General features: G+C 37.7%; 31 protein-coding genes. 16 read left to right on the forward strand and 15 right to left on the reverse strand.

Features of this window, described 5'->3' with window-relative positions:
• Positions 1-195 precede the first annotated feature (195 nt).
• From DWB61_RS15930 to DWB61_RS15990, 13 genes are all read right to left on the reverse strand, one after another.
• Positions 196-2,223, reverse strand: a complete 2,028-nt coding sequence (locus tag DWB61_RS15930; RefSeq protein WP_197091203.1) for an MGH1-like glycoside hydrolase domain-containing protein — start codon at positions 2,221-2,223, stop codon at positions 196-198.
• 74 nt (positions 2,224-2,297) lie between these two features.
• Positions 2,298-5,450 (reverse strand): beta-galactosidase, LacZ type, encoded by a 3,153-nt coding sequence (lacZ, locus tag DWB61_RS15935; protein WP_125031918.1) that lies wholly within the window; start codon positions 5,448-5,450, stop codon positions 2,298-2,300.
• Between the two features lie 86 nt (positions 5,451-5,536).
• Positions 5,537-7,168 carry a dipeptidase gene (locus tag DWB61_RS15940; RefSeq protein WP_125031920.1) on the reverse strand — a complete coding sequence of 544 codons (1,632 nt, stop codon included), beginning with the start codon at positions 7,166-7,168 and terminating at the stop codon, positions 5,537-5,539.
• 100 nt (positions 7,169-7,268) lie between these two features.
• Positions 7,269-8,561, reverse strand: a complete 1,293-nt coding sequence (locus DWB61_RS15945) for a S28 family serine protease (RefSeq protein WP_158614448.1) — start codon at positions 8,559-8,561, stop codon at positions 7,269-7,271.
• Positions 8,562-8,751: 190 nt separating this feature from the next.
• Complete coding sequence (locus DWB61_RS15950) at positions 8,752-9,792, reverse strand: proline racemase family protein (RefSeq protein WP_125031922.1); 1,041 nt, start codon at positions 9,790-9,792, stop codon at positions 8,752-8,754.
• Positions 9,793-9,857: 65 nt separating this feature from the next.
• Positions 9,858-10,817, reverse strand: coding sequence for an ornithine cyclodeaminase family protein (locus tag DWB61_RS15955; protein ID WP_125031923.1), 960 nt, complete (start codon positions 10,815-10,817; stop codon positions 9,858-9,860).
• A 71-nt stretch (positions 10,818-10,888) separates the two neighbouring features.
• Positions 10,889-11,269 (reverse strand): GxxExxY protein, encoded by a 381-nt coding sequence (locus DWB61_RS15960; protein ID WP_125031924.1) that lies wholly within the window; start codon positions 11,267-11,269, stop codon positions 10,889-10,891.
• A gap of 282 nt (positions 11,270-11,551) precedes the next feature.
• Positions 11,552-12,931, reverse strand: coding sequence for an aminopeptidase P family protein (locus DWB61_RS15965; RefSeq protein WP_125031925.1), 1,380 nt, complete (start codon positions 12,929-12,931; stop codon positions 11,552-11,554).
• Positions 12,932-13,292: 361 nt separating this feature from the next.
• Positions 13,293-13,898: a LysO family transporter gene (locus DWB61_RS15970; protein ID WP_125031926.1), complete on the reverse strand. Its 606-nt coding sequence runs from the start codon at positions 13,896-13,898 to the stop codon at positions 13,293-13,295.
• A gap of 54 nt (positions 13,899-13,952) precedes the next feature.
• Entirely contained in the window at positions 13,953-14,237 is a 285-nt protein-coding gene (locus DWB61_RS15975) for a LysO family transporter (RefSeq protein WP_197091204.1), read from the reverse strand.
• Positions 14,238-14,411: 174 nt separating this feature from the next.
• Positions 14,412-15,944 (reverse strand): RagB/SusD family nutrient uptake outer membrane protein, encoded by a 1,533-nt coding sequence (locus DWB61_RS15980; RefSeq protein WP_125031927.1) that lies wholly within the window; start codon positions 15,942-15,944, stop codon positions 14,412-14,414.
• A gap of 17 nt (positions 15,945-15,961) precedes the next feature.
• Entirely contained in the window at positions 15,962-19,147 is a 3,186-nt protein-coding gene (locus DWB61_RS15985; RefSeq protein ID WP_125031928.1) for a SusC/RagA family TonB-linked outer membrane protein, read from the reverse strand.
• A 516-nt stretch (positions 19,148-19,663) separates the two neighbouring features.
• Positions 19,664-23,758: a hybrid sensor histidine kinase/response regulator transcription factor gene (locus DWB61_RS15990; RefSeq protein WP_125031929.1), complete on the reverse strand. Its 4,095-nt coding sequence runs from the start codon at positions 23,756-23,758 to the stop codon at positions 19,664-19,666.
• Between the two features lie 431 nt (positions 23,759-24,189).
• Here DWB61_RS15990 and DWB61_RS15995 point away from each other — a divergent pair, with 431 nt between their 5' ends.
• The 14 genes from DWB61_RS15995 (at position 24,190) to DWB61_RS16060 (ending at position 51,054) form a co-directional block, all read left to right on the forward strand.
• On the forward strand, positions 24,190-24,648 hold the full coding sequence (locus tag DWB61_RS15995; protein ID WP_125031931.1) for a hypothetical protein: 459 nt from the start codon (positions 24,190-24,192) through the stop codon (positions 24,646-24,648).
• Between the two features lie 794 nt (positions 24,649-25,442).
• On the forward strand, positions 25,443-26,297 hold the full coding sequence (locus DWB61_RS16000) for a discoidin domain-containing protein (RefSeq protein WP_158614449.1): 855 nt from the start codon (positions 25,443-25,445) through the stop codon (positions 26,295-26,297).
• 78 nt (positions 26,298-26,375) lie between these two features.
• Positions 26,376-29,372 (forward strand): SusC/RagA family TonB-linked outer membrane protein, encoded by a 2,997-nt coding sequence (locus tag DWB61_RS16005; RefSeq protein WP_158614450.1) that lies wholly within the window; start codon positions 26,376-26,378, stop codon positions 29,370-29,372.
• 34 nt (positions 29,373-29,406) lie between these two features.
• Positions 29,407-31,068: a RagB/SusD family nutrient uptake outer membrane protein gene (locus tag DWB61_RS16010; protein ID WP_125031935.1), complete on the forward strand. Its 1,662-nt coding sequence runs from the start codon at positions 29,407-29,409 to the stop codon at positions 31,066-31,068.
• 227 nt (positions 31,069-31,295) lie between these two features.
• A complete protein-coding gene (locus tag DWB61_RS16015; RefSeq protein ID WP_125031936.1) occupies positions 31,296-33,107 on the forward strand; it encodes a DUF3472 domain-containing protein in 1,812 nt (603 codons plus the stop codon).
• Between the two features lie 258 nt (positions 33,108-33,365).
• Positions 33,366-34,688, forward strand: a complete 1,323-nt coding sequence (locus DWB61_RS16020; protein WP_125031937.1) for a DUF3472 domain-containing protein — start codon at positions 33,366-33,368, stop codon at positions 34,686-34,688.
• A gap of 323 nt (positions 34,689-35,011) precedes the next feature.
• Positions 35,012-36,571 carry a discoidin domain-containing protein gene (locus DWB61_RS16025; RefSeq protein WP_125031938.1) on the forward strand — a complete coding sequence of 520 codons (1,560 nt, stop codon included), beginning with the start codon at positions 35,012-35,014 and terminating at the stop codon, positions 36,569-36,571.
• A gap of 297 nt (positions 36,572-36,868) precedes the next feature.
• Positions 36,869-38,323, forward strand: a complete 1,455-nt coding sequence (locus DWB61_RS16030; RefSeq protein ID WP_125031939.1) for an SUMF1/EgtB/PvdO family nonheme iron enzyme — start codon at positions 36,869-36,871, stop codon at positions 38,321-38,323.
• 24 nt (positions 38,324-38,347) lie between these two features.
• Positions 38,348-39,667 carry a Gfo/Idh/MocA family protein gene (locus DWB61_RS16035; protein ID WP_125031940.1) on the forward strand — a complete coding sequence of 440 codons (1,320 nt, stop codon included), beginning with the start codon at positions 38,348-38,350 and terminating at the stop codon, positions 39,665-39,667.
• Positions 39,668-39,860: 193 nt separating this feature from the next.
• Positions 39,861-41,480 carry a beta-N-acetylhexosaminidase gene (locus tag DWB61_RS16040; protein WP_158614451.1) on the forward strand — a complete coding sequence of 540 codons (1,620 nt, stop codon included), beginning with the start codon at positions 39,861-39,863 and terminating at the stop codon, positions 41,478-41,480.
• Between the two features lie 738 nt (positions 41,481-42,218).
• Positions 42,219-44,063, forward strand: a complete 1,845-nt coding sequence (locus tag DWB61_RS16045) for a beta-N-acetylhexosaminidase (RefSeq protein ID WP_125031942.1) — start codon at positions 42,219-42,221, stop codon at positions 44,061-44,063.
• A 194-nt stretch (positions 44,064-44,257) separates the two neighbouring features.
• On the forward strand, positions 44,258-48,346 hold the full coding sequence (locus tag DWB61_RS16050) for a LamG-like jellyroll fold domain-containing protein (RefSeq protein WP_125031943.1): 4,089 nt from the start codon (positions 44,258-44,260) through the stop codon (positions 48,344-48,346).
• 192 nt (positions 48,347-48,538) lie between these two features.
• On the forward strand, positions 48,539-50,584 hold the full coding sequence (locus DWB61_RS16055) for a BNR-repeat neuraminidase N-terminal domain-containing protein (RefSeq protein ID WP_125031944.1): 2,046 nt from the start codon (positions 48,539-48,541) through the stop codon (positions 50,582-50,584).
• Between the two features lie 245 nt (positions 50,585-50,829).
• Entirely contained in the window at positions 50,830-51,054 is a 225-nt protein-coding gene (locus tag DWB61_RS16060) for a putative signal transducing protein (RefSeq protein WP_125031945.1), read from the forward strand.
• 81 nt (positions 51,055-51,135) lie between these two features.
• Here DWB61_RS16060 and DWB61_RS16065 read toward each other — a convergent pair whose 3' ends face one another.
• Together DWB61_RS16065 and DWB61_RS16070 are read right to left on the reverse strand one after the other, a co-directional pair.
• Entirely contained in the window at positions 51,136-52,650 is a 1,515-nt protein-coding gene (locus DWB61_RS16065) for a Do family serine endopeptidase (protein ID WP_125031946.1), read from the reverse strand.
• Between the two features lie 155 nt (positions 52,651-52,805).
• Positions 52,806-53,249, reverse strand: a complete 444-nt coding sequence (locus DWB61_RS16070; RefSeq protein ID WP_125031947.1) for an Hsp20/alpha crystallin family protein — start codon at positions 53,247-53,249, stop codon at positions 52,806-52,808.
• Positions 53,250-53,765: 516 nt separating this feature from the next.
• Here DWB61_RS16070 and DWB61_RS16075 point away from each other — a divergent pair.
• Both DWB61_RS16075 and DWB61_RS16080 read left to right on the forward strand, forming a co-directional pair.
• Positions 53,766-55,229, forward strand: coding sequence for a hypothetical protein (locus tag DWB61_RS16075; protein WP_125031948.1), 1,464 nt, complete (start codon positions 53,766-53,768; stop codon positions 55,227-55,229).
• A 428-nt stretch (positions 55,230-55,657) separates the two neighbouring features.
• Positions 55,658-57,220, forward strand: coding sequence for a beta-N-acetylhexosaminidase (locus tag DWB61_RS16080; RefSeq protein ID WP_125031949.1), 1,563 nt, complete (start codon positions 55,658-55,660; stop codon positions 57,218-57,220).
• The last annotated feature ends 451 nt before the right edge of the window (positions 57,221-57,671 follow it).

Consider the following 57,671-nt stretch of genomic DNA (forward strand, 5'->3'; position numbering starts at 1 on the left):
GGTACAATACATGTAGAAGGCATTCTTCTTTAAATTATCTTTCGCCTTTAGAATACGGAAGGCTATTAAATAATCAAAAGAGAGCGGCATGACTTAACTTATTGTCCACATTTTTGTTGCAAGTCCATAGTTTGAAAAAAATAAGGTGTATTTCAAAATATGAAATACACCTTATTACTAATCGTAAATTGTTAATTACTTATCGTTCTCGTCGCTAAGTAGCATCAGGTAATGTGCTGCTGACCATGAGAAATGATTTGCATTTAAACCTTTTCCGCTGATAGGATGGTAGTTCTCTCTAATGGGTGCGTCACCAAGAAGACCTTCTGCATTTTGTAAAAGTTTTTGACTTAATAAATCAGCTTCTTTATTGTAGCCATATTCTTCCAGTGCTTTTATGCCAAAATAAGCCTGATCCAACCAAACTGGACCTCTCCAGTATCCCTTAAGGGGATTGAATTTTTCATGACTGGCAACTAGAGTAGGAAAGGGAACTTTAGTAGCAAACTTGGTTGAATCCATTAGGATAGCAGTTACTCTTTTGGCTTGTTCTTTAGTAGCAATGCCAGTGTAAAGAGGAATCCAGCCTTCAGGACCTTGTTGAACCGTTAATAGCTTACCTGTTACAATTTCTCTATCGTAGAAAAAGCCTGTTGCCTCGTCCCAAAAATCAGCCGCAATTCTTTTCTTTAATGATGAGGCTTCAAGCTTGTAGCTTTTTGCTTCCTCAGTACGATCAATCAGTTCTGCCAATTCGGCTAAATCTTCTTTCTCTGCTTGCAGGTAAGCATTCAGGTCTACCGATTCCTGATTCATCGACCAGCCATTTTCATTATTCTTAAGCATTTTTGTATCATCAAAACGAACGGCATTGTCCATTCCTGATTCCCATTTGGCAGCGATAAGTGTGCCATCGGTTGAGCCATATTCGCATAAGCCATTCTTATCGTTATCACGGTACTGGTACCACCACTCATGATACTTCACCAATTTCGGATACAGTTCCTTCACAAATTCAAGGTCAGAAGTCGCTTTGTAGATTTCCAGAACCGCCCAGCTGGCCAATGGTGCTTTGGTATCGCGCCAGTTGTTTTCCTTAGGATCGAAATACACACAATCGGCGACCATACCCATCTCGTCTTGGTACTGGAACATGGAGTGCAGGTTGCTCTTTGCCAACTCAGGATTGAAACGCACAAGGGCAACGGCCTGTTTCCATGAGTCCCATGACCAGAAACCATAGAATCCCTGGTAAGCTGCCGATGGAAAAACACCTGAATGCTGCAAATCGCCTGCCGCCGATCGCCAGTTAGTCTGTAGGGTTTGCACACACTTTACTGCAAGTTTGCGATTATCATCCTTGTTTAGTAATGGATTCTTGCTGTCTAAAGCTTTATTTAAATATGCATTCCATCTGCTTTTATTATCGGCAAACAACTGATCTGAATTGTCAAGCCAGTTGGCGTACTGATTGTCCTCTTTAGTGGCTTCCTCCTGATTGAAATAGTAGGAGTGAAGCAAGTTTACGCTTAAGGTTTCACCAGCAGCAATCTCTCGCTTATCCGTTAATATCATCTGGTACGAATGCTTATTAGGCGATATTTGAATGGACTTGTTAGAATCGTTATGCATCAGGAAAAATTCATCTCCCTCTTCAAAATCGATTTGCAGGCCCTTTTCCGATTTGCAAAGTGTGATGCCCTTTGGGAATATCTCACCTTTCCAACCTACATAGAGACTTTGATTCTTGTCGCTTTTGTTTGTTATATCGGTTTGAATAAGTGCCGACCTGTCGCTCACAAAAATAAGGCTAAGCTTAATACTTAACTGCTCAAGGTCTAAAGTTTGCTCCAGTTTCCCTGGCTTGTAAGTGAGTTCAGCCTTAGCTTTACTCAAATCGATGGCTGTCATGCTGCTTGCATCGGTGAGCTCCAGTTGGCACAGGTTTTTACTCACCCATTGTCCCCACATTTTCATGCATAGTGGGCCTGAGAATCCACCGTAATAGCTTGTACTATCCATATCAGGAAGCGCGTAGCCATGCCAGGCGCCCATATCGGAAAATCCGAAAGGTTCCAGTTCGTATTGTGCCTGCGGAATGCCCTGAATGTTGAGCACATTGGCCATTTCCTCCTGCAGATCTGTTGTTTTATCTGCCTTCGGTTGGCAGCCAGTCCAAACCAGGAGGGCTAAGAGAAGTAGGGTGATGTTTTTATGTGTCATATTGGTTATCATTTTTCAGTTTTCTGTTGTCGGTTGTGAAACCTGACAACAGAAAACTGATAACATTTTAGTTTTTATTTAATTCGCAATTTACTCAATTCATTCAAGTCCTTCTCACCATTTATCGGGCGAAGGATGAACTCGTAGCTGTAATCCTGTGCAGGTATTGAATACTCCGAGTGAACAGGTGCTCCCCATGAGTTATCGCCACCAACACCCATCTGCTTGTAATCAATCTGCCAGCTGATGACCTCACCAGTCTTAATTTCAGCCCCGTGTTTCTGAGGATTTCCTTTGCCTGAGTGATAAAGCTCTTTATAGTCGAAAGGTAATGCTGATCCTGCTAATTCAGATTGAGCCAGTACCATTAAGCCCACAGACTGTTCATTGGTAAGAGCCATCCATCTCAGGTCGGTTTTGTTACCTGTTTCCTGTGGACGCACATAAGGGTGATATTGCTCGGCAACGCTACTTTTATAATGTCCTACCGGATAGCCCGTTTTTCTATCGCTCATGCTCTCCTGAGGGCCACGACCAAACCATTCAATCTGGTTGAACGCCTTAGGCAACTGCATCTGCATGCCAAGACGTGGTAACATTGGAATATCATTTGCTTCAGGAAGGTATGTGTTTTTCACTTTAATATCACCATTCCCATAAATCAGGTAGCGCGTCTGATATTTACTTGATACGGTTGGGAGATCAAATGAAACAGTCACTTCCACCAGTTGATTACTCAGCTTTTTACTCTCGAATGAAAGTAACTGAGCTTTTTCGCCAGCCTCTTTCCATGCCTGACACTTTGCCGGCGTACCATTACCCAAATCGTTATCGGTAACCGCTCGCCAAAAGAAGGGTTTCAAATCCTGAGCTATCAGTTCCTTGCCATAGATTTGGTAAGAACTTAAACTTCCGGTTTGTTTTGAGAATTGAATCTGAATATCACCGGCAATCAGGCTTAATACTTCTTTGTTATCTTTAAGCTTTACTTTCCTTGTTGTGTTGGCTGCTTTCGCAGATATCGCTTTAGATACAGGCAATTGGAACTGTTCCCAGGCAACCAGATGTCCTTGAGGAACAAGAGGCTTCTCTTTTTTGCTATGTGCCTTAAGTTCCAGGAAGTATTCTTTCCCGGCTTCAGGATTTATAGCTGGATAAGGAATTGTAATTGTTTTATCCTGATGTGCCTTTAAGGTAATGCCATTCAGTTTTCCTGATGCAATTTCGATAGCATCTTCTTTTAATATCCAGCTAAAGTCAAAAGCAGTCAGGTCGATAAAATCATGACGATTGATGATCTTAAATTGATGTGATGCGTGATCGATTTTCTCGAATGCAATAGGCTGGTAAACCTTTTTCACTTCCCAAATATGTGGATGGATTTTTCTATCACCAGTTATTAAGCCATTGGCGCAAAAGTTGGAATCGTTCTGAATTTTATAGATTCCCATATCGCCACCGTAGGCAAAAATCGTATCGCCTTTTTCGGTTTCTTTTCTAAAGGTTTGGTCTACCCAATCCCAAATGAAACCGCCTTGCAGCTGTCTTTGTTTGTGAATCAAATCCCAGTAATCTTTCAGGTTACCAACGCTATTTCCCATGGCATGGGCATACTCACACTGTATCAGTGGACGAGTTTGAACTTTTTCTGCATATTTCATCATCTCCCATATGCGATCGTACATAGGGCAGAAGATATCAGTGTTCGATTCAAGACCTGAATCTTCAGACTGAACAGGACGTGAGATGTCGTGCTTTTTTAACCAGTCGTAAGTGGCAAGGAAGTTCTGACCTCTTCCGGTTTCGTTACCCAAAGACCAGATGATAACAGACGCATGATTTTTACTGCGCTGAAACATCGATTGGGTTCTGTCAAGGAATGCCTTTTTCCAGTTGGGTTTATTGGCCAATGTTTTCTCTTTATTGTAAGGTTCGCAACCGTGAGCTTCGATATTGGCTTCGTCAACCAGATACATGCCATATTCATCACAGAGTTCATACCAGCGTTCGCGGTTAGGGTAGTGTGAATTTCTTACCGCATTAATATTGAATTGCTTCATCAACTCAATGTCTCTGATCATTGATTCTTCAGTAATCACACGACCGTTGTCAGCATCGTGCTCGTGACGGTTAACCCCTCTGATCACAATAGGCACTCCGTTGATTTGAAGCAAGCCATTCTTGATTTCGCTTGTGCGGAAACCAATTTTTCGTCGAATGATCTCAATGTCTTTTTTATTCGAAGCTTTTAGGCTAATCTGCAGCTCGTACAGTTCAGGTGTTTCGGCAGTCCATTTACGAACATTTGGAATTTCTCCTGTAAAACTCACTTGATTATCACCTTGTTTCAAGCTGGTCTTAATGTCCTGATTGATGAGGATTCTATCCCCATCTAAAACCTGAATATTTACTGTTTTGGTTTCAGCTTTTGAATTTTTTTTATTAAGCTCAACTTCAAGTTTGAATTCACCATGTGTATAGGTCTCGTCCAAGTCGGCATGAGCAAAGAAGTCACGGATATGCGTTTTGGGGCGGGCATACAGATAGACATCTCTCTCGAAACCACTCACTTTCCAATAGTCCTGATCTTCGAGGTAAGAGCCATCGCTAAAGCGATAAATTTCTACTGCTAGCTGATTCACACCTGTTTCTACATAGTCGGTAAGATTAAACTCAGCAGGCGTTTTACTACCCTGACTATAGCCAACTTTTTTGCCATTCACCCACAAATACATGGCTGAACGCACCCCGCCAAACTGGATGTATATTTCTTCACCATTCCAGTTCTCAGGAATATTAAAGTCCCTTTTATAGGAGCCTACCGGATTGTAATCGTGAGGAATAAAGGGTTCGTTATTTGGGAAAGGGTAGGAGACATCGGTATAAATAGGTACCCCGTAGCCTTGCAATTCCCAATGACCGGGAACCTTTATGTCTTTCCAGGCTGAAATGTCGTAGTTCGTTTTATAAAAATCCATAGGGCGGTCAGCTGGTTTGCGAACCCAGTTGAATTTCCATGTCCCGTTCAGATTGATGTAGTATTCTGAATTCTCTTTCGAGTTTTTAAGGGCATTGTTTAAGTTGCGATAGGCAAAATAGGATGCTCTCGGTTTTTCTTTGTTAATGCCAATGACTTGAGGGTTTTCCCAATCGTTGGTACTTGCTTTCTCTTGAGCAAAAATGCCCTGGTAGAAGAGTATAAGCAATAGTGTTAAAGTTGTTCTCATTAAAATGGATTTACGATTAACAATTAGTGATTATTAATTGATACAAATCATGAATTATTAATCACTAATTGTAAATGACTAATTGATTAGCTTCCTTGTTTATTATTGGTGTATTTGGTAATTAAGATGTTCCTAATTTGAGTAAATAAATCGACCACGCCCTGCATGTTTTCATTGCTTTTCTGAGTCAGGAATGCCTTAGCTTTTTTAGGATTCTTTTTATAAAGTTCGCTTGCTTTTTTGTCGTTAGCAGGTAGATTGTCGAATAAGCTTTGCTGAAAAGGATCACGATAGAGCTGCATATCCTTAACAGCATCCTGCCAGCGCAAATACATCAGGTTATCTACAAAATCGATGGTCCAGCGTGCCGAAGCAGGGTTGAACTGATTGGGATCGTAGTTTTTATAGGATCCGTGAATCTCCTGTGTGCCGGCATAAATAGGCACATAGGGAGAGGTGAACTGATTATCCTGGAATACCCAGTAAACCCCGCCAATAGCATCAGGTAACCACGATCGCAACTGACAAATCATACCATAGTTACCTTTGGATACATTTCTGCGATTGGTAATGTCCAGCAATTCGCGCATGGCTGTTGTTGGGAAAGGCGTCGTTAAGGGACTCTTTTCTAGTTTTCCATCTTTAGTTGGTACGTACCAATCAGGATCTGAAGTTTTATCGTAAATGGTTCCTTCGAAAGTCGATCGCTGAAAAGCCATGATATCCTGTACGGAGATTTTCTTCTCAGGCTTAACTGAGAAAGGGTAACTCGAAACATCCTCTACATATTGATGGTAGGCATCCTGCCCTTTGTATGGGTTGTTCAGACTACGATCGGGCCAATCCTTTAAATTGGGCGCAAAACTGCTGTAGAATAACCAAAAACGACCGCTGGCCCATTCGCGAAAGCAAGGACTGTAAGCCTCCTGCCAGATGAAAGGTTTGCCTGAGTCTTCTTTATACCAGCCATGATCAATGGCCACTTGTTTGTAATTATCCGATGCCATAAACCATTCCGGTTTCGTAAGATTAATTTCTTTGATGATGCTCCAGTTAGGCACAATGGCGATGTGATCGTCGGGCACACGTTGTGCAGCCCAAATAGCACCCGATTTTCCTGACTCAGGTGTCCAGTCTTTACCAACAGCCACAATTTCAAGTACCCAAACTTCATTGGGGTCGGCTATACAAAGCGCTTCTGATTCTGGACCACAAGAAGGCAGAAAACCGTATTGGTCCATCAGTGATGTGATCAGCTTGATGGCCTCACGGGCTGTCTTGCAACGCTGCAGGGCAAAAATCATGGCTTGTTCCACGGTCATAATTTGTTTGCCACTTTCCCTGTCAACCTGCAATTCTGGTTTTTGACTCATGGTACTCTCTGCAATAGCCAGTTGGTACTCATTCATATGAGAATAGGCTGAGTGAAAGTAAGTAAAGGTTTGCTCCACTTGAGGAATTTGACCTATAATCTCACCATAATTATCCAATGCGCCATTTATCTCCTGCAAGCCATAATAAACAGGTGTCATGCTTCCCGCTGGGAATTTTTGCCCATGTACGATACGAATACGGGTATCGTTTCCCCCATAAGTGTGGGAGGTGATTACTGAACCGTCTACTGTTGCTTTTTTACCCGCTACAATGTCTGTACAGGCTGTGGCTTGTTGCCATATAAGCAAAAATGTTAGTAAAGGGATGATTAGTAGTTTTTTCATGGTTTTTATTTTTATAGAGACGCACGGCCGTGCGTCTTTACGTCTTTACGTTTGTGCGTCTATACGGATGTATATGTTTTAATATAGGATCACAGGGATATTATTTGTTTATTTTTAATTCAAGCCATTTTTCCAATGTCCCTATTATTTCTGCTTGCATCTCGGACGGGAAACTTTTGATTCGAGTTCCATGAGCACCAGCAGGATTAATGAACTTCTGGCACTTATTATTTTCCTTTAGTTCCACCTGAGTGGCTGACCAAGTGTCATATTCACCATAGATAAATAACATTTTTTCGGCATCCATCTGTAGCCATTGGTTTACAGCTAGCATCGATTCCGGATTGAAAGTTCCATCAACACCTTTGGGTAATGTGAAATCGAAAGTTAGATCTTTTTCGTAACTGATGTATTTACTAAAAGGTGAAACTTCATAACTGTACATCCCAATTTCAGTTAATGCCTGATAGAAGAAAGGTTGTTGAGTTATGATATCTTTGGCTTCGAAGAAAGAGAATGGTGACGTTTTAGTTAGATGTTTGAATAAGTCTTCGGCATTGGCATCAGCGTTTGGAATATCATTTAGGCTAGTATTACCCCATTGCCAGAAAGCAAAGGAATATTCTAAAATATTCAAATCTAAAGCGCCTTCTAATCCCATAGAAAACTCCCATTTCTTTTTTGTTGCTAGTTCTTCAAGAAGTTCCAGTAGTTTGTCTTTATTTTCGAAACAAGCTATCTGAAAATCTTTAACCTTTTTCCTGGCATCTTTGCTTCCTACTGTTGCCAGATGTTGATGAATTCTCTTATCCTCGCGGCTTAGGTTCATTGGAGCTACATAAGGCACACTCACATCGACATCGTTGGGGTAGAAGAAACGGTGGTAAATGGTTGTTTGCCCCCCTTTACTGATACCTGTTGAGATCCATTTGTTCTTATAGATCTTTCTCAAAGCCTGAATAACGGCATGTTGATCGGCGGCAGCTTGTTTAATGGTCAGCTTGTCCCAATGAAGACTATCTGGTCTCGATTGCTTAAAATAGCGATGTTCAATGGTCAATTGATTGGCATCGATTAATTTGCTGAGTTCTCCAGCTTTTGGAGTCCATATATTATAGCCTTGAATTTCCACAACCATAGGTTTCGAAAGATTGTGGTGTCCCAAAAGTACTCTTTGCTTAAAAGTACCGAGTTTCGGATTTTCGTGATCGATAGGCTGTGTGAACCACATTTCGTAGTATTCTGTGAAGGTGGTATCTCCCACAATCTTTTCGACACTAACATTGGGTAGTTCTTTAAGTTGAGTGATTAGATCTTTAGTTTGGGTCTGGCAGGCTGCCGATATCCAAATAAAAGCGATGATTAGTAAATAGTTGATTTTTTTGATTTGCATCTTATTATAATTTGGTGTTTGAGTTTTCATTGTAAAAAGAAAACCTGATAGCTAAAGTCTAAGGCTTATTGCAAATAAGGTGAATCTTATATAATTCTTTCGACTCAGCTTACAGGTTTTCTATCTTCATGGTTGTTGTTGTTGTTGTTGTTGTTGTTGTTGTTGTTGTTGTTGTTGTTGTTGTTGTATTTTATCTAAAAATAAACCCATCCCTGAGGGGATCATTCGGGGCAAAATAAAATTCGTTTTGTCCTGTAATCGACGCAGTGCCACTCACCTCAGGAATTATAGATTGGTGATTGCCATATTCACAAGGCTCGACAACTTTTACAGTCATCGTGCTACCCAAAATACTTTCAATCGTGATTTCTTCATTCATTTTCAATTCACCTTTGGCGTAGTGGATGGCTGCTCTGGCACTCACACCCGATCCTGTTGGAGAACGATCGACTTCTCCTTCGGCAAAAATGCAGACATTGCGAGAGTGATGCTTTGGATCTTTGGCTTTTCCTATGAAGATTGTTCCATATAAAAAGCTTAAATCTTCTTCGAAAGGATGTTTCACCTCGAATTGATCCATAACTGCATATTTTATTTTACGACCATAGTCAATCAACTTATTATAGTCTGACTCATCCAGATTTAAACCAAAATCTTCAGCTTGTACGTAAGCATAAAAGGCACCACCATATGCCAGATCGAATTGAACTTTGCCCAATTCAGGCACGTCAATCACTTGATTTTTTAGAGACATAAATGAAGGGACATTCTTAAAAGCCACACGCTCAACTTTCCCATTGTTCCTGAATGCCTGACAGGTAATTTGTCCCGGAGGGGCATCAATGCGGATGATAGGATTGGCTTCGTTACGAACAATCATCCCCGTATCCAATACCAAAGTAATCAGTGCAATCATAGCATGTCCGCACATGGTGCTGTAGCCCTCGTTGTGCAAAAAGAAGGTCCCAAAATCCCCATCTTCGGTTGTGGCCTCGGTAATTATGGCGCCATACATATCGGCATGTCCACGAGGCTCCCACATGGTTCTGGTACGGATGTAGTCGTAATTATCTCGAAAATAACGGCGTTTCTCCAGTATTGTATTGCCTTTAATCTCGGGTAAACCGTGAGTGAATACACGTAGAGGTTCGCCTCCGGTATGTAAATCGATGGTTTTTATTTTTAACCAGTCTTGTGGGGCTTCCCATTTCCAATTGTCAAGTATGTTCATCGCTTAAGGGTAAAGTAAAAAGGTTAAAGGCTTAAAAAGGATAAAGTGAGAAAAGGTGATAACATCTATATCTTTATTTTGGTTCCGATATTTAATTCCAGTGCGCGGGTATACATTTTTTGCGCCATTACGACATCAAGCAGGGCCATGCCAACTGATTTAAACAGACTGGTGCTTTCATTTGTGGGTTTACCTAGAGTCACAAGTTTACTGATAGGTGTGACTTGAGAGTCATCAATTAAAGTCTCTTTTAGAGCCGTGGCTACATCTCCCGTTTCTTCTTTGGCAAAAGGTGTATCCACATACAATTTATTCAGAAGAGGGTAGAGTTGTGCAGGAAATTCATGCATATCGGGTTTATAGGAACCTATACCAATAAAATGTTTGCCTTTCAATAGCTCTGCATCATCAGGGATAACAGCTTGTTTCGAGGTTGTTGCTGTAATTATAATTTGACTCTTTTCTACCAGTTCCCGATTGTTAATGCAAGCTTTTATATTCACATCAAGTAATTTTTTCTGAAGCTTTGAGATGAATTCATTGGCTTTTGATTGCTGCATATCGAATACATAAAGCTTTTTTATAGGGCGAACTCTGCAGGCAAATAAGGCCTGAGTAAAGCCTTGAACTCCGGTTCCAATGATTCCTGCTGAGTCAGCATTTTCAGGCGTGGTGTATTTGATTCCAATTCCACCTACTGCTCCTGTACGGAAAGCGGTTAGTGCCGCACCGTTCATTAGAGATAATGCTTCGCCACTTTTACCATCGTTCAGAATCATACTACCATAAATAGAAGGTAAGTTCTTTTTTGGATTTTCCGGGTTAACACTGACGAGTTTGGTTCCAAAAAACTGATCGGTAAAGCAGGGCATCAAAAGAAGGGTGTTGTCTCCATGATGTGCATGCATACGATCGGGCATATGAAAATCCCCTGCTTCAAAAAGCTGAAAAGCTTCTTCCATAGCAGTAAGCGCCTCCTCAAAGGAGAGTACTGACCAGATTTCTTTTTGATTTAGTATGAGCATAGCTTCAAGTGAAAAGTATGACTTTGTTAATATTGTATGAAAATGGCTTAGATCACCATTTATTCTATATATTATTCATTGGTGTTAATTACTCGTTTTATTCCATCTTTCAATAATTTTGAATTGAAATTTATCAGAAGTCCTAAGTGATTTTCAGATAGTTTTAAATAAGTAATCATTTGTGCCAAATGCAGTTCATTTAATTTAGTGACTGATTTTAGTTCTATAATTATTTCGTCTTCAACTAAAATGTCAATTCTATAACCAGCATCCAGTTTAATTCCCTTGTAGTTAACAGGTAGCATAACTTGTCTTTGTGCCTCAAGACCTTTTTTTTCTAATTCATAACATAAACATTCTTCATATGTGCTTTCTAATAACCCGGGTCCTAAAGTTTTGTGAACCTCAAAGGCACAATCAAGGATTTGTTTGAAAATCATTTCTGAATTCATAGTACATGTATTAAGTTAATAGAAAGCTTAAGTTATGTATAAATTATTAATAACGTTAGACTGAAGCTTTACCACCAAGAGCACAAGGAACACAAAGTTGATTTACATCTTGTTTTTTCTTAGTGTACTTAGCGATCTTTGTGATTAAATATTTCTTTTTGATTTTTTACCACAAAGTTCACTACGAACACAAAGTTGATTTTCATCTTGCTTTCTCTTAGCGTACTTTGTGTCCTTAGTGGTTGATATTTTGGTTGTATTCTTTGTGGTTTATAAAGACTATTAACGCTGAGCTTCGACGTCGGCTATTGTTTTAGGAATTGGTTTTCCCAGTAAACGAGCGCCATCCTTAGTAATTAAGAAGTCTTCTTCGTTACGGCAACCTCCAAAGTCTTTGTATTGTTCAACTTTATCGTAGTTGATAAATTCAGAGAAGCGGTTTTCAGCTTTCCACATATCTATCAGCTCAGGTATAAAATAGATACCAGGCTCAATGGTAAGAACAAAATTTTCTTCCAACTCACGTCCTAAACGCAAAGATTTAAGTCCGAATTGGGTGCTTTTAGGTTCTCCGTTATAACCAACATAAACCTCACCAAGGTTTTCCATATCATGAACATCCATACCCATCATATGACCTAAACCGCACTGGAAAAATAGAGCATGAGCACCTTGTTGTACCGCTGCGTCCAAATCACCTTTCATAAAGCCCATATCCTTCATGCCTTCAGCAATAGTACGCCCGGCTTTTAAATGAATATCCTTAAATTTAACTCCTGGAGCAAGCATATCGATAGCTGCCTCATGAGCATTAAGTGCGATCTGGTAAATTTCCTTTTGGCGAGTGGTAAATGTTTTATCTACAGGGAAAGTACTCGACATATCGCCTGCATAATGCATGCTGTTTTCAGCACCACAATCTAACAGAAATAAATCTCCACTTTTTAGGGTGTTGCCGTGATAATGGTTGTGCAGGGTTTGACCATTGATGGTCGCAATAACAGGAAAGGAAAGCTGACCTCCAGCGGCAATTGCAACTTGCTGAACTGCTGCAGCAATCTCTGATTCCTTCATCCCGGGCCGAGCCATTCTCATTGCTGCCAAATGCATATCGGCGGTAATATTAACGGCGTCATCGAGTAAAACAATCTCTTCCTGGCTCTTATAATTTCTTTGATTAACTACAGCCTTAACAAAGTCGATAGATTGCCCGGCATTGGCTTTTGAAGGGATTATATCTAAGAGTTCAAATAGTTTCACTTGGTGCTCAGGACGATAAGGAGGCAAGTAATGGATTTTTCTTCCTTTGCTAATTACAGACTCAAGATATGTTTTTAGCTGAGCTGCAGGTGCTGTTTCATTAATGCCTACATGTTCAGATTTTTCCTTAATAGTGGGTTGGCTTCCCATCCAAACGATATGATCGATTGTGAGTTCATCACCAAAAATAATCTCGCGATTTTCATCGATATCTATAATGGCATTTAAGCCTGCATAATCAGATCCGAAAAAATATAGGAAGGTACTATCCTGACGGAAATGGTAGGTGTTATCGGCATAATTCATACCTGATTCATCATTCCCCAGAAATAGAAGAATGCCAGATTTAACATCAGATTTTAGCTTATTGCGCCTGTTGATATAAGTTTCTTTTGAAAACATAGGATAGGATTTTGGGTTTGTTTAGTTCTGTTTTATAGCTTCTTAAGATAAGAATGATTGAGCTTATTCTTGTTCATGTTTCTCAATTTATAGAATATAGTAATCCCATGTAAAGATTATAATCTATTAATTTTGGATGAACGAAATAAGTTAAGGGGATGGGGGGAGATGCTAACAAATCCAGCATTCGTACAGACCTTTGTACGAACAATTGTAAAGAAGTATGAATTCGTTAAAGCAAATCATTCAATTGGCTGTTAATTGAGAAGTAAATTTAGAAAAAAAATCCAGTTTATAGGGTTTATATCCTTTAAAATGAGTTTAAACTGCTCGTCTTTTACAGTTATTTTTAATCAGTCAGTTATAAGAATTGGAGAATTAAAGGAACAATAACAGGAACTAGAATTGTTAATACGATACCACTAAAAACAGCGATAATTGCATACTCTTTACCAGAGTATTGTACAATGATTGGCATGGTGGTATCCATAGCTGTTGCACCACCCGATGCTATACCTGCTAGTTTACCAAAATATTTTACAAATAGGGGTGTAGCCAAAAGGGTAAGTACTTCTCTAATAATATTTGATAAGAGAGCGATGACTCCTAAGGTCTCAGAGTGAAACTCTGTAATAATAACAGAGGAAAGACTATAATACCCAAAACCAGCACCTACGGCCATAGCTTCTCCAATGTTGATGCTTGATAATAATACGGATACGGCAGATACACCAATTAATGAACCCACAATCACAGAAAGGGGGACGAGCACGATTTTGATATTAACTTCTCGAATCACTTTCCACGAGTCACGATCGGTACCTATACCTATGCCTACCAAAAACATGAGCAGGTAAAGTGCATATATGCTGAAATCTCCTTCTAAAAGGGAAGTCGGTAAAAAGCGAGTTAGTCCGAGGATTAAACCTAAAACAAAAAAACTGAGAATGATTAAACTGCCTTTCATATTATAATGAGGTATGAGATTGTAGAATTGAGGTTTGAGAAAATAGAAAAAAAACTATTTCTGTTGAAAGAAAAATTTGTAGGTCGCCCACGCACAAAGAAGGGAACCCAACACTGCGCCTATAGTCAGTATTAATGCTTGCAAACCTATAGTGTGTAAGTTGTTGATTATTCTATCATTGGTGCCGACGCCTATCCCCAAAAGAAACAACAAAAGGAAGATTGAGAATGAGGTTAGAATTCCCACTACTTTTATGATTTTTGGTCGATTCCCAATAAATAGGCCAATACCCATTCCTAAAATCATAATGGCTAATACAATGATGATATCCTGTAGCATAGGTGAGTTTGTGTTTGTAATTTATCTTGAAATAATAATTCTACTGACAAAGTAAATAAATAAAGAGCCAGATAGGGATTAGGAAGTGAAATATTTGTTTGAAATATATTGAGCGAAGTTAATTAAAACTCCGCTCAATAATCTAACTACTCACTTATGAAAAAATGTAATTTTCTAATCAATTGCATTATTTGAGTTAGTCTCACTTTCTGGAATTGGAAAGAAATGTGTTGCATCGCTAACACCTGTTCTTCCATGATCAGCCATAGTTGCGTTTAGTTTTCCCCAACGCCTTAAGTCATGAAAACGTGAACCTTCCATCGCTAATTCACAAACTCTTTCGTGCTCAATCTGATTGCTTACTTCCGTTTTTGAAGAGCCTGTCATTGCTGGCATTCCTGCTCTTGTTCTTACAGTATTAATATGAGTAATAGCGCTTGCTGTTTCATCTAACTCGTTAAGTGTTTCAGCATACATCAACAATACATCTGCATATCGAAGTAGAGGTATATTGTTCCCGATACTATTCATGCTTAATTCTTCTGAACTCTCAGGGAGATATTTTCTAAAGCCAGTTTTGTTGCGAGGAGCACCAGCCCAATCCCACCATGAATTGAAAGTATAACCGTAAACACGAGGATTTGCATCATCGTTGAAATATTCATCTTCAAAGAATAAGGTTTCATATAAACGGTGATCGAATCGACCATCAATAGCTGCTTTACCTTCTTTCTTAAATTCTTGAAGAAGATAATCACTACCAGCGATTTCATCCCATCCTCCTAAACCTGCAGGTTTTAACCATCGATGGTAAGGAAACTTAAACCAAGCTCCATTATCAGTGTTTGTCGATAATTGTAGTTCAAATAAGACTTCATCAGAATTTTGATTGGTACCATTAAACATTGAGATGAATGAAGATTCTAAACTATAATTACCGCTAGCTACAACTGAAGCAAAGGCTGTTTTTGCTGCGGTATAATATGGTTTAGCATCTGCCGTTGTTTCACTTGCGCAGAAAAGATTTGCTTTACCTAAATAGGCTAAGGCTGTATATTTAGTTGCACGGCCAATATTTTCAACCGTGTTGCTCTCAGGTAATTTTGATGCTGCAGCTTCAAAATCAGCAATGATGAAATCCCAGCATTCAGATCTTTCGCTTACAGCTTTATCTATACTAGATAAGCCTTTAGGATAGGCATCACGCAGAATGATTTTTTCCCAGTTCAAAAGTAGCTTAAGATGATAATAAGCTCTTAAAAATTTAGCTTCTGCTACAATTTTGTCTTTTGCATCCGTACTGATTTGTTCCTCAGTCATAGCTCCAACTTTTTCAATAACCTGATTGGCATAGTTGATGCCTCTGTAATGAATATTCCAATACTGAGAGGTTTGAGTATTTCCAGCTGTTGAATTAAAATTAAAGATAGAGAACCAGTCTTCGTAATTCAAAGCATCATTACCAAGTTTCACTAAGTCTGAAGGAAATAATTCTACAGTAAATTTAATTTCAGCAAAACTCCAATACTCAATTGCACATTCAAGTTGTGAGTATGCTGCAGCAAGTCCAGCTTGCGCATCACTTTCGTTTCTCCAAAAACTTTCTCCAGTCAATTGATCTGGAGATTTTACCTCTAGATGATCTTCATTGCAGGCAGAGAAGCTCAGTCCAATGCAAATGAAGAATAAATATATATATCTGTTCATTTTGTTTATGTGTTTATTTAGAATGATAATTGTACGCCTGCGAAGAATGATTTATTGATAGGGTATAAACTTCTATCAATACCTGTATTAAGAACATTGCTACGTCCAACTTCAGGATCAATACCTGAATAATCAGTTATTGTAAAAACATTTTGAGCATTGAAATATACTCTACACTTGCTAACACCCATACGCTTAATCATAGATTTCGGTAAGGTGTATCCCAATTCGATATTCTTTAAACGAAGGAATGATCCATCTTCAAGATAACGGTCAGATTCACGTGTGTTTGTGTTGGCATCTCCAAGTACAGCTCTTGGAGTATTAGTATTTTTGTTAGTTTCTGTCCAAGCATTAAGTGAAGAAGCTAAGAAATTCTGACCAGCAGACATGTTCTCTAAATAGTAGCGGTTACCATTGTATAGCTCGTTACCTTCAACGCCATAGAACATCATTGAGAAATCGAAACCTTTGTATGAGGCATTAAAGTTAATTGAGTAAGTGAAATCAGGAATACCAGAGCCAGAATAAACCTTATCTTTTTCATTCAATTCACCATCACCATTAGTATCTTTAAAACGGATATCACCGGGTTTAGCACTGGCTTGAAGTAAATCACCATCTTTATTACTATGTGCATTTACTTCATCCATTGATTGAAATAAACCATCAGTTTGATATAAGAAGAAAGCACCAATTTCGTAACCAGCTTTAGTTTGAGTTGGGAAGTGAGAGTCACCATACTTTAAACCTTCACCAAATAAAGCCTGATCTTTACTAGCTAAAGAAACGACTTCGTTTTTAGTTGTAGTAAACGTTGTGTTGATACTGTATTTGAAATCGCCATCTTGTTTATAGTATCCTAACTCGAATTCAAATCCCTTATTATTAATTTCGCCAACATTTAATACAGGACTATCAAGCCCAGCAGAACCTGGTAGTTGTCTGTAAATTAACATGTCTTCAGTAGTAGTGTTATAGAAGTTAATTGTACCATTAAACTTGTTTCCCAGCAGAGTGAAATCCAGTCCAAGATTTTTAGAAATTGTCGTTTCCCATTGGAGTTCTCTGTTTTCAAGTCCTGTTGCGATAGAACCTGTCCAAGGATTAGCACCAGAACCACGTACAGCACCTAATTCCGAATCATTACCAGTACGGATAAGTGCTTGGTGATCATAGAATCCTAAAGTTACCTCATTTCCTAATTTACCCCAACTAGCTCTTAGTTTTAAGTTGTCAATGAATTCATAGTCAGACATAAAGTCTTCCTGAGTAATTCTCCATCCAAGTGCAACCGAAGGGAATGTACCATAACGAGAGTCAGAACCAAATTTTGATGATCCATCACGACGTGCAGTAACTTGTAATAAGTATTTGCTATCGAAAGAATAGTTTACTCGACCCAGAATTGATGTGCGAGTGTATTCATTTCTACTTCCATAAGCAGCATAGGTACCTCCTTTACCAGCATCCAAAGTCATCCAACTTGGATCCAGAAAGCCAGCCATTTCGTCTTTGGTAATAATATCGTCACCTTCTGCTGAATAAACCGTATTTTTTCCAGTAACATTAGCTCCCATCCAATTGTTTGTTTCTTTAGAAGCTGTATAGCCAATAACTGATGATACAGAATGTTTCCCGAAGTCCTTTTGGAAGTTCAATAGATGCTCCATGATTTGAGAGCGGTAGTTGTTACGCTCTTCACCATAGTAGATGTAATCTTCACCATCTTTAGGACTTCTTTCAAATTTGGTATGATAGTTCCATTTGTTATTATTACTATTTATAAGTCCTAAATTGACTTGGTACGATAACCAATCTGTAAAATTTAATCTTCCAGTAATATTAGCTGAGAAGTATTGTAGATCAGTTTCTCCTTTAGTATTTAGATGATTGGCATATGGGTTAGCATTTGCAGGCATATCACCTGAAGTTAATTGAACATTCCCATTTTCATCGAAAGGAGAAATAAGTGGGGTAAGCTTATAGGTGTCAGATAAAGAGAATTTTGTCTCTTCTGAATTGGTTTCAGCGTAAGAAATATTTGCATCGACACTTAATCGACCCTTTGTCATTCCTAATTTGGCACGGAGTGTTTTCTTAAGATAATCACTTCCAATTAGAGTTCCTTCTTCATCGTTCCAACTACCCGAAACGCCATAGTAACCCAAATCATTACCACCATTAATACTAAGATTGTAATTTTGTTGGAGGGCAGCACGTGATACTTCTTCCTGCCAGTTAGTATTGGCAGTGATTGGCGCTGTTATATAATCAGGTAAAGCTTGTTTGTCTCCATCAGCAGCATACTGATTATAATTATCGTACATCATTTTATGCACTTTTATATAACCTTCTGAGTCTAATAAATTAAGTTGATCAATAGCTTTTGTTTGTCCAAGGTGCATATTGAAATCTACATTTACCTGACCTTTTTTCCCTTTTTTAGTTGTGATTAAAACCACACCATTGGCAGCACGAGATCCATAGATAGCAGCGGAAGCTCCATCTTTTAGTATTTCAAAAGACTCAATATCATCAGGGTTTAGAAGAGACATAGAACCAGGTAGTCCATCGATAATATAAAGCGGTTCGTTGTTGCCTACAGTTCCAATACCACGAATAGTAATGCTTGAACCTGAACCTGGTGCTCCACCAAACTTGGTGATGGTTACACCTGCAACTTTACCCTGTAAAGCATTAACAGCGTTTGAAGAGGGTGTTTTTTTAAGATCTTCACCTTTAACTGAAGAAACCGCACCTGTAATATCACTTTTTTTCTGAGTACCATACCCCACAACGACAACTTCGTCAAGACCTAGGTTTTCTGATTCAAGGATGATGTTTAAGGAGTTACCTTTAATAACAACTTCTTGTGTTGTCATACCTACGAAAGAGAAAACAAGTGTTTGACCTTCTTCAGCTTGGATAGTAAAATTACCATCAAAATCGGTACTTGTACCGTTAGATGTTCCCTTTACTACAACAGAAACTCCAGGAATAGAAAGCCCATCATCAGCAGATGTGACAACACCCTTTATCGTAATTTGGTTTTGCTCGATGTTGCCGAAGTTGGGTGTTTGTGATGCTTTCACCAGAACAGGTGAGAATAGAATTGCGACAATGCATAGTTTCATGAGCCATGAAACACAGCGTTTTTGCGCATAGTGGAATTGCGCAAAATAGTTTGCATTTTTTTTCATAAATTTAGGTTCGTTAAAGTTAATGCCAGCTGTCTTCTTTTTTGCGATGGAAACAACTGAGCGTTTTTAATGTTTGGCAGAGATCGTTGGTAGCTTTCTCTGTCTTTTTTTATGCAATAATATTTGATGTTTTGATGGGCATTCAATTCACCATCTTAATGATTGTATGACTTAATTGATTGGTGTTGCTATTCTGAATTTAGAATATTGAAGGATATCTCTTGTGTGGTGAATATATAGAGATACGAAAGCTCAGGCTCTAGTATATCCAGCATTCATACAATCCTTTGTATGATCTGTTGTGATGATGCTTGGATTTAGTTTGTTTAATCATAATTACCAAAACTAGACGTGTGAGTAGTAGCTATCTTTAATTTGTTTGATACAAATATATAAAAATACCTACCAGTTCCTACCAGTACGGTAAATAAAAATGATAATTTAGAATGGCTTTTATTGTCTTTTAGTCTGTAAGACTTGTTTTTATGCAGGTTTAGAGTCTGTGTGTGAAATGAATTATTCTTTTATGATATCGTGATGTTTTAGAAAATCAGCGCCGCCATCTGAGTTTGCAAGTTGTTTAAATTCCTTAGGCGTGTAATTATATTCCTTTTTAAAGCATCTTGAGAAATATTTTGGGTCGTTAAAACCGACATTAAATGCAATCTCAGAAATGGTGTAATTGTGTTTTACCAAAATGAAAGCTGCTTTTTTTAATCTTAAACATCGCATAAAGTCTACAAGAGTTTTGTTGGTTATAGACTGAAATCTGCGGTAGATATTTGAGTAGCTCATACTCAATGCTTCGGATAAATCCTCCAGTTTAAAATCAGGATTAACCAAATTTTTCTCAAGTTCTATTAATACAGACTCAATAAATTTTTCATCTGGTGATTCAACCTGAGGGGCTTCACTTTGAGTCAATAATTCAGTTCTGTATTTTAGAATAAGATTTTTGTGAGATTCTAGAATGTTATTGACTTTAAATATCAGTTCTTTAACGTTGAAAGGTTTGTTAATGTATTCTATGGCGCCATATTTTAAGCCTTCGAGTTTAGATTGAGTCGTATTACGAGCTGTTAGTAGAATGATTGGTATATGGCGCATTGTTTTTGTATTCTTCAATTGCTTACAAAGAGTGATGCCATCCATTATAGGCATCATGATATCACTAATAATAATATCTGGCGTTGTTTCGTGTAAAATAGCCAGGGCTTCTTTTCCATTTTCAGCAGTGAATACATTATAAAATGGACTAAAAGTGTCTTTTAAAAGCAATAACATTTCATAGTTATCTTCCACAATTAGAAGATGAATCTTACTGTTGGAATTTACGCTTGGTGTGTTAAGATCTTCTTTATTCAAACTATCATCTTGCCTAATAGCCTCAAGTGGTTTATTGTTGATTATTTCTTCTGTTTTTAGATGCTTATTACCTAAAGGTAAGATTAAGGTGAATTTAGTGCCTTGATTGAGAGTAGAGTCAACCATTATTTTTCCTCTATGAAGAGTCATCAACTCTTTACTTAAGGCAAGTCCAATACCAGTACCTCCAACAGCTCGTCCTTCTTTCGACTGATAGAACATATTGAAAATGTGTTTTAGGTTTTCTTCATCTATCCCAATTCCCGAATCAGATATGCTTAGAAAAAAATGTTCGCAGTTACTCTTTATTTTAAATTGAATTTGCCCCTCGCGAGGTGTGAATTTAAATGCATTTGATAAAAGGTTATAGATGACGTGTTCAAGCTTTTCTTTATCATACCAAAGTATGATATCATCTTGCTTCGATTCATAAACAAAATCGATATGTTTGAATCGCGCTTGTTCTGTAAAAGAGAGTGCTATGGATTCACAATGCTTAGAAATATTATTTTGGTTTGCTCGTAATTGTAGTTTTCCCAATTCACGATTTCTTACGGTCATTAATTCTAGTGCAATACGTGAGAGTCGTTTAGCATTGTTATGAATCACATTCAAGCGTTGTTTCAATAAGAGATTGCCCTCTGCTCGTTCAATCATACTCTCGATGGGAGCCATAATAAGTGTAAGGGGTGTTTGAATTTCATGCGACATCTTTGCGAAGAAATTCATTTTCATGGCATACAGTTCATTGTTTTTTTCGTTCTGCCATTCTTCCAGTAGAAGTTTCTTTTTTAAGCGGGCCCACATTATAGAATAGCGAATGATGAAAAAGAGAGCAATTATCAGAGCAAGACTGTAGATTACGTACGCCCACCATCTTTGCCAAAGGGGTGATAAAACAGTCACTTGTATGGATCTTGGCTCAATATCCCAAAGATTTCTGTTGGTTCCTGCTTTAACTTCAAAAGTGTAATCCCCGTATGGGATACTTGTATAAGTAGCTATTCGTTGATTTTCAGTTATGATCCAGTTTTTATCGAATCCTTTAAGTCGATAGGCATAGAAATAGTTTGGATCCAGATGATCATTAATGACAGAAAACTGAAAAGAAAAGGAGGTTTGCTTGTGATTTAATTCGATCGATTTTAGGTGCTCAATTCCCTCAGATAATTGTTCTGGAATAATCTTATTGGCATCACGGTTTACAACTTTTATTTGGTTTACTCTCAATTGAAACTGTTTTTGGCTGGTTTTCATCTGCTTTGGATCAAAGAAATTTAAACCATCAACTCCTCCGAAATAGAAAAGATTGTTTTTGTCTTTGGTCGCACTGCCCGAAAGAAAAGCTCCCTTTATTGTTCCATTTTTCCATGTGTATAAATAGTCCTGTTTTGCATTTAAATCCAGATGAGAAATGCCATTACTTCGCGAAACCCATAAATTAGAACTATCAGAAACAAGAATTGCCGTAACTCCGTGGATTTCTTCATTACTAAATCCGTTGATGGGAACTGTTTTCTTCTCTTTAATATTAAATTTGAGTAGTCGGGAATAGGAATTCGTGAAATAAAGATGTCCATGATAATCTGCAGCTCCATGGAATATACTGTTTTCAGCCGGGTTTTTTGAATCTATTAGCTGATAGGGTATAAAGGAAGAATCTTCTATAGTTTTTCCCTCCTTAAATAAGAATAATCCTCCTTCAGACATACCAATCCAAATCTGATCATTTTCATCTTGCAAAAATACTTCGGTGATGTTCCCCTTAAGTCCATTCTTATTGCGTGGAAAAAAAGCGAGCTGATTGCCTGATAATGAGAAAAGGGAGATGCCAATATTACTGCCAACCCAAACCTGATCACTGTTATCGATGAATAAAGATCTGATGTCGGAGCCTAATTGCCCTTTACTGTTTAATACTTTTATCGATGAAAATGTTGATGTTTTTGAATTGTAAAATGATAATCCATTTAGATAGGTTCCAATCCACTTGTTTTGGTTTCTATCCTCAACCATCGCCTGAATGTAATTCCCTGTCAGGCCATTGGCAGTATTGGTCTTTGCAACAAATTGTTTCACTGCATTTCCTTTTTTGTTGATTATTGTAAGACCTTCTCCATCAGTACCTGCCCATAGGTTTCCGTTCTGACATTTTAATATTGAAAGGATACGTGTTGGTACACCTGAAATATTACCACTATAATAGCCAACGGTTGAGGATTCGCTTGGTAAGATGTTAATATTGCCATAATTTGTGAATACCCAGATATCGTTGTTATTGGTCTCGCCTATGCCAATTACAGAATTACTCTGAAGAGAAAATTTGTTGGATTTAGAATAATTGTAAATTTTCACATGTTTTGTTTTGGGCTTTATCTGGTAAAGTCCTCCTCCATCAGTACCAAGCCATATCAAGCCTTTACTATCACGAAAAATACGAATCACCATATTAGTAGGGACGAAATGTGATGCTTTGGCTTTGTTGTGGAAATGTTCGTAAGTTTCAGTTTTTAGATCATAAAAGTAAAAGCCAGTAAGATCTGTTCCAATCCAAAGATTACCATTTTTATCGGTTGTTAAGATAACTGTGTTAAATGGATTATTGAAAGGCCCCTTTAGTTCGTAAAGATCCATAGTTGAGGTGTTCCCCTTGAATATTCGTCCTTTATTGGTGCTGAACCAAACGATATCATTTTTTCCTTCTGCAATAGATGTAATGGTTTCATTGGAAGAGTAAATATCAAATCTAACGCTTGTTGAATCCTTAAGGGATTGTCCGATTGCAGTTCCAAAATTACTGCCCATCCAAAGTCTGGATTTACCAATACTTAATGATTCCAGTTCTAGATGTTCAGGCAATTTGGTGTAGTTGGAATATTGTGATTCAAACTTGCCTGATGGCATCAGTTTCGAAATTGCGCCTTTTTGTGAAACGCACCATATGTCTCCATCAGAATCTTTCGATATACCTAGAATTTTCGCAAAGGATACATTGTCTCCAAATATTTCGTTGAAAGAATATTGACGGTAATCGTATCCATCGTAGCGTAGAAGTCCTGAATTTGAATTGAGCCACAGATAACCCAACGAATCTTCAACCACATTTGTGACTTTGGTTTGTTGTCTGTCAACTATAGCACTCAGGTGAATGAAATTAGTTGATTCATCGGCAAATGAAAAGAGATAAGAATTGCAAGCCAATAAAAGTAGAACAAGCTTAGCTGCGTGTGTGGGGATTTTTAACATGACGAATTAGGTTCTAGGTTTGGGTTGCTAGCAAAAATACTGATATATATGAATTCTTCACTACAGAAATTAAATAAAATCAGTCAATTAAGTTTTTGTAATTCACTCTATATTAGTTGTATATGAGAATTTCCACTTTTTAGCCAAAAATTTCCACTTTAAAATGAAAGCTATTTCACACTTTTGAAATTCATGAAAAATAACTTAATAAAATCAGATGTTAAGAATTATAATTTCTGTTCTATTCTGGTTTTATGGAAGGAGTTTTGAACTAAATCACTATAGTTCATGTTGATGCTTGTTTTATTCACAGGACTGCCCTGTTAAATACATACTTTTGTATGAATTGTTTTTTTAATGATTTGTGTTGTTAATGTGCATAGGTGTGCTCATTTTGATAGTATCTCTGTTTTAATACTTAATTATTAACAATGAAAAAGAAACTAATGCTGCTAGTTATATTTGGAATAATGCTAATGGGTTGCATTATGAGTCCAAATGAAATAATTATAAACGGAATAGAAGATAAGATTGATGCAGAGGAAATAACAGATAAGTTTTACTCTTGCAGAAAGGTGTATGATCTTGAAGGCATGATTGGATTATTCAGTACAAAATATATTAAGATGAATGATCATCAAAGTTTAGCAGATGCTAAGTTAAAGGTGGCTGATTTTTTGGACTTGAATATCGTCAGGTATGGAGCTGTTAAGAAGCGCTCACTTGTGAGTTGGGAAACAAAAATCGTTAAAGCGAGCAAGTCTTCATCATATTATTTTTTAGCTTATAAAAATGAATATGTAAATTATCAAGTATTAGAGTCTTTTAAAATGACAAAGGAGTTGTATGGAAGAATTAGGATAATTGATTATAAACTAGAAGTACAATAATGCTTGTCATCAGTATAGGATTTATAGCAACGTTGAACTAAAATGAAAGGCAGTAGATTCTAGTTATCTACTGCCTTTTATTTTATGAGAGAATCTTAGACTTCTTTTCTTAATTGTGTTTTGATTTCTTTTCTGTAAGCTACAGAAAAGCCTTTAAATCTTCAGTCAAATTTGAAGTCCCGTCTTGTTATCGTCTAATTTAGACGCTTGCAAGGATAATGTTTGTGGACGCATCAGCAAATGAAATGAGATAATAATTGCAAATCACAAAAAGTAAAATAAGCTTGGTTAGATGGGTATTTATTTTTAGAATACTGAGTTAATTTCGGGGTTTGGGGATAAAACAAAAGTAGAAATCTAAAGCAATCCTATCAAGTAAATATCAAACAAATATTAAGTTGTAATCATCTGTATTGTGCTGCTTAATAGGCTTGTGGGAAAATGTCTACCTATTAGCCTAAAATATCCACCTCCCAAAAATAGATAATCCCTATTATTATCATCGCAAAATAATAGTTCATAACCTGAATAAATGAAGTCGGGATAATTTAGTGTTCAAACTAGAGACAAAAACATCTCATCCCAAACAATTTTGGCATGAGAAAATTTTGAACAACAAATGAGAACTAAAAATAATCCCGTTAAGATTACTGATATAGATTCAGTGTTATAAGGGTAACTATTTATTGACCTAATACCTAATTTTTAATGTTATACTAACTCTAAAACTTATGAAGAATCAGAAAATTAAAAAACGTAATTATCAGAAATTTTTAAAAATGGATCTTTCGCGGATGGCATTTTTATTATTTGCGATGGTTGTAATTTCTTTTACTACCAGTTGTGACAAAGACGAATCAGTCAACTTGCCAGTGACGACCACAGGTGAAGTTACTGACATCACAGGTCAGGACGCTGTTGTGAGCGGCATTGTCACATCAAACGGTGGATCAAAACTTCTTGCTATGGGGGTTTGCTTTACGACTGGAGATGCTGACCCAACAGTAGAAGATTATTTTGCAGCAGTTGGTGAATTTACTCCAGATGGTATATTGCAGGAGGACTGGAGTTATTCAGCTACCCTAAAGGGGTTAACTATTAAAACGGCTTATAAAGCCAGAGCTTATGCTTCCAATGAAGCAGGTACCGCTTATGGAGAAACAATTTCATTCACTTCAAAAGCAGGAAAAACTTACCATACCCTAACAAATGAAATGATCGACACTTATACGCAGGAAGGTTCAGAAGGACCTAAGCCAAATCTTGTTGATGGTGATTTGAATACTTATTGGCATTCGGCTTGGTCAGGCGGTGTTGAGCCATTACCTCACCATATTCAAATTACATTTGCTGAAGTTAAAAATATTGGTGGTTTTGAATTTGCTACCAGAGACAAGTACGCAAGAGGTAATAATCCTGCTCAATTCGATGTGCAAACTAGTACAGATGGAACCACTTACACAACCGTATGGACTTCAGATAGATTAGATAATGTTTTACTAAATCCAGAGTGGAATGCTTTGTCACTTGATAAGAATTACTCTTCTAAATATTTTAGGGTAAGAATTCTTGATACAAAAACTCCTGGTCAAAACTCTACATGTATGGCTGAGTTAAAAGTGTTCGAAGATGGGATGCTACCTTATTAATAGGGAGTTGAATATAGAATAATTAAGAACAACATGTATAATAGTTTATTTATCTAATTAAGATTTAAGATAATGATTATGAAATATTTGCGACAAATCGATTTCTATCGAAATAATATAAAAAATAAAATAAGGACCAATACTTCCGGCCTTCAAAAAGCGATAAGTTTGTTCGTTTTCATGCTGTTTTTTACAGCTATTGCAAGTGCGCAAACGGTTGAAGTAAAAGGAAAAGTAATCGATAGTGAGAATCAGGAATCATTGCCAGGCGTTAGTATTATTGTAAAAGGGACTACCCAAGGTGTTACAACTAATATGGATGGTGAATACGCACTAAAAGTAGGGCAAGCCAATGTCATATTAGTCTTTTCATTTATTGGTTACGAAGCACAGGAAGTACCTGTTAATGGTCAGACAACGATCAATGTTAGCCTGAAAAGTTCAACAAGTGATCTTGATGAAGTCATGGTTATTGCATATGGAACGACAAAAAAATCAAATTTAACAGGCTCAGCAGTTGCATTAGACAGCGAAGAGCTAAAAGATGTTTTTGTATCGAATGTAGCATCCATGCTTCAAGGTAAGGTTGCCGGGGTGTACTCATCTGCAGGAAGTGGGCAGCCTGGCTCGGGCACTGAAATTACCATTCGTGGTAAAGGTTCATTATCAGGTACAACATCACCTCTTTGGGTAGTTGATGGTATTATAATGGGTAATTCTGACCCTGGATACAGTCCTGCTGATATTGAAAGTATTACTGTATTGAAAGATGCTTCAGCCACATCGCTGTATGGGTCTTTGGCTGCTAATGGAGTTATTTTATTACAGACTAAAAGAGCTAAAAAAGGCGAGTCTAAAATAAACGTTAATGCGACCTACGGACACACCACATTTAACACCGGGAATTTCTCCGTGATGAATTCACAAGAGTTATATGATTATCAAAAAACATGGAATCCTGATGTTACCGAGGATGTATTAAATACGGACACAGACTGGATGAAGATTGGAACACAAACTGGGAAAGCTCAAGAGTATAACGTTAATTATTCTGGTGGTAACGAAAAGATTTCTGCGTATCTGTCTGGTACTTATTATAATGAGACTGGTGCTTTAAAAGGATACGATTACGAACGTTATTCAGCTATTGCAAACTTTGATATTAATGCAAGTGAACGCCTTAAGATTAAAGTAAATTTATCTGGTGATTATCGTACAACAAAAGATCAGCAACATTCTACTTATGCTATGTTTACCTACATGCCTTGGGATGAAGCTTATTTACCTGATGGTTCTGTTTTAGATCCAAGAGTTGATAGCGGTAAAGAATATTTACTCGCAAACGATAAAGTTTGGTATGGTCGAGACGAAAACAACTACCTATACGATTTGCAATACAATTATGGTAATTCACGTAGCAACAATCTTCGTGCAAATATCGGCTTTGATTATAAAATCAACGAGTGGTTGACTTTTTCTTCTATGAATAATATCGCTCTTAATTTTGGCCACTCTGAATGGTATACTGATCCTCGTTCAGTTAGTGGACAGGCAGACAGGGGAACACTATATGATAGTTATAGTTTTAGCAAGACCCGTTTTACTAATCAAATGCTTCGAATTAACAAGAGTTTTGGTCTTCATGCACTGAGTGCATTTGTTGCTTGGGAATACACGGATTACCATTCTGATAACGCCAATGCAACCGGTAAAGGTATTGCAGCAGGTCTTACTGTACTTAATACCACTGCTGAAGCTGTAAGTGTAGGCGGAGCAAAATGGGAAAGTGCTAAACAAAGTACGCTTGTGAATTTGCAATACGCTTATAATGATATCTATTTGGCTACTGCTTCGTTTAGTAGACAAGGTTCAAGTAGTTTTGGTCCAAACAAGCAATATGGTAACTTTTGGTCGGCTAGTGTTGGTTGGAATGCCCATAGCGAAGAATTCCTACAAGGAATAGAATGGTTAAATGTATTAAAATGGTCTGCCAGTATGGGACAGGTGGGTAATGCTCCTGGAGGATTTCAATACCTTGGATACTTTGCCTTTGTAGATCAATACAATGGAAATAGTGCTGCTACACCTTATCAAAAAGGAAATGCTGACATTAGCTGGGAAAAAGTAACCAGTTACAACACAGCGATTAGTACAAGATTATTCGACCGTGTGAGTATCAACTTGGACCTTTATTATAAGAATAGTGATAATCTGTTAACTTATGTTCCACTTCCAGCATTGACTGGTTATAGCGGCATCTGGATGAATGTTGGACGCGTTACGAACAAAGGATATGAGCTGACTGTTTCACCTGAAATAATTAAAACTTCAAGATTTAAGTGGGATATGACTTTGAACTTGGCATACAACAAAAACAGGGTTGAAGAAATATACGAAGATAAAGCCTATACAAGTGGTAATACAAGAATCGAAGCAGGTTATGATATGGATGCACAATACCAACGAATCTGGTACGGGGCAAATCCAGCAAATGGTGAACCTCTTTGGGAAAAAGTAACGGAAAACGAGGATGGAACCAAAACAGTTAGTTTAACTTCAGATTACGCAGATGCGACCTTACAGTTTACTGGAACAAAAGGAACTCCGACGTATACAGGAGGTATCCTCAATAAATTTACTTTTGATGATTTCAGCTTAACCGCAAACATTAGTTTTGTTGATGATATTTATAAATACAACAGCAACAGAGAATTATTTGATAGTGACGGATCGTACGCTTCTTTTAATAATATGAAATTGGCTGATGACTGGAGTCGTTGGGAAAAACCAGGAGATGTTGCAACTCACCCAAAACCATTTAATGGTGGGGTTAATGCAAATAAAAACTCATCAAGATATTTAGAGGATGCAAGTTATATCCGTTTACGTAATGTAACCTTGGCATACAACCTTCCTAAAAACGTATCAAACTTACTTAAGATATCAAGTGCTTCAGTTTACGTAAGTGCTGATAATATGATTACACTGACAAACTGGTCAGGTATGGATCCTGAAACGGGTGCATTATACCCTCTGTCGAAGAAAATTATGGCAGGTGTAAAAGTAAATTTTTAATAAGTAAAAATTATTAATGATTAAATACATGAAAATGAAAAATATATATTCTTTTATTGCGATTCTGATAGCACTTTCGTTTAGTGCTTGTGATATCGCCAGAGAACCGTTTCAGGATTTATCAGATGATAAAGTATTTGCCGATGAATTAGGTATCGAAGCAGCAGCTTTGGGGACTTATGCCCTATTGAAAAAGAATGAGTTTATGCGTCCTTACCACTTTCATGGTGAATTTGGTGGTGACAATATTGCATTAAGCGGTTCTACGACCGACGCCTTATTTTACATGTATAATTACCAGCATACGCCAACAAATGGCCATTTAAATAGTTTGTGGTCTTACTGTTATAAGGGGATTGTGAATGCGAATAAAGTCATCGACAAAGCACAAGCAGGTACGCCTCGATTAAATCACGTTATTGGTGAAATGTATTACCTACGTGCCTTCTTTTATTTCAATTTAGTCAATATTTGGGGACGACCATATACTCAAAACCCAAGTTCGAATTTGGGTGTTCCAATTATCTTAGATGCTGAACCAGATGCAGATAATTTACCTCCTCGTGCTACTGTTAAGGAAGTTTACGATCTTATTCTAAGAGATTTATTAGAAGCGGCTGAGTTGATGAGTGAATTTAAAAGAATTGATTCAGAATATAATATCTATGCATCTGAACAAGCTGCCAATGCCCTATTATCCAGAGTCTATTTATATATGGAAGATAATGAAAAAGCCGCAGAGTATGCTACTAAGGTTATCGAATCAAATAACTTCTCTTTAATTTCAGGTTCTGAATACGAGACTTTTCCAACAATGGTACCGGAAGAAAATTCGGAAATCATATTTGCATGTAGAGCATTGAAAGACGAAGATGATTACAATTGGTATGCTTTTGGAGGTATGTATGCTACAATTGATGGTGTAGGTTGGGGTGAAATGTATGCTTCTGAGACTTTCAGAGATTTACTTGATCAAAATCCTTCGGATAGAAGACATAAATTCATTGACCCTCAATTTGTAGATGGTGACGATTATGAGATCACATATTCTTACGACAAAGCATCTCCGGTGGGTTCTAAAATGTTCCAAATGTATGCTGTTACTAATAATGGTGGCAATTGGGAATATGATTACAATGGCACAAAAACTGTTTCAACTGAAGATGTAAACGGTAACACAGTGTATTTTATCACTGAAGGTGAAAATATCAGTGGAAAAACCTATGTGAAATTGACAAAGAAAATGCCTGTAAGACAAGGGTATCCTAAATATTTCGTGATAAAATGTTCAAATCAGGAAGGGCAACCTCAATTGTTCTCACCAGTTATTTCGCGTTTGGCAGAGATGTATTTGAACCGTTCGGAAGCTCGTGCTAAAACGGGTAACACATCAGGTGCATTAGAAGATCTTAACCTTATCAGAGAACGTGCAAATATTGATACATACACTGACGTTCCAGCTGGAAGAACATTATTGGAAATTGTACTTGAGGAACGACGCATAGAACTTGCTTTCGAAGCTCACCGCCGTTACGATATTTTCAGAAATGGCTTAACTTTGGATCGCAGATATCCGGGAACACACGATAGAGGTGCTAATCCTTTATTAACTGTTCCGTCAACAAGCCCACGTGTTGTTGACTATATTCCGGAAGCTCAGATTTTAGCACAGCCTAATTTGGTACAAAATCCATAATTCAGTAATAATCACTTAATACAATAAGACTTTACCAAAGTCTTATTGTATTAAAATGTGGTTAATACTCCGATCCCTGGGTCGAAAACTAGTTTGTTTACAAAGTAAACTCCTTTTGATACCTCAGGGCATTCCCTGAGGTTATTTTTTTTAGGATTTTACAAAAAAATAAAGTAGTTATTGAGTGATAAAACATAAAACACCAAATTGTCAATTAAAATTTTGTTATGAAAATTACCAAATTAGGCTTATTAACATTTCTATCGGCTTTGTTATTTTTCTATTCTTGTGATAAAGAAGAAACTTTACCTGAAGATGAAAGTTTGAAAAAAGGCAAACCAGTAACTTACGATTTGTCAATATCAGTCCCTTGTGAAGGGAATAGTTGGGTCGTTGCTAATCCAGCTGCTACCGCAAATCTAGTTGTAACAGGCGGTATTAAAAATTGGACGAATTCAGATGATAAAATTCGCACCTATTTTTATGCAAAAACCACAGGAACGATTCAAGTTGGTATTCGTGCCAAATTTGGCGTATCTACAACATTAAAAATAACGCTCGGAAATGAAAATCAGGAGCTTACTTTTGAAAAAGGGAATGCCTATAAAGATTATAATGTAGGCACCTTTAATATTAATCAAACAGGCTATCATTTTATTGAACTGGAAGGCGTAAGCAATGGAGGAAGTTCTTTTGGTGATATCTCTGATATCTTATTAGGGGATTCATCATGGAGTTCTAACATTAGCTTTGTGGATGCAGAATGGTTCTACTGGGGACGAAGAGGTCCTTCAGTGCATTTAAACTTCGAAGAGCCTGCCAATAAAGATATCACCTGGTTTTACAACGAAGTGACTGTTCCTGTTGGGAAAGATCCAATAGGTTCTTATTTTATGGCTGATGGCTTTTCATCTGGCTATTTTGGAATGCAAGTCAATTCCGCAACAGAGAGACGTATCTTGTTTTCGGTATGGAGCGCATTTGATACGCAAGATCCAAATCAGATTCCAGCAGAGTATACCGTAGAACCTCTGGGGTATGGTAAAGGTGTAACCGTAGGAGAGTTCGGTGGTGAAGGCTCTGGAGCTCAGAGTTATTTGGTTTATGACTGGAAACCAGGAACAACCTACAAGTTTTTATTAAAAGGTGAATCGAATGCTGATAATTCTATTGATTATACGGCTTATTTCTACGCGCCTGAAGTTGGCGACTGGAAATTGATAGCCAGTTTTAGAAGACCATTTCCTACTGGCAAGCATTTAACACGTTTACATTCGTTCTTAGAGAATTTCAATACCACAATGGGTGATGAAACCAGACAAGTGGATTACACAAACCAATGGGTTTATGATACTCAGGGAAGCTGGAGTGAAATGACTAATGCGACTTTTACAACAGATGCTACCGGAAGTAACGGAGCTCGATTGGATTATGATGGTGGAAAAGAAGGTGATCATTTTTATTTAAGAAATTGTGGTTTTTTTAGTGATAATGAAACGCCGAATACATCATTTACGAGAACAGCAAATGGAACAGCTCCCGCTATTGATTTTTCGAAACTAGAAGTTCCCTCCATTGAAGCACCGTCAATACAAGTGATAATGGATAGAACAGGGTGGGCTGTAGTAGATTATAGTTCTCAGGAAGATAAAGATGGTGAAGGAGATACTGGTCGGGCTGCTGATGTGCTTGATGGAGATGATAATACTTATTGGCATTCGTGCTGGTCGGGTTGCACCGCTACAGCACCTCATCATATTACGATTGATATGGGGCAAACCAACACTGTCAATGGTTTTAGCTTTACTCAAAGACAAAATCTTTCCAGAACGGTTAAGGATTTAGAAATCCAAATAAGTGATGACAATGCAACTTGGGAGAGTTTGGGTGATTTTGTTTTGGAAAAAGAAACCAATCAGCAAACGATCGAACTGAGTACAGCACAAACGTTCCGATATTTTAAATTTATAGCGAAAGTATCTCATGATGGAACCAATAATGCAGCAATGGCAGAAATTGCAACCTATATTGTAGAGTAAGCATGAAATTGTATTAAGAGGCTGTCTCAAATTTAAAACGGCCTCTTTTTTTTATCTCCTGCTTTACAGGCACGGGTTACCATGTTTTGAATAAAGCATCACCATTCGAGTGATGCTTTACTTGATGAAAAATATTTGGGTTTTAGTGAAGTATGTACTGTATATTGGTTGTTTGTGAAAAATTCGACCTTCTAGCTTAATATGTCCACTTCTTTGTTTAGGATATTTATGACTTTTGGGATTATAAAAATTAAATAAATGAAAATAAATAGATATTCTATATTGGTTTCTTTCATATTGGTTTGTGTATTATCAGCCTGTTCGTTTGAAAAAAAAAAGAAGAAAGAAGAGTTTAAGACAACTAAAGATTTAGTAATAACAGTACCTCTGGCGGGTAATGCCTGGGTCGTAAATGATGTCTCTTTAAACGAGAGGATGATTTCTGATAAGGGACTGACAAATTGGAATAAGGAGTCATCAGTAATCAGAACTTTCGTGAGAGTAAATGGTACAGGTCAGTTGAGCCTGGGTGTAAAAGCCAAATCACTGAAAGGCTCTTCAACAGTAAGAATAACTATTGGAGAAGAGTCTAAAGAAATTACAATTAGCAATAAGAAATCAGATCTTATTCCTGTAGGCTATTTCGATGTGCCTCAAAATGGTTATGTGCAAATCGACATGCAAGGGGTTTCAAAAACGGATCAATATTTTGCTGAGGTTTCTCAATTGGTGATTGGTGGAAAAGCGACATCAGCAGGAACTGATTTTGTGAAAGATGATTTTTATTGGGGACGCCGCGGACCTTCTGTTCACCTGTCGTACAAAGTGCCAGAAGAGGCTGGAGATATCAGATGGTTTTATAATGAAATTGAAGTGCCAGAAGGAAACGATGTGATCGGTTCATACTTTATGGCAAATGGTTTTGGTGAAGGTTACTTTGGTATTCAGGTTAATTCTGAAACGGAACGAAGAGTTTTATTCTCGGTTTGGAGTCCTTATGTGACTGATAACCCTAATGATATTCCTGATGATGAGAAAATTACTCTTTTAAAAAAAGGAGCAGAGGTGAAAACTGGTGAATTCGGGAACGAAGGCTCCGGAGGACAGAGTTATCGGGTATATAATTGGAGAGCAGGAAACAAATATCGTTTCATTTTGGGAGCTAAACCAAGTGTAGATAATTCCACCGATTATACGGCCTACTTTTTTGCGCCGGAGATAGGCAAGTGGGAATTGATTGCAAGTTTCAGACGTCCGAAAACGTCAACATATTTAACCCGTCCGCATTCATTTCTTGAGAATTTTATGACGGAAATGGGGCAGTTTACCCGGATGGGAACATATTCAAACCAGTGGCTTCGCAACACTGAAGGCAAATGGTTTGAAATAAAGGAGGCGAAATTTACTGCCGATGCTACTGCAAGAAAGAATTCACGTTTAGACTATGCCGGTGGTGTGGATGGAACACGTTTCTTTTTGAAGAATTGTGGTTTTTTTAGTGATAGAACTATTATGGATACTTATTTCAAAAGAGAAAGTATAGGTAAAGCACCTCTTATCGATTTTGAAAATTTACCATAGATCATGGAATCCATATAACGCAGTGGTTAGTAATGAGAGGAGATGAAACTGAAGAATAGGTTTGGTAGCTTTTGTAAATGGCTTTAGCTTGATTCTCCTCTTTTTTAAAAAGTAAATTCATCATACAATTCAATTTATAAACTTTTGCTAGTATACTAAGTTGGTTGCTCTTGAAATATAAACGCATTTATTAGTCTTGCTTGTTTATTCTCTTGATAAGAAACTGTTTAATTGCCCACGAAACTTGGTAAGACCGTTTAGTTGAATTTTGCCTAATACTTAATATTGAATGAATTTAAATTTAACCCTATAATAAATAAATAATGAAATCATTATTCAAGTTAAGTCCCGTTTATTGTTTTCTCTTTCTACTAATCCTTTTTGCAGGATGTGCAAAAGAAGATTCTCCTGAAATCGAAGAACCTAAACCAGAAGAGGAAACTTTTAACTACAGTTCATCGGCCAAATACAATTTAAATATTGTGTATTTCCTTCCAACGGATGTGAAAGAAAGAAAGGAGTCACACCGAAGACTGAGTGAAATTTTGTTGCACGGACAGGCTTTTTATAGAAAGCATATGCAAGAGTATGGCTTTGGAAACAAGACCTACAATATGTTGGTTGATGAGGATCAGGATAGGGTGAAAGTAATTTACCTGAAAGCCAAATATCCAACTTCTAACTATCCTTATGAGGGTGGAGGAGCCAAAATCATTGAGGAAGTAGATGCTTACTTTGCAGCCAATGTAGGTGAAAGAAATAGCGATCATACGCTTATCCTTACTCCAGTTCTGGACTGTGATAATCGAGATGTTCCTTATTACGGTATGGGACGTTACTGCTTCGCCATGGATTATAACGAAATGGATGTCAGGTTTTTTGGTGAGAATAGCAAAAGAGGAAATGATGCATCGAAGTACATTGGTGGTTTATTGCATGAGCTAGGGCACGGCCTTAATCTTCCTCATAATAAAGAGAAGGTGTCCGAAGTACATAAGTCAAATAAAGGCACAGCCTTAATGGGTGGTGGCAACTACACTTATGGGAAATCACCAACCTTTTTAACAAGAGCTAGTTGTGCAATACTCAATAATTGTCAGGTGATCAGCGATTTTGAGGATACATTTTATACTGGTGCTTCTCTTCAGATCACCTCTGTTTTGGCATCCTATACCAACGGTGAGTTAAAAATATCAGGAACTTTCGATACCAACAAGGACGTGAATTACGTCTGCTTTTATAACGATCCTGCGACTGATAATGCCGATTACGATGCGGTTTCCTGGGCTGCTCCGGTAGAAGGAGGTAATGCGTTTAATATTTCCATGCCCATGAGTGAACTGCATCAAAAAGATAACACACCTTACGTTTTGCGATTGCGTTTTTGTCATTCAGATGGTGAAATTTCTAATATTTCATATTCTTATAGCCTGGAAAATAATGAACCAATCATTGAATTTGGTGACAAAGAAAATTTCGACCGAACGAACTGGCAAGTCATTGATTTTAGTTCCGAAGAAAATAACGAATTGGCAAGTTATGTGTTAGATGGTGATGCAGATACTTTTTGGCACTCCAGATGGTCTCAGGATGCGACGTCTTATCCACACCATTTGACTATCGATATGGATGCTATGCATGATGTATCCGGTTTCTCCTTTTTACAACGAGATGGTATGCGAAAAGTGAAAGACATCGAAATAATGGTAAGCACTGATAATGCTCAGTGGGAAAGTATTGGCAATTTCCAATTGAAGGAAATCAATACCCTTCATCATGTGTCGCTTGGCAATAAAACAAGCTTTAGGTATTTTAAGATCATTGCAAATTCAGCTTTCGATGGTCAACAATATGCAGCAATGGCTGAGATTATGTGTTTTTGATTGTAAGAGAGGTTTTCAGAAATAAAACAGATGTCACTTCATTTTTTAGTAGAGAATACAAGAGGGTGAAAAACCTTCTGTTGGCTTTGAAAGATTACTCTAAATATAAGAATAGACAAATAAGTTTGGTTAGTTAATGGAGGAGATGAAATCGGAGAATAGGTTTGGTCGCTTTGTAAATGGCTTTAGATTGATTCTCCTCTTTTTTTTAGTTTTATAAAGATGTATAATGGAATAAGCTGACTTTAATAGTCAGCTATACACCATTAAATGAAATATTAATAAGAACTTGAAAAGGTGAGTTTTAAAAGTAGGATAATAGGTGTAATCGTAGTTGTTATAGTTCTTGTTTGGAGCTATCGTTCAATTGAAAAATTGGATGCTTATACCTCAGGAGATTCCTATTGTATAAGTTGTCATGCGCATACTGATGCGAGGCAATCCTGGGTCTTATCTTCACATTATAGTACAGATTCGACTAAGAGGATCGGTTGTGTTGACTGTCATTTGCCTCCCAAAGAAAGTATAGACTATTGGCCTCAGAAGATTAAAGCTGGGACGAGTGATTTATATAGCTATTATTTTAAAGATCATGCTAAGATTAATTGGGCGGAGAAATCGGATATTGAAAATGCGCTGCATTTTACCCCAAAAGAGTCCTGCATCAGTTGTCACGAAAATTTGTTTCCCTTTTCCTTATCGGCTAAAGGTGAAAAATCACATTTGTATTATCGAAGCAATGAGGATGAATTGCATTGTATTAATTGCCACATTGGTGTGGGGCATGGAGTGCATAAAGCCATTCATGGTCAAAATATGTCTCTTCTAAAGAAAATGACCACTGATTCAGTGATTTGGTTTACTGAAGCCAACCGAATAAGCAGTTTTGAAAATTACAAAGAACAAATTCCTGGCTCTGATGTTTCTTTCGATATGATTGCCATTCCTTCTGGCTCTTTCCAGATGGCGATTTATGCCAACAATAAATTTAAAAAGAAGCCTGTAAGTCGCAAGGAAATACAACTCTCGCGCTTTTTTATGGCAAAGGTGGAACTTTCATGGGACGCTTATCTTGTTTTTCTCAGAGATGTTGAATCGGAAGGTCGTGTACATGCTGATGAGGTGAATTCTAATGATATTGATGTCATAACAGGAGCGACACCTCCCTGGGGTGATCCCGCTCAGGGCTGGGGTATGGGACAACGTCCTGCTATAAGCATGACCTGGCAAGCCGCCCATACTTATTGTAAGTGGCTTTCAAAGAAAACAGGAAAAACCTACCGTTTACCAACTGAAGCCGAGTGGGAATATGCTTGTGGTACAAATTCAATTGAATACGAAACTGTATCTGAAGCAGAGTTTAATTCCATGATCATTTATCGGGATAATTCTGAAGCCAAAACACATTTGCCGGAAGCTTTACTAGCCAATTCCCGGGGCTTAATTAATATGTTGGGGAACGTTAAAGAATTTTGTTCTAATTGGTATTCTTCAAATCCTTTTGAAAATGAAATAGATTCAATTTTATTCAATCCCAAAGGTCCAAGGAACGGGAAGGAGAGAGTCATTAAAGGTGGTTCGTATCGATCTAAACAAGAAGATGTACGAGTTAATTATCGCGAAAGCACACAGCATGATAATTGGTTAAAAACCGATCCTCAAATGCCTAAAAGTATTTGGTGGTATTCCGATTGTCGGGATGTAGGTTTTAGACTAGTTTGTGAATGGGATGAATCCAGCGAAAAACAATAAATGAATATTTGATCTTTTTGAACGATGAATATAGCTAAAAACGCCAGACGAGAATTTTTGAAAAATGCCAGTACCATAGGCATGTTTTGTGCACTTGGTGCTACTGGTTTTATTCAATGTGAATTGAAAAAAGAGAGGTCTTATGCTTATCCGCCTTTACTTGGACAAGCACCTGATGGTCCTGTTTTGAAAGCAGGGCTTATTGGTTGTGGTTATCGGGGAACCGGGGCTGCTTTCAATTTTTTGAATGCGGGACCCAACTTGGAAATCACTGCTCTAGCTGATGTTTTTATTGATAAAATAGAGCTTTGCAATAAAATGTTGATGGAGAAAAAGGGTTTTGAAGTTCCACAAGAACATTGCTTTGTTGGATTTGATGCTTTTGAAAAGGTGTTGGACAGTGGTGTAGATGTGGTGATTCTTGCCACACCACCAAATTTTCGACCTGAGCATTTAGCGGCTTGTGTTAAGGCAGGTAAACATGTGTTTATGGAAAAGCCTATTGCGGTTGATCCGGTTGGAGTTCGATCGGTTATGATATCGGGAGAAAGGGCAGATGCTTTGGGTTTGTCAATTGTGACGGGTACCATTAAGCGTCATCAAAAAGATTATATTGAAACTTTTAGGCAAGTTGCAAAAGGCGAAATTGGGGATGTTGTATCAGCGAATAGCTATTATAATGTGGGGAAACTCTGGCATAAGAAGCCCAAAGCCGAATGGACTGAAATGGAGGCTATGATCCGTGATTGGGTAAACTGGTGTTGGCTTTCGGGCGACCATATTGTAGAACAAAATGTACACAATCTTGATACCGTGAATTGGTTTGTGGGCAAACATCCAATAAAAGCGGTGGGATTTGGTGCACGGCATCGTCGATTAACGGGCAATCAGTACGATATGTTTAGTGTCGATTTTCTTTACGAAAATGATGTGCATTACCACAACATGTGTCGACAAATCAATGGTTGCGAAAACAATGTTGCAGATCAAGTCAGAGGAACGCTGGGGTACACCAATTGTCAAAATACAATCTATAATCAGGATTCTAGCATTAAGTGGTCATTCGAATATGGAAATGATGATAGGGTTCTTGAGATAAGCCCCTTTGATCAGGAGCATATCGATTGGGTCACAGCTATTAGGACAGGTCAGCCAGTCAATGAAACCCAAGCCATAGCGGAGTCAACCATGACGGGTATCATGGGACGAATTTCGGCTTATACAGGAAAGGAAGTTACATGGGAAGAGATGATGAATTCTGACTTATACCTCTCACCGAAGCATTACAGCTTTGGAAAAGTTGATGTGGATATATCCATTCCTGTGCCAGGAGTGGGGATATAATTAGTTGTGTGAAATTAAAAGGTATGTTCTTTTAGGCTAAATCTTGCCGCTAGTTTAAAATTAGCCACTAGATAATGAATTTAGGAATATATTTATAAGGATAACATATTGAAATTTGGGTGATGCTTCTATTTTTATTGATAAATGATCAGGTCCTGAAACATGTTGATAATTAAAAAAAACTATGGATAAAATGAAATTATTAATTCTTCTGGTGTCTTTAATGGCAACAACAGCTATGGCTCAAAATGTAAATGTTATTCCCCAACCTTTAAATGTGGAAACAGGAACAGGATACTTTATAATTACATCAAAAACAAAAATCATTGCCGATGCAAGTAATTGCGGAAATGCTATCTATTTGCAAAAAATGTTGGAACCTGCTTTTAAGAAAGGCTTGGAACTTACTTCAAAAGGAGCGAAAGGTATTGTGCTTAAGCTTGACGAGAATTTGGCAGATGAGATTGGCTCAGAAGGCTACTTGTTTGAGGTAGGGAAGAAAGCTATTAAAATTACCGCTTCAAATCAGGCAGGTGTTTTTTATGGCATACAAACATTAAAACAATTATTGCCTCTTGATTTGAATGAAGCGGGTGGTGAGCTATCAGTTTCCACTGTAAAGATTAAGGATCAACCACGATTTAGCTGGAGAGCATTTATGCTCGACGAAGCACGTTATTTTAAGGGAATGGATCAGGTGAAAAAGTTACTTGATCAAATGGCTTTACTTAAGATGAATGTATTTCACTGGCACTTAACAGATGATCAGGGATGGCGTATCGAAATAAAAAAATACCCAAAACTAACCCGTATTGGTTCTACACGTGAGGATAGCCAAATAGGGGGTTGGAACAGTAAAGAGCGTTCAGGAAAATCGCACAGTGGTTTCTATACCCAGAATCAGATTAAAGAGATTATTGCTTATGCTACAGAACGACATATAAACATTGTTCCGGAAATTGAAATGCCCGGACATGCATCGGCAGCCATAGCAGCCTATCCCTGGTTGGGAACCATTGGAGAATTGAAAGAGACGCCTGTTGTATTCGGGAAATTACCTGATTCTTATAATGTATCCGATCCTAGGGTGTATACCTTTATCGAAGATGTGCTTTCTGAAGTGATGGCACTATTTCCAGGGAAAACCATTCATATTGGCGGTGATGAAGTCAAATTTGATGCTTGGAAAGAGTCTGAAGAAGTTCAGGCTTTTATGAAAGAGAAGGGCTTGGCAAGTCCGGCTGATTTGCAGATTTTCTTTACAAACAAAGTATCGAATTTTATCGATAAGAAAGAGCATCGTATGATGGGATGGAATGAGATACTGGGAGGAAATGTACACGAATGGCAAAAGGCCGAAGATGTTGAGGTCAAAGAAAAATTGGCTACCAGTGCTATCATTCACTTCTGGAAAGGAAATCTTGATTTGATTAATGACGCAGTGAAAAAGGGTTACGATATTGTGAATTCATATCACATGTATACTTATCTGGATTATTCCCATAACTATATCCCTCTTGAAAAGGCTTACGCATTCGATCCTATTCCTGAAGGTCTTGATAAAAAGTATCATGCCAAAGTTTTGGGCAGTGGATGCCAAATGTGGGGCGAATGGATTCCTGAAGTGTCGGATATGGACAGAATGGTATTTCCACGTTTGGCTGCTTATGCTGAAGTGGGATGGACTGCCAAAGAGCGAAAACAATACTCTGTTTTTGGTGCCAATCTAAAGCACATGCTTGAAAGATGGAAAAAAGAAGGAATTGGATACGCTGATAAGTTTGAGAAGAAGGATTTTTCAAATCAAGATTAGACATTTTTTTTTAAAAAGAATAGGAACCTAAGCTGAGGATTGAATACACTTATTTAATGCCTTACACAGACAAATTTTGACAGTGAATATGACAAAAGTTAGACGTGATTCCCCAAAGAGTAGCTTCAGCTGTAGGTATGTTTTAAAATTTAGGTTCGTGATTAGAGGAGAATTAGGTTGTGATTGAGTTTGGTAGCTTTAGTTGTACATGGCTTTTAATTAATTCTCCTCTTTTTACTTGCAATTTGTGATAAATATAATGGGAATGAACTGAATGATTATTAGATGAAAGATTGATAAAGAGTTTTTTTGTTGAGAGCTTGTTGAAAAGTAAAATATAATGGAAGAAAAAAAAGATTAATATTCTTATTAGTCCTGTTTATTTCAGTGGGATCACTCAGTTTTGCTTAAAGCAGATAAAAAAATGAAAGCAGAAATTTAAGATCGCCTTTTTGTACAGTGGTGATTAGCCCAATTCATAAAGGAAATTAAAGAAATAAAGAATTTCCACATTGTGTGTAGGGAGGGAATCCGAGAATGCTCAATGGCTATATTCAGCTTGTTAGAGTCATGGATGGCAATTATTAAGCTTGGAGAGGGTAAAGGAGTTCCCAACGGAGTAGCTTGGGGAGAATGTTGTGGTAGTGCCTTTCAAATAAGTTCAATACAGTACAAATATCAAATAGAATAAACATATAAGAATTAAAATTAACTAACCCAAACCTGATAAATAAACCTATGAGATCATTAACCACCTACATTATCTTTTGTATGGTTCTGTTTAGCGCTTGCTGTCATAAAACTAGCGTTCAGGATGCACAAAGCTTTGTATATTCCCGTGTTTTACCCCAAGTGAAATCTGTCAAACCAAATGGAGAATGTGGCTTTAAACTAGGTAAAATAAAATCAATTAGTTATTCTGATTCGTTACGAAATCAAGGGGAATATTTAACTGAAATATTATCACTTTCATTATCAAGCGATATTGAAAGTAAGAAGGGAGGCAACTTTTTACTTTCTATTAATAAGGACTTAAAACCAGAGCAGTATCAACTAGCTGTTGATAAGAAACAAATATCCGTTGTTGGTGGTAGTCCTGCTGGTGTATTTTATGGGATTCAAACCTTTTTACAACTACTTCCCCCATCTGTATTTGGAGGCCATAAAATATCTTCAGACTATATATTACCAGCTATGCTTGTGGATGATGCTCCTCGTTTTGATTACAGAGGTATGCTTTTGGATGTCAGCAGACATTTTATCCAATTCGAGGACCTGCTTGAATATGTTGATCTTTTAGCACAGCATAAAATCAATGTGTTACATCTACATCTGACTGATGATCAAGGGTGGAGGCTGGAAATAAAATCCCATCCGGAACTGACACAAACTGGTGCAGTTAGAGGTACAGGAAAAGATATTCCTGTATTCAGTCATGCCTCAGCCCCGAAATCGCAGGCAGCAGATACCGATCCATACGGGCCATTCTTTTATAGCCAGGAGCAGATTAAAAAGTTGATTCAATATGCTTCTACAAGAGGTGTAAAAGTTTTGCCCGAAATTGATGTGCCAGGTCATTCGTTTGCCATCAATAAAAGTTTGAATACATCTTGCAATACCAAAGGTTCGGCTGATATAAATGGGATTAGCGGTAATGTTTTATGTGCTGGCGATGAACGGGTATTTAAAATGTTGGATGATATTATTGCTGAAGTTGCGGCACTTTTCCCATATGATTACATCCATCTTGGAGGTGATGAAGTCAACCAAAATCAGTGGTTGAGCTGTTCTAAATGCAAAAAGTTAATGAAAACTAAAGACTTCAAAGATGGGAGTCATATTCAGAACTATTTTGTAGGACGGGTAAGCGAAATCATTACAAAATATGGGAAAAAACCTGTTGGTTGGAACGAAATATTGCATGGTGGCGAACTACCTTCCGGTACAAGCATAATGTCATGGACAGGGCCAGGTCCGGGAATAGAAGCGGCAAAAAAAGGGATTGATGTTATCATGGCAGCTGGACAGTATTGTTATTTTGACATGAAAGAAGCCAAGCATCCTCAGGAACAAGGGCATTGGTGGGCTGGCTTTGTAAGTATGGAAAAGACATACAGCTATGATCCATTGGAGTCTATTCCTCAGGAAAGTCAAGCGTACATAAAAGGGATAAGTGCAGCTCTTTGGACTGAGTTTTTGGTGCCGGAACAAGAACAGTTTTACTACAAAACTTTCCCCAGACTCTGTGCAATTGCCGAAGTGGGTTGGAGTGAACCTAAACATCAAGACTATGAGGGTTTTATGAAACGCATGGGAGCTTATCACTTTAAAAGGCTGGATTCCCAAAATGTGAAGTACCGTATCCCAAGGGCTAGTGTGAATATTGAAGGAGATTCTTTGTTTCTGATTAAGCCTTATCCAGAGGCTGATATTTATTATACTTTAGATGGAACAAAGCCAACATTTGAGTCAGAAATATATACAAAAGCTCTGCCCGCTGATCTTCGCGATAAGTTGAAGTTTATCACGACATCAACGAGTGGCAGAATGTGTAAATATGAGAGTGTGATAGAAAAGAAATAGTTTAATATAGAAGTGATACATTCTTAATTAAAAGAACTGTTGTAGAGGAAATTAACAAGCTTATTGCTATTTAAAGAATAAACTTATTGATAGCCATTGTTACTGTCTTATACCATTTAAAAGATTCTTACAGACTTGGTTTTTTATTTTAAAATGGAGACAGATTTAATAAATAAGACTAAAAAATAAAGCATATGCATCGAATTCTACTATCCATTATCCTACTATTAGGGAGTGTGTCTCTTATGGCTCAAAACTCACCCTCATTTTTTAAGACGGTTCCCCCAGTGGATGAAAGTACACCGGAATGGGCCCATAAGATGTATTCTGATAACCCCAATGTATCGGAGGTTGATTACCTTTACCACCAGTATTATCAGAGTCATCCTTTCCAGAAAAATATCCATACACAAAATTTTAAGCATTGGAAACGCCAGATTCAGGACTACCTAGGTTCTGATGGCTATATCCACATTTCTTCTCGAAATGAAGAGGATGCAACCAATCAAATATTGATTAAGAAAAGTCAAAGAACTCGTTTGAAAAGTGCAGGGGGAACTCAGGCAAATTGGGTTTGCCTGGGGCCAACGGAAACCTATAATGATAAAGGAGAGGGAAATTTTCCAGTGTCATGGCAGGCCAATGTGTATTCTATGGACCAGTCGGTTTCCAACCCGGACATACTGTATGTGGGAAGCGAATCTGGAGGAGTGTACAAGACTACCGACAAGGGTTTAAATTGGGCTCTTGTCTCTAAGAATGAGATTTTTTGCAATGGCGTATCGGACATTAAGATTGCCCCCTCCAATAGTCAGATTGTTTTTGCTACAGCCAATAAGCGTATCTACAAAACAGAAGATGGTGCGGCTACATGGAAAGAAGTTTATTATATTGGTGAGACAGGAAATCAATTGCTGATTCATCCCTCAAATCCACTATTGGTATTTTGTGCTTCTCCCAAAGGCTTGCACAAATCCATTGATGGAGGAGCAAATTGGCAAACCCAGTATGCCGAAAAATGTTGGGACATTGCTTACCATCCAACCAACTCCGATGTTCTTTACTTGTTGAAAAACAATGCAGGCCAAAAGAAATGTGAATTCTTTAAGTCGACAGATGGAGGAAATACATGGGATAAGAAGGAGCAGGGTTGGTATGCCCCTTCGGATGAAAATAATGCAGAGGATAGCGGGGCTCGTATTGCGACCTCTCCTGCAGCGCCTGAAAAAGTGTATGTGGGACTTTTGGGCGCAAGCAAAGCCGGAGATAATGGATGGATTGGGGTTTACAAAAGTACCGATGCTGGTGATTCATGGGTGAATCCAAAATTACCCGATGGTGGCCCATGGGATGATACAAACCACCAAAATCTTGCGAACTATAAGCGAGACGGTACAGATTTCCACCAGGGGTTTTACAATTTTGCCATGGCAGTATCTCATAAAGACTCTGAAAAAATTTGGGTTGGTTGTCTGGCTTTATCCGAATCTACAGATGGTGGTAAAAGCTGGACCCGGATTGGCGGTTACTATAATCAAAAAGACATTGGCTGGATTCATCCTGATATTCAGGATTTACACGTTCTGGGTGATGATGTATGGATTTGTACCGACGGAGGAGTCAACTACTCTAATGATGAGTTGACAACACATGAATCCAGAAAGAAGGGCATTATCGGTTCTGATTTTTGGGGATTTGGTTCCGGATGGAATGAGGATGTACTGATAGGAGGTCGTTACCATAATGGAAACACAGCTTATTATCAGACTTTTGAGCAGGGGAGTTACTTGCGTTTGGGCGGGGCAGAAGCACCCACTGGTTATGTGGATCCCATGAACAATCGAAAGACCTATTTTTCGGATATTTCTACGACCATTATTCCTGAATCTCTGAATGAGGATGTTGTGCGTGAGGCTTCACTTTCAAAGTATCCAAACGAGAGCTATTATTCGATGTATTCAAGTAATATTGAATTTGACCCTCGATATGCTGACCATATGTACCTTGGGGAAGGGAGTAAGGTTTGGAAATCCGTTGATGGGGGCTCTAGTTTCGAAGTGCTTAATGATTTTGGAAATCAGGGTAAAGTGCTTGAGATAGTTATATCCCGAAGTAATCCGAAGGTAATGTATTGTGTTTTTCAGCCTGGTGGGGGATATTGGGATTTGTGTCAGTTAAAACGCTCTTCAGATGGGGGAAAGTCTTGGAACACTCTAAGTAATCTTCCTGCTAAAGAAAAATGGCGCCTTCAGATTACTTTAAATCCTCTTGACGAAAATGAGTTATGGGTGATTTCTGGTAGTGGAGGCAATGGAGACAAGGTGTATTGTACTACCGATGGGGGTTCTGTCTGGAACAATATGACAACTTCTAAGCTTGACAACGAATCTCCAAAGGATATTTTGTTCCAGGGAGGATCCAATCGTGTGATTTATCTGGCTACCAAGCATTCTCTTTTCTATTGGAATGATATTGCTAAAAACTGGCTTGCTTACAATCAGGGCTTACCTTTTACGGTAAACCCCTTGTCTATGCGCCCTTTCTACCGCGATGGCAAACTGAGACTGGCAACATCTCGTGGGATTTGGGAAACTAACTTGGTTGAAGAGAGCAAGGCAATTGCACAGCCCATAGTCAGAAGTAGTGAGTCGCATTGCAACCGAGATACCATTCAATTTGATTGTTACTCAATTATAAAACATGAAAACGCCAGCTGGAAATGGAGCTTTGACCCTGAACCCAAATTTGTGAGTTCTACCAGTGCTCGTAATCCCAAAGTTGTCTTCTCAGGAGAAGGAAATTGTAATGTTACATTGACCGTAACCGATGGAAATGGGAATACCGATAGTAAAACAGTTGAAAACATGGTGAATCTGAAAAATGTCTGTGGTGCAGATGCGATATCAGGTTATGCTCTAAAGAATACTCAGGCAGGTGATTATTGTGCTACATCGAATCTGGGAATTCAGGTTAATAGTTTTACGGTTACAGCATGGGTGAAACCTAATGGTATACAGGATGATTATACCGGTATTGTGATTAATAATGGAACGACTGCCGGTTTTAATTTTGCTCATGGAAACAATACGCTAGCCTATCACTGGCCTGGAGGTCTATGGTCCTGGAACAGCGGACTCGTTGTTCCTGCCGACAAATGGTCCTATGTGGCTATGGTAGCTTCACCAAACGGGATGAGCTTGTATGTTGATGGAAAAGTGGCCAAACAGGACATTAGCCTTGAACCTGTTGATCTTACCTCCCTTTTTATTGGGAGTTATAAGGGATGGGATTCCCGAAATTTTAAAGGTGAAATGGATGAAGTGTGTATGTGGAACCGGGCTCTAACAACAGATGAAATTCGTAAAAATCGTCATTTAACAAAGGAAAATATTGTTGGTGTTGATCAGGATATAATCGCCTACTACCAATTCAATGAGAACGAGGGAATGGTACTGGACAAGAAAGGGAGTTTGCATGCCCGTGTATACGGAGGGGCAACACGTGTGAAATCGTATGCTCCAGTTGGAAAGGGAAAGAGCGAGTTGTTAGCTGTGAATGCAGGTGGAACTTTCGATTTTAATGAGGCCAATGCTGTGATGAACTTTTCTGATAATGGAAGTCTACCCAATGGCGATGTGGTGGTCACTCAAATAAGCTCGCTTCCAGAAGTCTTACCAAACCAAAATCCCAATGTAGAGTGTTTCTGGATCATTAATAACTATGGTAGTAATAAGTCGTTTTCAGCATTGGAACAGCTGAAATTATCGCCTGCATACGGGGAACCTTCGGAGGTGATTGTGAATCAATCAGAATATGCGCATCTGTATTCCCGTTCGGAGAATGATCTTAGTTCTGACTGGACGGATATAGGGGCTGCAGAATCGGTTATTCCGGGAGAAAAAGGGCATTTTAACTACAATAGCGAAACAGATCTGACAAGTTTTGGCCAGTACTTTATAGCTTGTTCGCGATATTTCGCAATATTGGAAGGACAAGAAGGAGGAGTGCCTACAGGGATTCCTGAGCTTGAACTCGCAAAGGATAGGGTTAAGATGTATCCTAATCCGTTGAAATCCGGATCTAATGAACTGTGTTTACAGTATTCTGGAGTTGAGCGATTACGGATTAGAATCTTTAACCTGACAGGGAAATTGATGATCGATCAATTTGCAGATGGGAGAGGAAATCATAACATAAACAGTGCGAATCTGAAGGTAGGAATTTATGTCTATTCCATTATGGGTGATTCGTTTATCCGAAACGGTAAACTGATTGTGATATAATTTGAGTTAAATATATGGATGATATTGAACTGTGAGATTGATTCCATATGGCAAAAACATAAAATTATAAACATTTGAAATCAATGCGAATCAAGACTTAAAATAATATAGTAATTATTAAAAATCCCAAACATTAAGTCTTGATTTGCTTGATTTTGAATTAAACACGCATCAATAACTAAAAATTTAAATATGAAGTTTTTGTTGATCTTTTTAGCCTGCCTGAGTTTTACATTAGGAAAAGCTCAGCAAATCAATTATGCCCTGGAATTGGATGGTTTGGATAATGATTTAAGAATAGGAATGGATACCATCAATACCCACTGGACGCTTGAAGCCTGGATAAAAGGGAATGATAACAATTGGAGAGAACAGGAAGTTATTATAGGTGGTGGTGAATACGCTAATTTAGATGACTACGATTATTACCCCTTAGTAATCAGGAATGGAAGAGTGCACAGTAATTTTGCGAATATAAGCTCTACAACCATACTGGATAGCAACTGGCATCATATTGCAGTCACTTGTAATGGTAAAACGACCAGCTTATATCTTGATGGGGTAGAGGAAGCGAGTGCCAACAAGGCGACTTCAATAATCCCGGGTTGTGTTGGTTCAAATACCGAAAAGGATAAGACTTTTGCAGGTTTAATTGATGAGGTTCGGATTTGGGAACAGGCTTTATCATCAAAAGAAATAAACAAATGGAAAAACAGAGCTTTAGATGCTGAACATCCCGCATTTTCAAATTTAAAAGGCTATTATACCTTCGATGATTATCAAAAGGAGATGTCGGTTAATTTGGTGGGGAGAAGCGTTGAACCCTACCATTTAATCATCACCCGAATAGATAAATACGGGACAGTGCCTTTGGCAAAACATATGGTGAACAGGAATCCTCATTTTAAAAAATGGGATAAAAATATGAAGCTCTTTTCAGCCGTTTGTCAACACACCGAATGGGATTCGGATCAGGGAGCCAAAGATGAACAGTTAATTAAGTTGCGTTTGGTGGTTCATGGCGACGGTTCAGCCTTAAAGTTAAGAGAGTTGAATCTCGATTTTTCTGAAACAGATGTTTTATCTGATATATCAAAAGTTCGGGTTTATTATACGGGAAAATCGGCACATTCATCGCTTAAAGAGAAACTTTTTGAAATAGATAGATTTAAATCGGCAAAGGTCAAGTTCACAAAAAGTGCAAGCGAAGCTAAAGTGCTCAGCGCCGGGATTAACTATTTTCTGGTCACTATTGATGTTAAGCCAAATGCTGAGATTGGTCACGCTTTGGATGCAAAAGTTTCATCCTTTAAACTTAATAATAAGGTGTATGTTCCTCAGGATGGTTCCTCAATTATTAAAAAGGAGGTGAACTCCAACAGTACAAACAATCCGAATATATACCGGGTTTTATCCTGGAATATATGGCATGGCGGCAGACATTTAGGCGATGTTGGTCCGCAAAGGGTAAAAGATATTGTAAAGGCTACAAATGCTGATGTTGTTCTAATGCAGGAGAGTTACGGCTCTCAGAAAATGATTGCTGATTCGGCAGGCTATCTCTTATATACCCCTGGGAATAAAGATAATTTGGCTATACATTCAAAACAGGATCAGTTTGAGCCTATAGACTCAAAAGTTTCGACCTTTAAATCAATTGGTATAAAAACGAAAGCTGAAAATAAACAAATGCTGGCTGTATTTGACTGGTGGTTACCCTATGCTTATCGTCCCGAATACACTTCGGTATATTTAAACCAGGGGTTGGATACAAATATTTGGATTGATGAGGATAAGGCGCTGGCAGTTGCCGATGCAGAGAAAATCATAAGTCTTGAGATTGATTCAATTGTAACAGACTTAAAAATGCCTGTAATAGTTGGAGGTGATTTTAATACCTTTAGTCATCAGGACTGGACCAAAGAAGCCGCAGAAATACATTATGGCTATGGCCCTGTTGATTTCCCGACTTCACATACCATGTTGAATCATGGTTTTATTGATAGTTACAGAGAAAGAAATCCCAATGAAGTGACACATCCCGGTGGAACATGGGCAGCCAGTATGGGCTTTTTAAACGCACGTATCGATTTCATTTATTATAAGGGAGATCATATCACAACTCAAGCTTCTAAAATAATTAGAAACCCGAAGGAAATTGATGATGTTTGGCCAGGAGATCATGCAGCTGTATTATCAACATTTAGGCTAATGGATAAGAAACTTGTGAATAAGTAGAGAATAGATCTGTTCCCAGATGGTGAAATATATGGTTACGTATAAATATCAGAATTTTAATTTCATAAAAACCTAAAGCCGTTAGTATGATGAATTTACTTAAAATTAAAAGACTTTAGATATTAACACCTGTTATTGAAGTCGAAAAAGGAAGTGCATTTTATATTTCTATCTCCATAGTAAAGAATTAATTTATGATGTATAATGAAGTAATTGTTTCAATAAAATAATTAAAATTTTAAGATATGGATAAGTTAGTAACACTGGCTGAATTCGGTAATGCCATCGAAGTAAAATATAACTTACTAAAGGACATGCTTGATCAGGCAGGAATAAAATATGTGGTTATAAATGAGAATGCCAGAAATGTGGAACCAATGTTGATGACACCCTCAAATATTGCTATTGAAATAAAGATATTGGAATCTGACCTCGAGCGAGCCTTAAAACTTCTAGAGTCAATTCTATAAGTTCTGATTGTGTTTTGAAAAATAATAAAGATTACCCCCATTAGATTTAACTAAGGGGGGCTTTATTAACCTAGATTGTGATCAATCGAGACCGAAGGCATAGTAATAACTTCCAGGGTAATTTTCATAAATACCCGACAGCATAATACCATCTTCTTTTTGTTCCAGATATTTTTTGAAATCCTCTATATTACTAACCGTTTTATTATCAACTCGAGTGATGATAAAGCCTTGCTTCATACTAGTTTGGCGCTTGATAAGACCCGAATGAATCTGTGTGACACGTAATCCTGCAGGGATATTTAATTTATCGAGCTCTTTTGTATTTAGAAGTTCAAGTTCTATACCCAATCGGCTTAATACCTGATTCTTTTCATGTTTGTTAAGTTTGGTGCTTCCCTTTTCGTTTCTTAGGGTTATGGTGAAATTCTTTGTTTTACCAAAGCGATTGACTTCAATATTAAGTTGGTCACCAGGGCGGTGTCTGGCAACAATTTCCATGAGGGCTGCAGTTGATTTGGTTTTGGTATCATTTACTTTTAGTATGACATCACCTTTTTTGATACCGACATCTGCAGCAGCACTATTTTGTGGCAGACTGTCAACATAAACACCTTCTGTAACATCAAGTTCTTTTTCTTTAGCAAAGTTCCCGTCAATATTACGAATTAGAATACCAAGATAACCTCGCTGTACAAAACCGAATTCCAGTAAATCATCTATCACTTTCTTGACAATATTGGAGGGAATTGCAAACCCATAGCCTGAATAAGCACCAGTAGGACTAGCAATAGCTGTATTAATGCCTACCAAACCTCCTTTTAAATCGACCAAGGCACCACCACTGTTGCCTGGATTAATAGCTGCATCGGTTTGGATAAAGGATTCTATAGCACTCCGGTTTTGTAGAATATTGATATTTCTACTTTTGGCACTAACAATACCTGCTGTAACAGTTGAATTCAAATTAAAAGGATTACCCACTGCAAGTACCCATTCGCCTACTTCAATTTCGTCTGAATTGGTAAAAGAAATATGTGTCAGGTTTTTTTCTTTAATCTGTAGTAAAGCCAAATCAGTTGTTGGATCGGTTCCAATGACTTTAGCTTTATAAACTCTATTGTCATGCAAGCTGATTTCGATATCATCAGCAGCCTCAATTACATGGTTGTTGGTTACAATATAACCGTCTGGATTGATGATAACTCCTGAACCGGTTCCAACTCTGGCTTGAGGTCCTATACCTTGGGGCTTTTTAGGTTGAATGCGTGAGTGTGGACCGAAGAATTCTTTTAAAAAATCATCGTTGAAAAAATCTCTGAAAGGAGACGTGCTGCTGCTTGATTCTTGTGGTCCTCGTAATTGTGTTGATTTAATATGGACTACGGCATCCATTACTTTTTTTGACACATCGGTGAACTGTAAGGGGGTGAGTTCACCATTTTTATTGACCGTGTAACTGGTGCCATGTACTGGTGTTTGTGTGATGTGTTCAATTTTAATTGACTTGTCTTTTTCGTACAATAATTTAAAGCCTCCTAAAGTTACGACGCCACCCATAATTGCGGATAAAAGTAGTAAGCTGAACTTTTTCATGTTATGTAAGTTTAAATAGTTGATATTCAAAAGTGTAGTGTTGTGTTTGTTTTGAATTGATTTTTAGAAATTTGCGTGCAAAAATTAGAAGCAATACCTACATTGTAGATAGCTATATAAGTAGTTTAGGGCAAGTTTATAACTTGCCCTTTGGTTTATTTGATAGAGATCATTCGTGAAGGTTTAGGTTTTGCTTCTTCCTTTTTAGGAAGATGAATAGAAAGAATACCCTCGTTATATTTGGCTGAAATTTTGTCACCATCAATTAAATCGACTGGTAGTCGAAATGACCTCTGGAATGATTGATATGAAAATTCTTTTCGTGAATATTTCCCGTCTTTACTTTCCTTTTCACTTTTGATTTCAGAGGAAATGCTTAATTGATTATTTTCTAAATGAATGTTGAAGTCATCTTTCTTCATACCAGGTGCCGCTACTTCAATCGTGAATTCATGATCATTTTCACGAACGTTTACGGCGGGTAAAGTTGTATTAGTACTTGAATAGTTTGAATTGTTCCAATCCATCCAATCTCTCGAGAAGAAATTGTCAAATAAGGATGGAAATGAATTGTCTGAATTTCTCTTTACTAGTGTCATGATAAATCCTCCTTAATTAAATTTTAAAAATCATTAATTAATAATCTGTTTTATTTAAAAATTTTGGAGTCGCGATCCACTTACTTTTGATCAAATTGAATGCCAAAATGGATTGATGATGAATGAACTTGTCTGTGCATGGTTATGGATTGCAGTATGTTATGGTTGTTTTGTGAATTTCGGTATGAATGGACATGGAATGAAAAAATGTCATTAAAAACTGCTGTCGCAGATCTAAAATGTCAAAATGTCGGATAAATAGTCGTTTAACAGTAAAATTGACATTTAATAACAAGGACTAAGTTTGTGAATAAAGAATTGGTATAAAGGTTTTAATGGGTAGTGATGCTTGCTGAATCAAATTTGTGCTTGTCTTAAAAATATTAAAAAATGCAAACGTTAACGTTCATATCCCTTTAAAATCAAGAGGTGTGTGATGGTGATGATTGAAATGATTTCAGTATCTTTATTTTATTATTACAATCATTAACTTAAATAAAAAGGAAGTTAGAGCGAATGATAGAAGAAGTTGTAAGGGTACATGATAGATTCTCTGTTGAGATTAAAATGGGCTATGAAGCTCGTAAAGATCGAAAAGTGAATGAATTTTCGGTTAAGACTTGGTTATTTATCCCAAGTAAGCTGGATATTAATTCGTCAACTTATAAGAAAGAGGACTTTTACAACGATTTTAACTCCAATATTCGTTTGATTACACCACCTTATTTATTAAGAGAAATTGCTCATGGCGATCATTCCGTTTTTTCTTATTTGAAGGAAGCCTTTGAAAAGGTGGCGAACTATCCCGGCCCAAAGAACGAGGCAAACTACGAGTATCATATTCGCATGTTTCATTCTATTCTTAAGTCAGCACTTCGAAGAGAGATTCAGCATATTTTAAATAACGATATGGCTGATGACAGGCGTTATTTGATTGATGCCTATATCGAAAATGTGAGAACGATTGCTCAGCATTATCGCGATTTGCGTCCCATTGTGAATGTGCCTACCATGCAGAAAGAAATGTTCGATTATTTTTTGTTTGGTGATGAGTTTATGAGCAATCAGTTTGAACAGCATAGCGGTTATCTGTTTCGAGGCTTACGTAAAAAGTATTCTGCCGATTTCGATCGGAGTAAGGACGAGATTCTGAGTTTGATTAGGGATGAAATTTCCTACAAGCGTGCCAAGGGTTATTTGGTGGTGGAGAAAGATTCTTCGGACCGTAACCGCTGGTTAGTTCATCGCAAAGGGGTGTTTAATAAATATTTCGAAGGGCAGTTATTGCTCTCTTCCCGTAAGAAAAAGGAAGGTCTTTTTATGATGCAGTTGCTCTATAGCATTGCAGCCGGAATGGCTATGATTATTGGCGCTGCTCTGACCTTTATTTTTCAAAAAAGTCTGGGTGGTTTCACAATTCCCTTATACATTGCCTTGGTTATTATTTACATGCTTAAGGATAGAATCAAGGATTTGACTCGTCATTATTTGGTGGGGAAGATTAACAAACGATTTTTCGATCACAAGACCATTATTCGAGTAAAGGGGGATGAGAAAATAGGTTGGTGTAAGGAGAGTTTTGACTTTGTGAGTGAAGATTCGGTTCCTCTTCGTGTGATGAAACATCGCAATCGCTCCCGCATTATTGATATTGAGAGTAGAGGAGTAGGCGAAAAAATTGTTTTTTATCGCAAGTTGCTTCGACTGGATCAGAAGGCTTTGGATAATTCTTATGGCAATTATAACATTACAGGCGTGGTTGATATTATTCGTTTTAATGTTTCGCGTTTTATTCAAAAGATGGATAATCCTGAGATTCCTCTTTATTATATGAATGGTGATGAGTTTGAGAAATTATCCGGCGAAAAGGTTTATTTTATGAATATGGTCCTTCGTTTTAAGTTAGACGATGAAACGGCTTATCGTCGTTACCGAATTATTTTCAATCGTCGGGGCATTAAGAAGGTGGAGAAGGTTTAATATAATAATGTTAAGTGTAGTTTGTTTAATTTTTATGTTTTCTATAAATTAGAGGGTTTAAAAATCTAATTAACATACGATATCATGAAAAATGCACTTTACATTAGTAGCTTATTATTTTTAATTACTTCGATTTTTTTAATCATTCAATATCCTCACTCAGGCAGAATGTATTTAATTGCTGGTTTTTGCGCTATGGTTGGATTGGTAATTAATATTATAAGTTTCTCCATTAAGAAAAAACAATTAGGATAAAAAACTGAAGAAAATAAAATTAAACGGGTGAAAGGTGTGATCGGCAGGTCGTACCTTTTTTTCAATATATGTTATGTATTAATCTCTGATTTTAGAACAAGCTTTAATAATGATTACCTTTCACAGTTTTTTTTGCCTGCTTTAAAACTTAAACCGACTAACAAATAATTAAAATGAATCGATTATTCAATTTAAGTCAAGTACTCTTGTTTGCAGTACTACTTTTCTCTTGCAAAACACCAACTCCCAAAGATCTTTCAAAGGAAAACCTGATTCCCAAGCCCGCAAGTCTTGTTGCCACAGGTAGCTCATTTGAATGGACTGAGAAAACAAACATATATGTGTCCGTAGGGCAGGAAGAATTAAAAGCTATTGCAAAATACCTGGCTGATTTTATTGCGCCGGCAACAGGATTTAACACTGAAGTGAATGCGGTTAAAAATCCCAATTCGAAAAAGGGTATCGTTTTACTTCTAAATAGAGAATTGACAGCATTGGGTGATGAGGGCTATCAATTGAATATTACAGAGAAACGTGTGGTATTGGAGGCTTATCAATTGGCAGGTTTGTTTAGAGGTTTGCAAACCATCAGACAATTGTTTCCGGCTAGAATTGAATCGAAAGATCTGCAGGCAGGTCCCTGGGAGTTGGCAAGTGGAACTATTGAAGATAAACCTGAATATGGGTATAGAGGTGCTATGCTCGATGTGGTTCGTCATTTCTTCGATGTGGCTGATGTGAAACGATTCATTGATTTAATTGCGGCTTATAAAATGAATGTTTTGCATTTGCATCTGACCGATGATCAGGGCTGGCGAATTGAAATAAAAGCCTGGCCTAACTTAACGAAGCATGGTGGTAGCACTCAGGTTGATGGCGGTAAAGCTGGCTTCTATACGCAAGCCGAATATTCTGAAATTGTGAAGTATGCACTAGAGCGTTATATCACTGTGATTCCTGAGATTGATATGCCGGGACATACCAATGCCGCTTTGGCATCCTATGCTGAATTGAATGCTGATGGTAAAGCCAGAGACTTATATACAGGAACCGATGTGGGTTTCAGTACGCTTGATGCCAATAAGGAAATTACCTACAAATTTATTGATGATGTGATTGGGGAGTTGGCAGCGATTACGCCAGGTGAATACATTCATATTGGAGGTGACGAATCGAATGCAACCAAGAGGAAAGATTACATCAGCTTTGTCAACCGGGTTCAGGATATTGTGAATGCTCATGGTAAAAAGATGATGGGCTGGGCCGATATTTCTGCTGCCAATCTCAAGGATAATACAATCGCACAATTTTGGCATACCAGAACAAAAACGGCTTTGGATGCGGTGAAACAGAATGTGAAGATTATCATGTCGCCAGCCAAGAGAGCCTATATGGATATTCAATACGATTCACTATGTCACTTGGGTTTACATTGGGCGGGATATACCGAGGTAGATGATGCTTACGACTGGACCTTGGAAAGCAATGTGAAAGGTATCAGCAAAAAGGATATTATTGGAATAGAAGCACCGCTTTGGACAGAAACGGTTGAGACCATTGATGATATCGAATATCTGGTTTTTCCACGTTTACCGGGTTATGCCGAATTGGCTTGGTCGAATCATCCAGATAAATCATGGGTGGAATATAAAATCCGATTAGGAAAACAGAAGTCGCGATTTGAACATATGGGGATTAACTATTATCCTTCGGCTTTGGTGCCTTGGGAGGACTAATTCAATTATGAATGATAAGTTATAAATGATGAATTAGAAGAGGTGTGAAATCATTCAAGCTTTCTCTTCCTTTTTAAGGAGGAGTGCCTGAGGAACGTAGGCGAGGTGGTTTTTCTGGAATAATAGAATTGTAATAGTAAAGGCCGCAAAAAAGATATCAATCTCTTTGCGGCCTTTGCTTTTTTCTTCTTTGTGTTCCTTGCGTAAACCTTTTTATAAACTAAGGATCACGATCAGATTGACGTTTTAATACCAATTTAATATCAAAACTGGCTTTAAGCAAAATGAAATATTTTTAGCTAGATCAAGTCAAAAAAATGGTTCTATGTTGAATATAGTGGGTGAAGTTTAAACAATTAAATAGTACTATTTTTTATAGCTGTAATTATTGAGCATTGATTTAAGAGATCTTATAAACCTAATGGGTGATTAGTAAAACCGGGAAGTTCCG

It is taken from the genome of Ancylomarina euxina (assembly GCF_003863355.1).
Classification (GTDB): Bacteria; Bacteroidota; Bacteroidia; order Bacteroidales; family Marinifilaceae; genus Ancylomarina; species Ancylomarina euxinus.

What these genes read in the sequence shown, in the direction of transcription:
- DWB61_RS15930 (WP_197091203.1), bottom strand. Translation starts at nt 2,223, where the DNA reads ATGACACATAAAAACATCACCCTACTTCTCTTAGCCCTCCTGGTTTGG.
- lacZ (WP_125031918.1), bottom strand. Translation starts at nt 5,450, where the DNA reads ATGAGAACAACTTTAACACTATTGCTTATACTCTTCTACCAGGGCATT.
- DWB61_RS15940 (WP_125031920.1), bottom strand. Translation starts at nt 7,168, where the DNA reads ATGAAAAAACTACTAATCATCCCTTTACTAACATTTTTGCTTATATGG.
- DWB61_RS15945 (WP_158614448.1), bottom strand. Translation starts at nt 8,561, where the DNA reads ATGCAAATCAAAAAAATCAACTATTTACTAATCATCGCTTTTATTTGG.
- DWB61_RS15950 (WP_125031922.1), bottom strand. Translation starts at nt 9,792, where the DNA reads ATGAACATACTTGACAATTGGAAATGGGAAGCCCCACAAGACTGGTTA.
- DWB61_RS15955 (WP_125031923.1), bottom strand. Translation starts at nt 10,817, where the DNA reads ATGCTCATACTAAATCAAAAAGAAATCTGGTCAGTACTCTCCTTTGAG.
- DWB61_RS15960 (WP_125031924.1), bottom strand. Translation starts at nt 11,269, where the DNA reads ATGAATTCAGAAATGATTTTCAAACAAATCCTTGATTGTGCCTTTGAG.
- DWB61_RS15965 (WP_125031925.1), bottom strand. Translation starts at nt 12,931, where the DNA reads ATGTTTTCAAAAGAAACTTATATCAACAGGCGCAATAAGCTAAAATCT.
- DWB61_RS15970 (WP_125031926.1), bottom strand. Translation starts at nt 13,898, where the DNA reads ATGAAAGGCAGTTTAATCATTCTCAGTTTTTTTGTTTTAGGTTTAATC.
- DWB61_RS15975 (WP_197091204.1), bottom strand. Translation starts at nt 14,237, where the DNA reads ATGCTACAGGATATCATCATTGTATTAGCCATTATGATTTTAGGAATG.
- DWB61_RS15980 (WP_125031927.1), bottom strand. Translation starts at nt 15,944, where the DNA reads ATGAACAGATATATATATTTATTCTTCATTTGCATTGGACTGAGCTTC.
- DWB61_RS15985 (WP_125031928.1), bottom strand. Translation starts at nt 19,147, where the DNA reads ATGAAAAAAAATGCAAACTATTTTGCGCAATTCCACTATGCGCAAAAA.
- DWB61_RS15990 (WP_125031929.1), bottom strand. Translation starts at nt 23,758, where the DNA reads ATGTTAAAAATCCCCACACACGCAGCTAAGCTTGTTCTACTTTTATTG.
- DWB61_RS15995 (WP_125031931.1), top strand. Translation starts at nt 24,190, where the DNA reads ATGAAAAAGAAACTAATGCTGCTAGTTATATTTGGAATAATGCTAATG.
- DWB61_RS16000 (WP_158614449.1), top strand. Translation starts at nt 25,443, where the DNA reads ATGGCATTTTTATTATTTGCGATGGTTGTAATTTCTTTTACTACCAGT.
- DWB61_RS16005 (WP_158614450.1), top strand. Translation starts at nt 26,376, where the DNA reads ATGAAATATTTGCGACAAATCGATTTCTATCGAAATAATATAAAAAAT.
- DWB61_RS16010 (WP_125031935.1), top strand. Translation starts at nt 29,407, where the DNA reads ATGAAAAATATATATTCTTTTATTGCGATTCTGATAGCACTTTCGTTT.
- DWB61_RS16015 (WP_125031936.1), top strand. Translation starts at nt 31,296, where the DNA reads ATGAAAATTACCAAATTAGGCTTATTAACATTTCTATCGGCTTTGTTA.
- DWB61_RS16020 (WP_125031937.1), top strand. Translation starts at nt 33,366, where the DNA reads ATGAAAATAAATAGATATTCTATATTGGTTTCTTTCATATTGGTTTGT.
- DWB61_RS16025 (WP_125031938.1), top strand. Translation starts at nt 35,012, where the DNA reads ATGAAATCATTATTCAAGTTAAGTCCCGTTTATTGTTTTCTCTTTCTA.
- DWB61_RS16035 (WP_125031940.1), top strand. Translation starts at nt 38,348, where the DNA reads ATGAATATAGCTAAAAACGCCAGACGAGAATTTTTGAAAAATGCCAGT.
- DWB61_RS16040 (WP_158614451.1), top strand. Translation starts at nt 39,861, where the DNA reads ATGAAATTATTAATTCTTCTGGTGTCTTTAATGGCAACAACAGCTATG.
- DWB61_RS16045 (WP_125031942.1), top strand. Translation starts at nt 42,219, where the DNA reads ATGAGATCATTAACCACCTACATTATCTTTTGTATGGTTCTGTTTAGC.
- DWB61_RS16050 (WP_125031943.1), top strand. Translation starts at nt 44,258, where the DNA reads ATGCATCGAATTCTACTATCCATTATCCTACTATTAGGGAGTGTGTCT.
- DWB61_RS16055 (WP_125031944.1), top strand. Translation starts at nt 48,539, where the DNA reads ATGAAGTTTTTGTTGATCTTTTTAGCCTGCCTGAGTTTTACATTAGGA.
- DWB61_RS16060 (WP_125031945.1), top strand. Translation starts at nt 50,830, where the DNA reads ATGGATAAGTTAGTAACACTGGCTGAATTCGGTAATGCCATCGAAGTA.
- DWB61_RS16065 (WP_125031946.1), bottom strand. Translation starts at nt 52,650, where the DNA reads ATGAAAAAGTTCAGCTTACTACTTTTATCCGCAATTATGGGTGGCGTC.
- DWB61_RS16070 (WP_125031947.1), bottom strand. Translation starts at nt 53,249, where the DNA reads ATGACACTAGTAAAGAGAAATTCAGACAATTCATTTCCATCCTTATTT.
- DWB61_RS16075 (WP_125031948.1), top strand. Translation starts at nt 53,766, where the DNA reads ATGATAGAAGAAGTTGTAAGGGTACATGATAGATTCTCTGTTGAGATT.
- DWB61_RS16080 (WP_125031949.1), top strand. Translation starts at nt 55,658, where the DNA reads ATGAATCGATTATTCAATTTAAGTCAAGTACTCTTGTTTGCAGTACTA.